General features: G+C 56.0%; 54 protein-coding genes, 1 tRNA gene, 1 rRNA gene and 1 other RNA gene (1 of these 57 only partly in view). 46 read left to right on the top strand and 11 right to left on the bottom strand.

The window, feature by feature from the left end; all coding sequences use genetic code 11:
• The 15 genes from ftsY to HMPREF1627_RS04455 form a co-directional block, all read left to right on the top strand.
• On the top strand, positions 1–644 hold the 3' portion of the coding sequence (gene ftsY, locus HMPREF1627_RS04525; protein WP_034501530.1) for a signal recognition particle-docking protein FtsY. 604 nt of this gene lie to the left of the window's left edge; only the last 644 of its 1248 coding nucleotides appear in the window; its start codon lies off the left edge, out of view; the stop codon is at positions 642–644.
• Positions 645–701: 57 nt separating this feature from the next.
• Positions 702–2297, top strand: coding sequence for a signal recognition particle protein (ffh, locus tag HMPREF1627_RS04520; protein ID WP_034501529.1), 1596 nt, complete (start codon positions 702–704; stop codon positions 2295–2297).
• Positions 2298–2317: 20 nt separating this feature from the next.
• Complete coding sequence (locus HMPREF1627_RS04515; RefSeq protein WP_158705812.1) at positions 2318–3385, top strand: amidohydrolase family protein; 1068 nt, start codon at positions 2318–2320, stop codon at positions 3383–3385.
• A gap of 225 nt (positions 3386–3610) precedes the next feature.
• On the top strand, positions 3611–4099 hold the full coding sequence (gene rpsP, locus HMPREF1627_RS04510; protein WP_034501527.1) for a 30S ribosomal protein S16: 489 nt from the start codon (positions 3611–3613) through the stop codon (positions 4097–4099).
• Positions 4100–4101: 2 nt separating this feature from the next.
• A complete protein-coding gene (locus tag HMPREF1627_RS04505) occupies positions 4102–4341 on the top strand; it encodes an RNA-binding protein (protein ID WP_034501525.1) in 240 nt (79 codons plus the stop codon).
• 74 nt (positions 4342–4415) lie between these two features.
• Complete coding sequence (gene rimM / locus HMPREF1627_RS04500; protein WP_034501524.1) at positions 4416–4922, top strand: ribosome maturation factor RimM; 507 nt, start codon at positions 4416–4418, stop codon at positions 4920–4922.
• Between the two features lie 23 nt (positions 4923–4945).
• Entirely contained in the window at positions 4946–6259 is a 1314-nt protein-coding gene (gene trmD, locus HMPREF1627_RS04495; protein ID WP_034501523.1) for a tRNA (guanosine(37)-N1)-methyltransferase TrmD, read from the top strand.
• Positions 6260–6472: 213 nt separating this feature from the next.
• Complete coding sequence (gene rplS, locus HMPREF1627_RS04490) at positions 6473–6829, top strand: 50S ribosomal protein L19 (protein ID WP_034501521.1); 357 nt, start codon at positions 6473–6475, stop codon at positions 6827–6829.
• Between the two features lie 130 nt (positions 6830–6959).
• A complete protein-coding gene (gene lepB / locus HMPREF1627_RS04485; protein WP_034501674.1) occupies positions 6960–7676 on the top strand; it encodes a signal peptidase I in 717 nt (238 codons plus the stop codon).
• Positions 7673–8380: a ribonuclease HII gene (locus tag HMPREF1627_RS04480; RefSeq protein ID WP_052040844.1), complete on the top strand. Its 708-nt coding sequence runs from the start codon at positions 7673–7675 to the stop codon at positions 8378–8380. Before lepB ends, HMPREF1627_RS04480 begins: the two co-directional genes overlap by 4 nt.
• A gap of 48 nt (positions 8381–8428) precedes the next feature.
• Complete coding sequence (locus HMPREF1627_RS04475) at positions 8429–8728, top strand: DUF2469 domain-containing protein (protein WP_034501519.1); 300 nt, start codon at positions 8429–8431, stop codon at positions 8726–8728.
• Positions 8729–8892: 164 nt separating this feature from the next.
• Positions 8893–9297, top strand: coding sequence for a YraN family protein (locus tag HMPREF1627_RS04470; protein ID WP_034501515.1), 405 nt, complete (start codon positions 8893–8895; stop codon positions 9295–9297).
• On the top strand, positions 9294–10868 hold the full coding sequence (locus HMPREF1627_RS04465; RefSeq protein ID WP_234305247.1) for a YifB family Mg chelatase-like AAA ATPase: 1575 nt from the start codon (positions 9294–9296) through the stop codon (positions 10866–10868). The genes HMPREF1627_RS04470 and HMPREF1627_RS04465 overlap by 4 nt, the downstream gene beginning before the upstream one ends.
• Positions 10855–12012, top strand: a complete 1158-nt coding sequence (gene dprA, locus HMPREF1627_RS04460; RefSeq protein ID WP_034501510.1) for a DNA-processing protein DprA — start codon at positions 10855–10857, stop codon at positions 12010–12012. The genes HMPREF1627_RS04465 and dprA overlap by 14 nt, the downstream gene beginning before the upstream one ends.
• Positions 12013–12021: 9 nt before the next feature.
• On the top strand, positions 12022–12933 hold the full coding sequence (locus HMPREF1627_RS04455; protein ID WP_034501508.1) for a tyrosine recombinase XerC: 912 nt from the start codon (positions 12022–12024) through the stop codon (positions 12931–12933).
• A 3-nt stretch (positions 12934–12936) separates the two neighbouring features.
• Here HMPREF1627_RS04455 and HMPREF1627_RS10765 read toward each other — a convergent pair whose 3' ends face one another.
• Positions 12937–13368, bottom strand: a complete 432-nt coding sequence (locus HMPREF1627_RS10765; RefSeq protein ID WP_234305246.1) for a M23 family metallopeptidase — start codon at positions 13366–13368, stop codon at positions 12937–12939.
• 458 nt (positions 13369–13826) lie between these two features.
• Here HMPREF1627_RS10765 and rpsB point away from each other — a divergent pair, with 458 nt between their 5' ends.
• The 16 genes from rpsB (at position 13827) to aspA (ending at position 28824) form a co-directional block, all read left to right on the top strand.
• On the top strand, positions 13827–14660 hold the full coding sequence (gene rpsB, locus HMPREF1627_RS04445) for a 30S ribosomal protein S2 (protein WP_034501503.1): 834 nt from the start codon (positions 13827–13829) through the stop codon (positions 14658–14660).
• 24 nt (positions 14661–14684) lie between these two features.
• Complete coding sequence (gene tsf, locus HMPREF1627_RS04440; protein WP_034501501.1) at positions 14685–15512, top strand: translation elongation factor Ts; 828 nt, start codon at positions 14685–14687, stop codon at positions 15510–15512.
• 80 nt (positions 15513–15592) lie between these two features.
• Positions 15593–16312: a UMP kinase gene (pyrH, locus tag HMPREF1627_RS04435; protein WP_034501499.1), complete on the top strand. Its 720-nt coding sequence runs from the start codon at positions 15593–15595 to the stop codon at positions 16310–16312.
• Between the two features lie 13 nt (positions 16313–16325).
• Entirely contained in the window at positions 16326–16883 is a 558-nt protein-coding gene (gene frr, locus HMPREF1627_RS04430; protein WP_034501497.1) for a ribosome recycling factor, read from the top strand.
• On the top strand, positions 16883–17779 hold the full coding sequence (locus HMPREF1627_RS04425; RefSeq protein WP_034501495.1) for a phosphatidate cytidylyltransferase: 897 nt from the start codon (positions 16883–16885) through the stop codon (positions 17777–17779). Before frr ends, HMPREF1627_RS04425 begins: the two co-directional genes overlap by 1 nt.
• Positions 17780–17850: 71 nt before the next feature.
• Positions 17851–19092 carry a 23S rRNA (adenine(2503)-C(2))-methyltransferase RlmN gene (rlmN, locus tag HMPREF1627_RS04420; protein ID WP_034501492.1) on the top strand — a complete coding sequence of 414 codons (1242 nt, stop codon included), beginning with the start codon at positions 17851–17853 and terminating at the stop codon, positions 19090–19092.
• Complete coding sequence (locus tag HMPREF1627_RS04415) at positions 19089–19640, top strand: DivIVA domain-containing protein (protein ID WP_034501490.1); 552 nt, start codon at positions 19089–19091, stop codon at positions 19638–19640. Before rlmN ends, HMPREF1627_RS04415 begins: the two co-directional genes overlap by 4 nt.
• A gap of 3 nt (positions 19641–19643) precedes the next feature.
• Positions 19644–20840: a 1-deoxy-D-xylulose-5-phosphate reductoisomerase gene (dxr, locus tag HMPREF1627_RS04410; RefSeq protein WP_034501488.1), complete on the top strand. Its 1197-nt coding sequence runs from the start codon at positions 19644–19646 to the stop codon at positions 20838–20840.
• A gap of 105 nt (positions 20841–20945) precedes the next feature.
• Positions 20946–22175, top strand: a complete 1230-nt coding sequence (locus tag HMPREF1627_RS04405; protein ID WP_034501486.1) for a M50 family metallopeptidase — start codon at positions 20946–20948, stop codon at positions 22173–22175.
• A gap of 68 nt (positions 22176–22243) precedes the next feature.
• Positions 22244–23380, top strand: coding sequence for a flavodoxin-dependent (E)-4-hydroxy-3-methylbut-2-enyl-diphosphate synthase (gene ispG, locus HMPREF1627_RS04400; RefSeq protein WP_052040843.1), 1137 nt, complete (start codon positions 22244–22246; stop codon positions 23378–23380).
• A gap of 81 nt (positions 23381–23461) precedes the next feature.
• Entirely contained in the window at positions 23462–23971 is a 510-nt protein-coding gene (locus HMPREF1627_RS04395; RefSeq protein ID WP_034501669.1) for a hypothetical protein, read from the top strand.
• 66 nt (positions 23972–24037) lie between these two features.
• Positions 24038–25843 (top strand): proline--tRNA ligase, encoded by a 1806-nt coding sequence (locus HMPREF1627_RS04390; protein ID WP_034501484.1) that lies wholly within the window; start codon positions 24038–24040, stop codon positions 25841–25843.
• Positions 25844–25848: 5 nt separating this feature from the next.
• Positions 25849–26340: a peptide deformylase gene (gene def / locus HMPREF1627_RS04385; RefSeq protein WP_034501483.1), complete on the top strand. Its 492-nt coding sequence runs from the start codon at positions 25849–25851 to the stop codon at positions 26338–26340.
• A gap of 151 nt (positions 26341–26491) precedes the next feature.
• Complete coding sequence (locus HMPREF1627_RS04380) at positions 26492–26992, top strand: DUF3145 domain-containing protein (RefSeq protein WP_034501480.1); 501 nt, start codon at positions 26492–26494, stop codon at positions 26990–26992.
• Between the two features lie 3 nt (positions 26993–26995).
• Entirely contained in the window at positions 26996–27346 is a 351-nt protein-coding gene (locus tag HMPREF1627_RS04375; protein WP_034501479.1) for a phosphopantetheine-binding protein, read from the top strand.
• Positions 27347–27411: 65 nt separating this feature from the next.
• A complete protein-coding gene (gene aspA, locus HMPREF1627_RS04370; protein ID WP_034501478.1) occupies positions 27412–28824 on the top strand; it encodes an aspartate ammonia-lyase in 1413 nt (470 codons plus the stop codon).
• A 180-nt stretch (positions 28825–29004) separates the two neighbouring features.
• Here aspA and aceE read toward each other — a convergent pair whose 3' ends face one another.
• Positions 29005–31737: a pyruvate dehydrogenase (acetyl-transferring), homodimeric type gene (gene aceE / locus HMPREF1627_RS04365; protein ID WP_034501476.1), complete on the bottom strand. Its 2733-nt coding sequence runs from the start codon at positions 31735–31737 to the stop codon at positions 29005–29007.
• A 278-nt stretch (positions 31738–32015) separates the two neighbouring features.
• On the opposite strand from aceE, the gene HMPREF1627_RS04360 reads away from it, so the two are divergent.
• On the top strand, positions 32016–32414 hold the full coding sequence (locus HMPREF1627_RS04360) for a DUF3052 domain-containing protein (RefSeq protein ID WP_034501667.1): 399 nt from the start codon (positions 32016–32018) through the stop codon (positions 32412–32414).
• A gap of 142 nt (positions 32415–32556) precedes the next feature.
• Positions 32557–32630, top strand: a tRNA-Val gene (locus HMPREF1627_RS04355).
• Between the two features lie 79 nt (positions 32631–32709).
• Here HMPREF1627_RS04355 and HMPREF1627_RS04350 read toward each other — a convergent pair.
• Both HMPREF1627_RS04350 and HMPREF1627_RS04345 read right to left on the bottom strand, forming a co-directional pair.
• On the bottom strand, positions 32710–34110 hold the full coding sequence (locus tag HMPREF1627_RS04350; RefSeq protein WP_034501474.1) for an NAD(P)/FAD-dependent oxidoreductase: 1401 nt from the start codon (positions 34108–34110) through the stop codon (positions 32710–32712).
• Between the two features lie 101 nt (positions 34111–34211).
• Positions 34212–35222: a LacI family DNA-binding transcriptional regulator gene (locus tag HMPREF1627_RS04345; protein WP_034501473.1), complete on the bottom strand. Its 1011-nt coding sequence runs from the start codon at positions 35220–35222 to the stop codon at positions 34212–34214.
• 118 nt (positions 35223–35340) lie between these two features.
• Here HMPREF1627_RS04345 and HMPREF1627_RS04340 point away from each other — a divergent pair, with 118 nt between their 5' ends.
• From HMPREF1627_RS04340 to HMPREF1627_RS10860, 3 genes are read left to right on the top strand one after another with little or no spacing between them, the layout of a single operon-like run.
• Entirely contained in the window at positions 35341–38391 is a 3051-nt protein-coding gene (locus HMPREF1627_RS04340; RefSeq protein WP_034501472.1) for an alpha-mannosidase, read from the top strand.
• A 13-nt stretch (positions 38392–38404) separates the two neighbouring features.
• Positions 38405–39646, top strand: a complete 1242-nt coding sequence (locus tag HMPREF1627_RS04335; protein WP_034501471.1) for a glycoside hydrolase 5 family protein — start codon at positions 38405–38407, stop codon at positions 39644–39646.
• 42 nt (positions 39647–39688) lie between these two features.
• Complete coding sequence (locus tag HMPREF1627_RS10860) at positions 39689–39823, top strand: hypothetical protein (RefSeq protein WP_267958470.1); 135 nt, start codon at positions 39689–39691, stop codon at positions 39821–39823.
• A gap of 207 nt (positions 39824–40030) precedes the next feature.
• Here the strand turns inward: HMPREF1627_RS10860 and HMPREF1627_RS04330 are convergent, their stop codons facing one another.
• The 3 genes from HMPREF1627_RS04330 to lipB are packed head-to-tail and all read right to left on the bottom strand — an operon-like array spanning position 40031 to position 43316.
• Positions 40031–41539, bottom strand: a complete 1509-nt coding sequence (locus HMPREF1627_RS04330) for a class I adenylate-forming enzyme family protein (RefSeq protein WP_034501470.1) — start codon at positions 41537–41539, stop codon at positions 40031–40033.
• A complete protein-coding gene (gene lipA, locus HMPREF1627_RS04325; RefSeq protein ID WP_052040842.1) occupies positions 41536–42588 on the bottom strand; it encodes a lipoyl synthase in 1053 nt (350 codons plus the stop codon). Before lipA ends, HMPREF1627_RS04330 begins: the two co-directional genes overlap by 4 nt.
• Complete coding sequence (gene lipB / locus HMPREF1627_RS04320) at positions 42585–43316, bottom strand: lipoyl(octanoyl) transferase LipB (protein WP_034501468.1); 732 nt, start codon at positions 43314–43316, stop codon at positions 42585–42587. The genes lipA and lipB overlap by 4 nt, the downstream gene beginning before the upstream one ends.
• 99 nt (positions 43317–43415) lie before the next feature.
• Between lipB and HMPREF1627_RS04315 the strand changes: the two genes are divergently transcribed.
• Positions 43416–44261 (top strand): Nif3-like dinuclear metal center hexameric protein, encoded by an 846-nt coding sequence (locus HMPREF1627_RS04315; protein WP_034501465.1) that lies wholly within the window; start codon positions 43416–43418, stop codon positions 44259–44261.
• Positions 44258–44986 carry a zinc ribbon domain-containing protein gene (locus HMPREF1627_RS04310; RefSeq protein WP_034501463.1) on the top strand — a complete coding sequence of 243 codons (729 nt, stop codon included), beginning with the start codon at positions 44258–44260 and terminating at the stop codon, positions 44984–44986. Before HMPREF1627_RS04315 ends, HMPREF1627_RS04310 begins: the two co-directional genes overlap by 4 nt.
• 35 nt (positions 44987–45021) lie before the next feature.
• Here HMPREF1627_RS04310 and HMPREF1627_RS04305 read toward each other — a convergent pair whose 3' ends face one another.
• Complete coding sequence (locus HMPREF1627_RS04305) at positions 45022–45843, bottom strand: YaaA family protein (protein ID WP_034501462.1); 822 nt, start codon at positions 45841–45843, stop codon at positions 45022–45024.
• Between the two features lie 43 nt (positions 45844–45886).
• On the opposite strand from HMPREF1627_RS04305, the gene rnpB reads away from it, so the two are divergent.
• An RNA gene (rnpB, locus tag HMPREF1627_RS10005) (RNase P RNA component class A) lies at positions 45887–46236 on the top strand.
• A gap of 72 nt (positions 46237–46308) precedes the next feature.
• Here the strand turns inward: rnpB and ppgK are convergent.
• From ppgK to panB, 3 genes are all read right to left on the bottom strand, one after another.
• The gene (gene ppgK, locus HMPREF1627_RS04300; protein WP_034501461.1) at positions 46309–47061 is read right to left on the bottom strand and encodes a polyphosphate--glucose phosphotransferase; all 753 of its coding nucleotides are present in this window, start codon (positions 47059–47061) and stop codon (positions 46309–46311) included.
• Positions 47062–47134: 73 nt separating this feature from the next.
• Positions 47135–48019, bottom strand: coding sequence for a type I methionyl aminopeptidase (map, locus tag HMPREF1627_RS04295; protein ID WP_034501460.1), 885 nt, complete (start codon positions 48017–48019; stop codon positions 47135–47137).
• A 13-nt stretch (positions 48020–48032) separates the two neighbouring features.
• Positions 48033–48911 (bottom strand): 3-methyl-2-oxobutanoate hydroxymethyltransferase, encoded by an 879-nt coding sequence (gene panB / locus HMPREF1627_RS04290; protein ID WP_034501458.1) that lies wholly within the window; start codon positions 48909–48911, stop codon positions 48033–48035.
• A gap of 138 nt (positions 48912–49049) precedes the next feature.
• On the opposite strand from panB, the gene pheS reads away from it, so the two are divergent.
• The 7 genes from pheS to HMPREF1627_RS04255 form a co-directional block, all read left to right on the top strand.
• Positions 49050–50141 (top strand): phenylalanine--tRNA ligase subunit alpha, encoded by a 1092-nt coding sequence (gene pheS / locus HMPREF1627_RS04285; protein WP_034501456.1) that lies wholly within the window; start codon positions 49050–49052, stop codon positions 50139–50141.
• A gap of 1 nt (position 50142) precedes the next feature.
• Positions 50143–52794, top strand: a complete 2652-nt coding sequence (gene pheT, locus HMPREF1627_RS04280; RefSeq protein WP_034501455.1) for a phenylalanine--tRNA ligase subunit beta — start codon at positions 50143–50145, stop codon at positions 52792–52794.
• A 52-nt stretch (positions 52795–52846) separates the two neighbouring features.
• Positions 52847–53338 carry a flavodoxin domain-containing protein gene (locus tag HMPREF1627_RS04275; protein ID WP_034501452.1) on the top strand — a complete coding sequence of 164 codons (492 nt, stop codon included), beginning with the start codon at positions 52847–52849 and terminating at the stop codon, positions 53336–53338.
• Between the two features lie 138 nt (positions 53339–53476).
• The gene (locus HMPREF1627_RS04270) at positions 53477–53992 is read left to right on the top strand and encodes an arginine repressor (protein WP_081940758.1); all 516 of its coding nucleotides are present in this window, start codon (positions 53477–53479) and stop codon (positions 53990–53992) included.
• 120 nt (positions 53993–54112) lie between these two features.
• Positions 54113–55450, top strand: coding sequence for an O-antigen ligase family protein (locus tag HMPREF1627_RS04265; RefSeq protein ID WP_052040841.1), 1338 nt, complete (start codon positions 54113–54115; stop codon positions 55448–55450).
• Positions 55451–55536: 86 nt separating this feature from the next.
• On the top strand, positions 55537–56796 hold the full coding sequence (tyrS, locus tag HMPREF1627_RS04260) for a tyrosine--tRNA ligase (protein WP_034501447.1): 1260 nt from the start codon (positions 55537–55539) through the stop codon (positions 56794–56796).
• Between the two features lie 291 nt (positions 56797–57087).
• Positions 57088–57147 (top strand): 16S ribosomal RNA (locus HMPREF1627_RS04255); the annotation flags it as partial.

Raw genomic sequence — 57147 nt, 5'->3', positions numbered from 1 at the left:
TCAACCTCGGTGTCCGCGACGTCGACGGTGTTCGAGTCCCAGCAACGATTTTGATGGTGGGCGTGAACGGTACCGGTAAAACCACGACGACCGGAAAGATGGCGCGTATTTTCCGCGCTGAGGGACACGAAGTTCTCCTTGGTGCGGCTGATACTTTCCGTGCAGCTGCTGCCGATCAGCTTGAAACCTGGGGAAGTCGCGTGGGTGTTGGCGTTGTCCGTTCTGAGCGTGAGGGAGCGGATCCCGCATCAGTTGCTTTTGAATCGGTTGAAGAAGGCATTCGTCGAGGCTGTGACATCGTCATGGTGGATACGGCTGGTCGACTTCAAACGAAGTCTGCGCTCATGGATGAACTTGGCAAGGTTAAGCGCGTGATGGAAAAGCACGCGCCCGTGAGCGAAGTTCTTTTGGTCTTGGACGCAACTACCGGTCAAAACGGCTTGCGACAGGCAGAAGTGTTTGCTGAGGTTGCAGGGGTAACGGGCATTGTCTTGTCGAAGCTTGATGGCTCAGCGAAGGGCGGAATCGTCGTTTCTGTCCAGCGCACTCTGGGCGTTCCTGTGAAGTTTGTCGGGCTTGGAGAAGGCCCAGACGACCTCGCACCTTTCGACCCGAACTCGTTTGTTGATGCGATCGTGGGCTAGAACCCACTACCCTTAAAACCTGGTTCTGTATTTTTGTGCTCGTGAGGAGTAGTCACAGTGGCTTTCTCGGATCTGTCTGATCGTTTGACAGCGTCTTTTAAGAGGCTGCGTTCGCGCGGTGTATTGACCGAGTCTGATGTTGATCAGACCATCAGCGAGATTCGACGCGCACTCTTGGACGCCGACGTCGCGCTGCCCGTTGTTCGCGAGTTCACGACGCAGGTCCGCCAGAAGGCCTATGGAGCGGCCCGCTCTCGTGCCCTCAATCCTGGTCAGCAAGTCGTTCGAATCGTTCACGACGAACTGGTCGAGATTCTTGGTGGCGAAACCCGAGAACTCCACTTCGCTCAGCGTGGCCCCACAGTCTTCATGCTCGCTGGTTTGCAGGGTGCAGGTAAGACGACTTTGGCCGGAAAGCTTGGAAAGTGGCTGCGCGAAGAAGGCAAGTCTGTCTTGCTCGTTGCTTCGGACCTCCAGCGCCCCAATGCGGTTGGTCAGCTGCAAATCGTTGGTGAGCGTGCGGGCGTTCAAGTGTGGGCGCCACAGCCCGGTAATGGTGTCGGCGATCCGGTTCAAGTAGCTCGCTCGGGCCTTGACTATGCGATTACGAACGGTATCAACGTTGTGATCGTTGATACCGCGGGTCGCTTGGGCGTTGACGAAGAAATGATGGCCCAGGCCATTGCCATTCGCGAGGCCGTCAACCCCCACGAAGTCATGTTTGTCCTAGACGCGATGATCGGTCAGGACGCTGTTAATACGGCGACTGCTTTCCGTGACGGTGTGGGCTTTACGGGCGTTGTTCTTTCCAAACTCGATGGTGATGCCCGAGGCGGTGCTGCGCTCTCTGTCCGAGGCGTGACGGGTGCGCCCATCCTCTTTGCTTCAACGGGCGAAGGCTTGGATGACTTCGAGCGTTTCCATGCAGATCGCATGGCCAGCCGTATCCTCGATATGGGCGACATCATGACGCTCATCGAGCAGGCAGAAAAGCGCCTCGATGCTGAAGAAGCAGAGAAGATGGCCAAGAAGGCCATGTCCGGTGAACTCACCTTGGACGACTTCCTCAGCCAGCTCCAACAGGTCCGCAAGCTGGGTTCAATGAAGAAGGTTCTGGGAATGATTCCCGGAATGGCCCAGATGCGTGATCAGCTTGAGAACTTCGATGAACGCGAGGTGAACCGCGTCGAGGCGATTGTTCGCTCGATGACCCCCGCCGAACGCGCAGATGTTTCGATTCTCAACGGCTCACGCCGTGCTCGTATTGCTCGCGGTTCTGGCGTCACGGTTGCTGAGGTCAATAATCTGGTCAAGCGTTTTGAAGCCGCGAAGACCATGATGGGGCAAATGGGGCAGATGGGACCGGGAGGAATGCCCGGAATGGGATCCATGCCCGGAAGCGGCGGAAAAGCAAAGCAGAAGGCGCAAGCTCGTAAGGACCGTGCTCAGCGAGCACGCGTGGCCAAGAAGGCACGTAGTGGTAACCCTGCAAAGCGTCGTCAGCAAGAACTCGAGGCCCTGCTTCCTCCCGAACAGCGTTCAAGTGCGCCCTCGGGTTCGGCTTTTGGTGTGAGTGAAGCCCCGCAAGAAGGCCCTCGCCCGACTTTGGATGATCTTCCTGAAGATATCCGTCGAATGCTCGGCCGTTCCTGATGTATTTTGACGGGCACTTATTGACCGAATCGGGTTGGGTTCGCGGTGTGTGGGCCCTTGCTCCGGTCATTTCGTCCGTTGATACTATTCCGCGAGGAGCACAGGTTGTACGCGGGTGGGCGACCCCCGGCCTCGTCGATGCGCACTGTCACATCGGTGTCGGTCACGGTGCCCGCGTTCTGAGTGCAGATGAACAGCGTGGACAGCTTCGCACTGAGCTCAGTGCGGGCGTGACACTTCTACGTGATTGCGGTTCTCCCGTCGATACCTCGTGGGTTCAAGGCGAGGCTGGTCTACCAGTCCTTATTCGATGCGGTCGTCACATCGCTCGCCCCAAGCGCTATATTCGAGGCCTTGCTCGCGAGGTTGAGGATGCCAGGGATCTTACTGCGGTTGCGCTTGAAGAACTGGCACGTGGCGACGGCTGGGTGAAGATCGTGGGGGACTGGATCGATCGCAGTAGGGGAAGGGACGCGGATCTTGAGCCTTTGTGGCCTCGCGGTGCGCTTGTCGAGGCCGTCGCGGCGGTGCACGAGTCAGGTGGCCGCGTCGCTGTTCACGCCTTTTCTCATCGCGTCATTGATGATCTCTTAGAAGCTGGAGTGGACAATATTGAACACGCCAGCGGAATGGATCGCGACCAGATTGCGGAGGCATGTTCCCGGGGCGTAGCAGTGTCAGTCACTATGCTGCAACGCGAGCTTTTTGGGGAGTTTGCCGAGCAGAGCCGCATCAAGTATCCGCGTTACTCGGCGACGATGAAGGGGCTATCGAAGAATCGATATGAACAGGCGCAGCTTCTTTTCGACTCGGGGATAACGATTTTGCCGGCAAGTGATACCGGCGGTTATCAAGAACCTGGGAGTATTCGCGGTGAGCTTGACGCATGGGCGAACTTGGGAGTTCCAGCCGATGAGATCCTGTCGCGTGCAACGCTCAAGGCTCGACAGTATCTAAGATCCACTGCGGGTTTTCTTGGCGGGATCGCAGATCTGATGATTTATGAGCAATGCCCCTCACGCTCGGTTGACGCTCTTCTTCATCCGACGCAGATCTGCCGCGGAGGAATGCTTGTTGCCTCGGTCTAGGCTCGGATTCAATCCTGGCGGTGATGAAGACCACCGCCAGGATTGAAGTCTTTATGCCAATCGGCTTGGAATAACCCTTTATTACTGGCATAATTGTTCGCTGTACTCGACGTGCGAAGAGCCCTCTCATCTGAGTTCGTCGCGTCCCGGGATAATCATCGTCTGTGTTTCCCTACCTGACGTATGTCTGTCCCACACCGATTTGAAACAGGAGTGACCACAACAGTGGCAGTTCGCATTCGTTTGAAGCGCATGGGCAAGATCCATGCACCCGTTTACCGTGTCGTTGTCGTTGACTCGCGCAAGAAGCGTGACGGCCGCGTCATCGAAGAGGTCGGTCTGTACGATCCGACCCCGAACCCCTCGACCATCGAGATCAAGTCTGACCGCGTGCAGTACTGGCTCGGCGTGGGCGCACAGCCCTCGGACCAGGTTCGTAACCTGCTCGTCCTGACCGGCGATATCGCTCGCTTCAATGGCAAGGCTGACGCAGTGTCCCGCGTTCAGTACGCAGATGCCGACAAGGCAGCCGCTGCTGCTCAGGCCATTAAGGACGCCGAAGCCGCTGCTGAAAAGCGCAAGGCAGACGCCTCCGCCAAGAAGGCTGAGGAAGAAGCTGCTCGCAAGGCTGAAGAAGAAGCCGCACAGGCCGCTGCCGCTGAAGAAGCTGCAGAAGAGCCCAAGGCTGAAGAAGAAGCTGGCGAGGAAGCCTGATTATGCTTGCTGATGCACTCGAACACCTGGTCAGCGGAATTGTTGACCACCCCGAAGACGTGCGGGTTTCATCCCGTTCCATGCGTCGCGGGCAGATGCTTGAGGTTCGCGTGAACCCGGAGGATCTGGGACGTGTCATCGGTCGTGGTGGTCGCACGGCTCGTGCGCTACGCACGGTGGTCAACGCACTCTCCCCGCGTGGGAATGTTCGCGTTGATGTTGTTGACACCGACCGCGAGTGACAACGCAGTGATCTCAAACGGGGACCTGGCTCGATCAGGTCCCCGTTTGTCGTTCCTATGACAAGGACTTTCCCATGCTTATGACGGCAGCACTGATTGGCCCCGCACACGGACTACGCGGGGAAGTGATTCTCGATATCCGTAGCGATGATCCCGAACTTTTCATCAGCGGGACAGTTTTTGAAACCTCGGAGCAGTCCATGCCCGAGCTGACGCTTCGCTCCATCCGTCAGCATAAGGAACGCGTGGTCGCCTTATTCGAGGAAGTGAGCGACCGCGAAGGTGCAGAAGCTCTTCGAGGCGTACGTCTGCTGACCGACGAACGCGAAGAAGAAGATGCCTGGTATCCTCACCAGCTCAAAGGCCTGCAAGCACTTGATCTGCAAGGCCAGACCCTGGGAACCGTTAAGGGAATTCAGATGGGGGCGGCCCAAGATCTGCTCTTAGTCGCAACTCAGAGTGGTGTTGTGATGGTTCCTTTTGTTCACCAAATCGTTCCCGAGGTCGATGTCGAGGGTGGAACCGTCACCATCGATCCGCTGCCTGGTCTTTTTGACGACGACGCTGTTGAAGCACGCTGATTCGAGCAGGGAAGAAACCACGAATGCGCATTGATCTGATCAGTATTTTCCCGCAGTACTTTTCTGTTCTTGACCTTTCCCTCATGGGTAAAGCAAGAACTAGTGGGCACTTAGATATTCGCGTTCATGATTTGCGCGAATGGACTCACGATCGCCACCGAACAGTTGACGACACTCCCTACGGTGGTGGCGCCGGAATGGTCATGAAGCCCGATGTCTGGGGTGAAGCGCTCGACGATATTATCGGTGACTCCACAAATTGCGTTTTAGCCGTCCCCACTCCCTCCGGTATTCCTTTTACCCAAAAGAAAGCCCAAGAATTCGCAGCTTTTGATCGCATCATTGTGGCGTGCGGGCGCTATGAAGGAATCGACCAACGCGTCGCTGACCACTACCGAAGCCGCGGCCTCGTCGTTGAAGAATTTTCGATCGGCGATTATGTCCTCAACGGGGGAGAAGTGGCCGCGCTCGTGCTTGTCGAGGCCGTTGGCCGCTTGCTTGACGGTGTGATCGGGAATCCCGATTCTTTGGTTGAGGAATCACACAGTGGCATTGGACTTTTGGAGTACCCGGTCTACACGAAACCTCAGTCGTGGCGAGGACTTGAGGTTCCAACGGTTCTCATGAGCGGAGATCACGCGAAGATCGAACGATGGAGGAGCGACCGTTCGCTTGAACGAACCACTCGCCGACGTCCCGATATTATTTCGCGTATCGATCCACATCAGCTTTCAACTCGCGACCGTGAAGTTATTGCGGCGCACGGCCTGCTCGTTTGCGATGATGGGTTCAGGACTGTTGAGATTCGTCGCGCGAGGAAAGAAGAGGCCGAGGCGATCAGTGCGCTTGCCTCACGCACCTTCCCCCTCGCAGTGCCCGACATGATCCCCGCCGAGGCCGCGCAGGACTTTATCCGCACGGGGCTGACTCCCGAGGTTTTTGCGAAGTATCTTGCTGATGAACGCGCGCGGTGCTTTGTTGCCTGCAGCGACGGAGTACTCATTGCCTATTCTCTAGTCTTCCTTAATGCTCCAGCAGATATGCCGAGGGGAAATGGGAAATACCCCCTTGACGAGCATGCGGCATACCTATCGAAGTGCTACGCGGATCTCGATGTGCACGGCAGCGGAATCGCGGGAGCTTTGCTTGAGCACACGATTGACGCAGTTCGCCACGAAGGCGCGACGCAGATCGTCTTGGGAACCCACATCTACAACGAGCGCGCGCAGCGTTTCTATCGCAAACACGGTTTCAAGAAAGCGGGGCGACGTCATTTCCGACTCAATGATCACGTCGATGCCTCCGATGTGGTCATGGTTCGCCCTGAAGGCGTCTAACTCGCTCTTTCGTAAGGCAAATCACCGTTTTTCGGGAAGGTTTTTTCTCTTGGCACTGTTCTTTTCCTCAAAGAATGTGGCAAACTTGAACGGTCTGTGTGTGGCGTAACCTGCCGCGGGGGGCCGCCGGATCATACGGACATATTCACGATCGCAGGCTTGACCTGCCGAAGAGACGTGACTGACCTGCGGCAGAAGCGTCAAGGAGTAAACATGCAAAAGCTGGACGCCGTCGATGCAGCTTCGCTGCGCGAAGACATCCCTGCTTTCCGTTCCGGTGACACCGTCAAGGTTCACGTGAAGGTTATCGAAGGTAACCGTTCGCGTATCCAGGTTTTCCAGGGCGTCGTTATCGCTCGCCGTGGCCACGGTGTGTCCGAAACCTTCACCGTCCGTAAGATTTCCTTCGGTGTCGGTGTTGAGCGTACCTTCCCCCTGCACGCACCGACGATCGACAAGATCGAAGTTGTCGTCAAGGGCGATGTGCGCCGCGCAAAGCTCTACTACCTGCGTGAGCGCCACGGTAAGGCTGCAAAGATCAAGGAGCACCGCTCCGGATCTGCCGAGTGACACTCACTCGCGATTTAAGCCCGGTATCCTTAAGGATGCCGGGTTTTCGCATACGTGTGAGAATTTACGGTAGTAAAAGGAAAGGGAACCGAATATGAGCCGCCGTGGAACGCGCGAAAAAAGTGTACGAATGCCAGTCGCTCACGGCCCCTCGATCAAAGACATCGAGCGTGCTGAGCGTCGCGCACGCAAGAACCCTCTCAATTGGCTGCGGGAGATGGCGATCATCATCATCTGCGCCCTTGTCATTTCTTCGCTGCTTCGCGCTTTTCTTGTGCAGGTCTTTTGGATCCCTTCCGCCTCGATGCGCAACACCTTGATCGAACACGATCGGATCGCTGTTTCTCGAGTCTCGCAGTACACCGGTGATATCCGACGTGGTGACGTGGTCGTCTTCGATGACACTCTAGGGTGGCTGTCGAAAAATGATACGAAGAGCTCAAGCCCGCTTCGAAAGATCGCCGAATTTACGGGAATTCTTCCCGCCGGCGGTGAACAGACCTTGGTCAAGCGTGTGATTGGACTTGGCGGGGACCATGTCACCTGTTGCACGGCAGAAGGCAAGATCGAAGTTAACGGTGTCGCGATTAGCGAACCCTACCTTGCCAGCTCAGGTCCGGCCTCGTCGATGACTTTCGACGTCACTGTCCCCGAAGGACACCTGTGGGTGATGGGGGATAACCGAACGAACTCGGCAGATTCTCGCTACCACATGGGGAACGGACAATCTCCCTACGTTCCCGAAAGCGCAGTGGTGGGGCGGGCATTTGCGGTGATTTGGCCGACTAACCGCCTTACGTGGCTTGGAGATCGCTCGGTTTTCTCTGGAGTTCCTGATCCTCAATGACGTCCTCTTCGCAGGCGCCTCGACAGCGCTCAGCTAAGCTGCAGCCCACGCGTGAGTGGGAGCAAGAACTGCAGTCTCGTTTCGGCGTTGTTGCAGGAATGGACGAGGTTGGGCGAGGTGCACTTGCAGGCCCGGTGTGCGTTGGTCTTGCTTTTGCGCCTCCTACCGGAGACGATGTTCTTCCCGGGCTTGCCGATTCAAAAATGCTCAGTATTCGTGCGCGCGAGGCCTTGTACGAGCCGGTCTATGAGTGGAGTCCTTGCATTGAAATCGGGCAGGCGAGTAACACTGAGATTGATCGTTTTGGAATTGTTGCAGCCTTGAGACTGGCGGGGCGTCGAGCCATGAAGGCTGCCCAGGCTCGTGGTTTCAGTGCCGATGTCATCATTTTGGATGGAAGCCATGAGTGGCTGAGCGACTCGCCGGATCTTTTTGACAGTTTTGACGGCCCTTCCTATCCCGATATTGCTGTTCCACCTGTTGTGACACGGGTAAAAGCGGATGCGCAATGTGCGGTTGTATCGGCAGCGTCTGTAGCAGCGAAGGTATATCGCGACCGATTGATGATGGAATGTGCGGACCCGGGGTATGACTGGGCCGGGAATAAGGGGTATTCCTCCGCGGCGCATATTCGCGGGCTCCGCGAGCTGGGAGCTTCTGACTTTCATCGGCGCTCGTGGAAACTTCCGGGTGTCGACGAATAAAAGACACTGTGGCCCTCTAAGATACTGAGAGCAACACAGGAGGCGGTCATGTCGAACGATATTGAATCTTACGAGAATAACCTCGAACTAGCGCTTTTCCGCGAATATCGCGACGTCATCGGACTCTTTAAGTACGTTGTCGAGACCGAACGCCGTTTCTACCTGTGCAACCATGTCGATGTGCAAGCTCGACCTGTCGGCGGCGATATTTTCTTTGAGCTAACCCTGACAGACGCCTGGGTCTGGGATATCTATCGTTCGTCGCGTTTCGTTCACTCTGTTCGCGTTGTTACCTACAAGGACGTCAACGTCGAGGAACTCAACAAGCCTGAACTTCCTCTCGCTTAAGCACGCTCCAGCGAGGTTTGGTCGCAGGAAGCTGGCGGCCTATTGTTGTTTAGAAAACGGGTTTATCCACAGGATGACGTCTAAACGGCGTTTTCCACAGAATCCCCTTCCTGCCTCATTTTTGCGTGCTGTGCCTGCCATTGTTCCTCTAAGAGGAAGGAGCAATGGTGGATCACAGAAAATACCTTGGCCAGGCAGGGGAAGAGTATGCCTGCCGCTTCATCGAAGACAATGGCCTAGAGGTTCTTGAACGGAATTGGCGTGATTCTCGGCGCGGAGAACTCGACATCCTTGCGCGCGAAGGACGAACAGCTGTCGTTGTCGAGGTTCGCACACGAATCGGCACGACGTACGGGAGTGCACTGGAGTCTGTTGACACGCGCAAAGTACTCCAGTTACGCCGCCTTGCCGCCCGATGGGCACATCAGCACTCCTCCTTTTCCAAGCTCCGCATTGATGTCATTGCTCTGACTGTCCCTCGCGGGTGCGCGAAAGATGTGCGTGAAGGAGGGAGAGTCGATTTCGATCGATATCCCCCGAAGATTGAGTGGGTGAGGGGCATCGCATGAGTTCCTTCCTTGCACGCACGCGAGCTGTCGCTTTGGTTGGCCTCGATGGGACAATCGTTGATGTCGAAACACACGTGGGCCGCGGATTAGTAACCTTCACCCTTGTTGGACTTCCAGATGCCTCGCTGCGAGAGGCACGCGATCGCGTTCGCTCAGCGCTTCAAGCGTGTGAGTTGGAAGTACTGGATCGCCATGTGACAGTGGGACTTTCACCTGCCGGTTTGCCAAAATCAGGTTCGGGTTTTGACTTCGCGATCTCTGTATCTATTCTCCTAGCCTCGTCAAAGATCAGAGCTCAGGGCGTTGCTGGAGAGGTTTTCATTGGCGAACTGGGACTGGATGGAAGCCTTCATACCATTCCTGGAGTCCTGCCAGCAGTGATTGCGGCCAGGCGCGCTGGGATCTCTCGGGTCTATGTTCCACAGGAGGCGCGCGAAGAAGCTTCACTTGTGCCGGGAATTGAGGTGCGCTCCTTTGCCCATCTTGCAGATTTCGTTCGCGCATGTGGAGGAGAAGCAACCCGAGCTCGGATCGTGGGCGTTTCTGGAAACACAGGATCGCGGCCACAACGAAACGAATCAGGAGAAAAATCGGGTCTGACTCGCGCAGAGATCGACTTTTCTCAAGTTCGCGGGCACAACGCCGCCGTGGACGCTGTTGCTCTTGCTGCTGCGGGCGGCCACCATCTGATGCTGATTGGTGAACCGGGAAGTGGGAAAACGATGATCGCTTCTCGAATTCCTTCGATTCTTCCAGAGTTAAGTGAGAGCGATGCTCTGACCGCAAGTGCGATTCATTCCCTTGCCGGGGATCTTCCTGCAGGAGGATTGCTTGACCATGCGCCTTTTCAATCCCCTCATCACTCCATGTCGATTCCTGCGATGGTCGGTGGTGGAAGTAGCTGTATTCGTCCGGGAGCTGTGTCTCTTGCCCACGGGGGAGTTCTCTTTCTCGACGAGGCCACTGAATTCGCGCCTGCGGTCTTGGACTCATTACGCCAACCCCTTGAATCTGGTTGGGTCAGAATTCAGCGTTCGGGTCATATCGCGTCCTATCCCGCGTCCTTTCAATTAGTTTTGGCGACGAATCCATGCCCGTGTGGACATCTTGGCGGGAGAACGAAGAGCTGCACGTGTTCGTCCGTGCAACGACGGCGTTATCTGGGGCGCCTCTCTGGGCCCCTCATTGATCGTATTGACATTACTTTGTCGATGAGGGTCCCCACACAAGCCGATTTGAAGTGCGCAGCAGACTTCACTTCCGCATCGTTAAAGGAACAAGTGTGCGAGGCACGTGAACGGGCGTTACGGCGATTGCGAGATACTCCCTGGCAGCTCAATCGGGATGTGGAGGGTTCATGGATCCGTTCGACTCACCCACCTTCGGAACGGATTTTGTCTCTGATTGATCGCTCTGTTGACCGGGGAGAACTCTCCATGCGAGGCGCAGATCGCCTCCTTCGATTGATGTGGACCTGTGCTGATTTCTCTGGAAAAAATACGATCGGGCTGGAGGAATTCTCCTGCGCACTCCAGCTTCGCCAAGGAGGCGAACACTATGGAATCGGATAATCAACAACTGCTGGACGAGGTGTGGTGGAACTGCATCAGCGAGCCCGCGGACACCCAACTTGAAGTTCTTCGATGCGCATTGGGTGATGAAGAGGCGAAGCGCTGGCTCCTTGCAGAACAGGTCTTGATCCCTGACGCGCTCAAAAGCCTTGAAGACACTTACAGGTCGTGTTGGAAAAGATGGAGGCCCCGGGCTCTTGCAGCTCAACCAGACCTTGAGCTCAATATCTTGGAAAAAATCGGTGGCCACATCGTCTTGCCAAAGGATGAGAAGTGGCCGAAGGGCTTTGTCAAACTTGGGCAAAATGCGCCTCGAATGCTCTGGGTTCTAGGGGAACTTTCGACGCGTTCTTCAATTGCGATTGTGGGCGCTCGCGCGTCTTCAAATTACGGGAACAGCGTTGCGCGTGAACTTTCCCGGGAGCTTTCTCATCGGGGGTTCGGCACTATTTCTGGCGGAGCGATCGGTATTGACTCCTATGCTCACCAGGGGAGCGTTGACGTGGCTGGCTACACATGTGCGTTCATGGCTGGTGGATTGGGCAATCTCTATCCCGCATGCAACACGGATCTCTTTCGAACAATCCTTGCCTGTGGGGGAGCGCTCATCTCTGAAGTTCCATGCACATTCCGTCCTGCAAAGTGGCGATTCTTGGGAAGGAACCGCTTGATTGCTGCCGCTGCAAGCGGAGTTGTCGTTGTCGAGGCCTCGCCGCGTTCAGGGGCACTAGCAACCTCTCGTTGGGCGCTCGAGCAGGGAACACCCGTTGGTGGGATCCCCGGATCTATATATTCGGAAGCATCGCGCGGGGTCCATGATTTGCTTCGCAATGGGGGAACTCTAATCCGTGACTATGTCGATGTCCTCGAAATGATAGGGGAGGCAAACGCGCCAGAGATCCACGAGCTTCCATTGTTCGGAGATCCTACTGCTCCTGATGGTCTTGTTGATTCCCTCGAACCGCTACTACGCCGGGTTTATGAGGCCCTTCCCCAAAGACGCTCCATGACGACCGAGCGTCTTGCTGTTGCGGCTGGCCTCGATGAAGAATCCGTTAAGGTTGCTCTTGTTCGACTTCAGCTCAGTGCATTCGTCGGTGTCGATGAGCGCGGCTGGCATCGCAGTCTCGGGCAAGGCCGATAGACTTGCCCCGTGGAGGAGTCTTTGATCGATGCATGGGGCGTGTATTTGCGCGCAAATCTTGCGGTATCAGAGCACACCCTTCGCGCCTATGTCAGTGATCTGCGTTCATTCACTACTTATTGTCAGGTCGATGAACTCTCAACAGAGAACATCCGCAGCGTCGTTACTCTTCGGGCAATTCGTGCCTGGCTCGCCAGTTTGGTTCAACAGGGGAAATCGCGATCGACAATCTCTCGCAGAACCGCTTCAATTCGTTCCTTCACCGCTTGGGCATATCGCCGCGGGTACCTCGACAGCGACCCCGGGTTGCTCGTGACCAGCGCTCGCGGGGACCAAAAGCTTCCACAGGTTCAGACCCCTTCCGATACGGCCGAGCTCCTGTCTTATGCAGCCACTCGTACGCGTGAGGAGAATTCGCCGGCGGCGATACGCGATTGGGCCATCCTTGAGACGATTTACGCGACCGGTATTCGCGTGAGTGAAGTGTGCTCGTTGGATACGACGTCTATTGACCAGCAGGGTATGACATTAAGAGTGATCGGTAAGGGCAACAAAGAACGAGTTGTTCCTTTTACACGCGCGTGTTTGTCCGCACTGCAAGCATGGCTTTCTCATGGCCGCCCGAGTTTGGCGATTCCCGAGGCGGGACGTGCTCTCTTTGTTGGAGATAAGGGACGGCGCATTGACCCTCGTGTGATCCGCGCGATGATCCATCGAATGTGCGCACAGGCAGGCGTGCGAGACCTCGCCCCTCACGCCCTTCGCCACACTGCTGCGACCCATATCCTGGCTGGAGGCGCAGACCTCAGAGCCGTGCAAGAAATGCTTGGACATTCTTCACTTCAAACAACTCAGCGTTATACACATGTGGATGCTCAGCGCCTGAGCGCTATCTACAAACAAGCGCATCCTAGGGCTTAGCACTCATTGAAGAGTTTTCAACCGCGGGTGTCCTTGGAGCATTCTGAGCGGATTGATGTAGCGATAACGACTAACTTTCGCACCCCAGTGAAGATCGCCCTTCCGCATGTGCGAATCCTCCTGCTTGGGCGGGGCAACCTCACCGATGCGCTGCCCGCGCTGCACGGCCTCGCCAATGTGGAGGGAAGAAGTTGCTGGCTCAAAGGTGGAATGGATTCCCGAGCAATCAATGGAAAGGACTTCGCGTCCGGCGAGCATCCCGGAAAAGACTACAGTTCCGTTGCACGGGGAGCGAAGCGAAGGATCCTCACTTCCGATGTTGACCCATATTCCTCGTGAGCCTGAAAGCCATGGTTTATCAGGTGGGGCAAAACCTTGAGTAAGAGTAAAAGGTTCAGAAAAAGGAAGAGTCCACACGGAAGAAGCGCGTGGCATGGCTGGTGTTGCAATTCCAGGGAAACAAAGGCTCCAAGCGAAGATGAATGTCGCCACAGTAGGGATGAGCCGCAGAAAGCCATACGTACGTTGATTCATAAATCCAGCCTGCAAATAGGGAAACGATGTGGCTCGCGCAAAATGAAATCTGTGGAAAACGCCGAGTAAATATCCTTCCTGTGGATAAAGGCATGTGAGCTATTGCAAGTGAAATTGCTGCATTTTGTACCCCGCTGGGTCCGAAGAGCTAGGTGAGATGAGATAAGATTGGACAGCATTCGCTGTGCGAATGACTTCGCGTGCTATTTTCCGAGCACCTCACGGAAGTGAAAGTGCCGGGGCAGTTGCGTCACGGTCCAATGGGTCGCAACGCCATAGCACCAGGGCCGAAAAGGCACATTAACCGAGAAAACCGGGGGAAACCCCACGATCCCGCCCAGCGGGGAAAGGACGATGCAATGGCAGTCGTCACCATGCGCCAGCTCCTGGAATCTGGCGTGCACTTCGGGCACCAGACCCGTCGTTGGAACCCGAAGATGAAGCGTTTCATCCTCACCGAACGTAACGGCATCTACATCATCGACCTCGAGCAGACCATTGCCGACATCGATATTGCCTTCGATTTCGTGAAGGAAACCGTTGCTCACGGTGGAACCATCCTCTTTGTTGGCACCAAGAAGCAGGCTCAGGAAGCTGTTGCCGAGCAGGCACAGCGCGTTGGCATGCCTTACGTGAACCACCGTTGGCTCGGCGGTATGCTCACCAACTTCTCCACCGTTTCCAAGCGTCTGCAGCGCCTGAAGGAACTCGAGCAGATTGACTTCGACGATGTGGCATCTTCCGGCCGCACCAAGAAGGAACTGCTCATGATGCGCCGCGAGAAGGACAAGCTTGCTCGCACCCTCGGTGGTATTCGCGATATGGCCAAGGTTCCCTCCGCAGTGTGGATCGTTGACCCGAAGAAGGAACACCTGGCGGTTTCCGAAGCTCGCAAGCTCAACATCCCGATCGTGGCCATCCTCGATACCAACGCAGATCCGGACGAGGTTGACTACCGCATTCCCGGCAACGATGACGCCATTCGCGCCGTTGCACTGCTGACCCGCGTGATCGCCGACGCAGTTGCCGAAGGCCTGCTTGCACGCAGCGCCGGCCGCAAGAATGCTTCCGAGGAAAACGCAGCTGAGCCTTTGGCTGAGTGGGAGCGCGAGCTTCTCGAAGGCGAAGTTGCCGCTGACGAGGCAGCAGCACAGGCCGTGGCCAACGAGTCTGAAACCCCCGCACAGGACTGAAGCTCAGAAAGAAGGAAATCAGTAATGGCTAATTTCACCGCTGCTGATGTGAAGGCTCTGCGCGAGAAGACTGGCGCAGGCATGATGGACGTCAAGAAGGCGCTCCAGGAAGCCGACGGCGATGCCGAGAAGGCTCTCGAAATCATTCGTCTGAAGGGCCTGAAGTCGCTGTCCAAGCGCGAAGGTCGTCAGGCATCGGCCGGCCTGCTCGCTGCCTCCGTTCAGGACGGCGTGGGCGTCATGGTCGAGGTCAACTCCGAGACCGACTTCGTTGCCAAGAACCAGAAGTTCATCGACTTCGCACACTCTGTCCTCGAGGCCGCTGTTGCCTCCGGCGCATCCGACGTTGACTCGCTGCTTGCAGCTCCGATGGGCGACTCCACTGTCAAGGAACAGCTTGACGCAATGGCCGCAGTTATCGGCGAAAAGCTCGAAATCCGTCGCGTGATTCGCGTTGAGGGCGAGAACGTTGATCTCTACCTGCACCAGACCAGCCCCGACCTGCCCCCGCAGGTTGGTGTCTTCGTCGTCACCGACGCAGCTGGAGCTGGCGTTGCACACGATGTCGCGATGCACGTTGCTGCCTACATGCCCGCTTACCTTGACCGCGACTCGGTTCCGGCCGATGTCTTGGAGAAGGAACGCGCCACCCTCGAGAAGATCACCCTCGAGGAAGGCAAGCCCGAGAAGATCGTCCCCAAGATTGTTCAGGGACGTCTTGAGGCATTCTTCAAGGACAACTGCCTGGTCGATCAGGCATTTGCTCGCGATCCTTCAAAGTCCGTCGGACAGGTTCTGCGCGACGCTGGTGCAAAGGTCACCCAGTTCGTGCGCGTCCACGTCGGCGCCTGATTTTGTGTGATGGCCCCGCTTAATGCGGGGCCATCACCCTATCTCTTAGGACTCAGCACTCATTCAAAGGAGAAGTACTCATGCCAGCTGCTCGTCGCGTCCTCCTCAAACTCTCAGGTGAAGCCTTTGGCGGAGGTTCCGTCGGCCTCGATCCCACTGTCGTCCGCTCAATTGCAGAGCAGATCGCCGAGGCAGTTCACGCGGGGATCCAGGTTGCAGTCGTCGTTGGCGGTGGTAACTTCTTCCGCGGAGCCGAGTTGTCCAGGCAAGGTCTGGACCGCTCACGTGCAGACTACATGGGAATGCTCGGCACCGTCATGAATGCCCTGGCGCTTCAAGATTTCATCGAGCAGTCTGGTGTTCCCGCTCGCGTCCAAAGTGCAATTGCAATGCAACAGGTCGCAGAGCCCTACATTCCGCTGCGCGCTATTCGTCACCTCGAAAAGGGGCGCGTTGTTCTCTTCGGCGCAGGTGCAGGATTGCCCTATTTCTCTACCGATACGGTCTCCGCGCAGCGCGCATTGGAAACTCATTGCGATGAACTTCTTGTTGCAAAGAACGGTGTTGACGGCGTCTACGATGACGATCCTCGAGTCAACCCGAATGCGCATAAGCTTGACTTCGTCACCTATCAAGATGCACTGAGCCGTGGTCTGAAGGTCGTTGATGCTGCTGCCTTTGCGCTTGGCCAGGAAAACGGGCTGACAATGCGAGTCTTTGGAATGTCAGAACCCGGTAACGTTACCGCCGCGCTCCGTGGCGAAAAAATCGGTACGCTTGTCCTCAGCGAATCACACTGAAAGGAAGATTTCCGTGATCGACGACATCCTGCTTGAAGCAGAAGAAAAAATGGATAAGACGGTCGAAGCAGCCCGTCATGAATTCGGTAATATCCGGACCGGACGTGCAAATGCTGGCATGTTCGAGCAGCTCCTTGTTGACTACTATGGAGCCCCGACCCCGATGCAGCAGCTGGCTTCTTTCCAGATTCCTGAAGCTCGTACCGTTCTGATTTCGCCTTTTGATCGCACGGCGACCCAGGAGATCATCAAGACTCTGCGCGAGTCCGATTTGGGGGTCAACCCGACCGATGACGGAAACGTTGTACGCGTTGTTTTGCCTGCTTTGACTGAAGAGCGTCGTAAGGAATACGTCAAGCAGGCAAAGAACAAGGCAGAAGATGCCCGCGTTTCGGTTCGCTCCATCCGTCGTAAGGCAAAGGAAAGCCTCGATCGTCTGAAGAAGGACGGCGAAGCAGGAGAAGACGAAGTCGAGCGCGCAGAAAAGGCCCTCGAGGCTGCAACGAAGGCTCGCGTCGAATTGATCGACCACCTTCTTGCAACTAAGGAAAGCGAACTTCTCACCATCTGATGTCCACCACATCCCATCAACACGGTCCATCGGTGTTTTCGCGCGTCTTTTCACCTCAGCCGCGCGAAAACACCCAGCCGCTAGCACCAACGGGGAAGGCCGGTCGCAATCTTCCGGCAGCGGTTTCTTCTGCTGTAGTCCTGATTGCCTTGCTCGTCGCCTCGCTACTTGTCGTCCAAGGGCTCTTTGTCGGCTTCGTGTGCTGCATCGCTCTGCTTGGATTGTGGGAGTTGGGAGGGGCTTTCGCGAGAGTCGGAACTCATATCGCCCTTGCCCCCTTGTACCTTGGCGCAATCGGCATGATGGTCTGCGCGTGGCTTCTTGGCCCCGAGGCCCTCACCATGGCCCTCTATCTCACTGTTTTTGCGGTTGTGGTGTGGCGCCTCATTGATGCCCCCACGCCTTCTCGGATTGCTGATATCACGGCCAGCGTGTTTAGCGCGATCTACGTTCCGTTCCTTGCCTGCTTCGTTGTCTTGATGCTGCGCGAGTTTCGTTCGCCTGCAGTTATTGGGGTCTATGTTGCGGTGACCTGCTTTAACGATATTGGCGGCTGGCTTGTCGGTATTCTCTTTGGAAAGCATCCGATGGCGCCGCGTCTGTCCCCAAAGAAGTCGTGGGAAGGATTCATTGGATCGCTTGCGTTCTGCATCGGTACCGGCGTTGGCGGCTTCTATCTTCTGGGCGCACCGTGGTGGTGGGGTTTGATCGCCGGTGCGTGTGGCTGTGTCTGTGCGACGATCGGTGACCTCACTGAATCCTTGATCAAGCGTGAAGTCGGTTTGAAAGATATGTCTGCTTTGATCCCCGGGCACGGCGGCGTCCTTGATCGCGTGGACTCTCTTGTCATGACGGCCCCCGTTTTCTATGTGATTTTTCTTCTCGCACTTCGCTAAGCACAGCTAGCGATGGACGAAGATGCCGGTGGGAGCGATTAGGCTATGCACGTGGAAAGGAGGCCGTTGCGGTGAGCATAGAACAGCACAAGCGACGTGAGGTACGTCCAACAGATCAATTGCCTGAAGGCGCGACATCGCCTGATGCGAAGCCTCAGGTGACTTTTACTGCGCGTAGGCGCGGAAAAGCCCCTCGTCATCTTGCTGATTTTGACCGAAGTGAACGCAAGGCTTTCGTTTCCGAGGCCGGGCTGCCGCCTTTCCGCGCTGACCAACTTTCGCGTCACTACTTTGAACGCCACGTGAGCGATCCCGCGCTGATGACGGATATGCCGAAGAGCGCGTATGACGTCATTTCTGCGACACTTCTTCCTTCTCTTGTGCGTGAGGTCGCTGTTCTTGAGGCCGATCGTGGAGAGACTCTTAAGCACCTGTGGGAACTCTACGACGGGGCCCGCGTGGAATCTGTCCTCATGCGTTACAGTGATCGGACGACTTTGTGCATTTCTTCCCAGGCTGGGTGTGGGATGGGCTGTCCTTTCTGTGCCACAGGTCAGATGGGGCTGACACGTAATTTGTCGACGGCCGAAATCATTGACCAAGTACGCTGCGCACATCAAGCGTGTGAACAAGGGATGGTTGGTGGATCGCCCACGCACCTGTCGAACATTGTGTTTATGGGAATGGGGGAGCCCCTGGCAAACTATAAGGCAGTGGTGGGAGCTCTCCATCGGATCATTGATCCTTCGCCAAGCGGTTTTGGCATGTCGGCACGCAATGTCACCGTATCGACGGTCGGTCTGGTTCCTGCGATTGATCGCCTCGCGCAAGAAGGCCTGCCCGTGACTTTGGCCGTGTCCCTGCATACTCCAGACGATGACCTCAGAGATGAGCTCATCCCTATTAATTCCCGCTGGAAGGTCGGCGAGCTTCTTGACGCTGCGCGACGTTACTTTGTTGCGACTGGACGTCGCGTATCTATTGAATACGCCTTGATTAAAGATATGAATGATCAGGTTTGGCGTGCACAACTCCTTGCTGACGAGCTCAACAAGCGCGGCAGGGGATGGGCGCATGTCAACCCCATTCCTCTCAACCCAACTCCGGGATCCATTTGGACAGCGTCCACTCGTCGTGCGCAGGATGCATTCGTACACACACTGCGAGACAATGGAATCTCGACAACGATTCGCGATACCCGCGGCTCTGATATCGACGGTGCCTGCGGGCAGCTTGCGACGGCTGTCAATAACCGCGAGCGTGCGCGTCAAAGTGCACGTGAGAATAATGCACATGAAGAGGAGATGCGATGAGCGACGCTTTCCCGACGACGGGAATTTTCCGGCGTGGTTACGGTAAGGACGCCGTAGATGACTTCTTCGTCGATGCTCGTCATGCCTACGAGGGAGGCCTTCCTGCTGAGCAATTCAGTGCGGAGCAGGTCCGGCAGGCTTCCTTCCCTCGGCAGCGCAACGGTTATGACACCCAGGCTGTCGATGCAGCGATGAGCCGCCTTGAAGCTGCTTTTGTTCAGCGTGATCGTGCTGACCACATTGCAGTTAACGGAGAGGCTGCTTGGTACGAAAAAGTCGCCGACCGTGCGACCACCTTGTACCCGCGATTGCTTCGCCCCTACAAGGATCGCTTTGCTCACCCAAAGTCCGGAATTGGCTACGATGCCGAGCAGGTCGATGATCTTTTGGATCGGATCGCTGCCTTCTTCGATGATCGTGAGGAACTTTTGGCTGACGATGTTCGCCACGCCTTGTTCAAGTCTGCGCGCGGCAAGAAAGCATATGCGATGGGTCCAGTTGATGCCTATCTTGGCCGTGCAGTCGAGATCCTTCTCTCCGTGAATTAAACGATGACGCAGCAAGTTGTCCTTCTAGGCTCGACGGGATCCATCGGCACCCAGGCTCTGCAGGTTATCGACCAATATGCAGAACGTTTCGATGTTGTCGCGCTGAGCGCGGGTGGACACTCCCTAGAACTCCTCGCTGAGCAGTGCGTGCGCTACCGCCCACAAATCGTTGGGATCCACAGCGGCAATGTTGATGAGCTCGCCCAACTCATTCGCTCCAAGGGGGGAACTCTCCCGGAAATCCTCCACGGCGTAGAGGCCTCGACGCAGATCGCTGGATCTTTCCCCAAGGCCGTGGTTTTGAATGGGATTACCGGAGGCGTTGGCCTCGGACCTACACTCGCCGCACTTGAAGCGGGTGCAACCCTAGCCCTGGCAAATAAGGAATCCTTGGTTGTTGGCGGTTCCTTGGTACGCAGGCGAATGCGTCGACCTGGACAGATCGTTCCCGTTGATTCAGAACATTCGGCGATTGCTCAATGTCTGGAAAGCGGTGTGCATGAAAAGGGACTGACTGCTTCCCGCGTGACGGGGAAAAGCGAGGTCGCCCAGCTCGTTCTCACGGCCTCGGGCGGTCCTTTCAGAGGAAAGAAACGCCATGAACTCACGGATGTCACTCCCCAGCAGGCTTTGGCGCACCCGACGTGGAGCATGGGGCCGGTTGTTACCATCAATTCCTCAACGCTGGTCAACAAGGGCCTCGAACTGATCGAAGCGCACCTTCTTTTTGATATTCCAGCAGATGATATTGTGCCGGTTGTTCATCCCCAGTCCATCGTTCACTCGATGGTGACGTGGAAAGATGGCGCAACGATCGCCCAGGCTTCTCCGCCCGATATGAAGCTCCCGATTGCTCTGGGACTCACCTGGCCTGAGCGGCTTCCTGATATTGAAAGACCCGTTGATTTTCTCCGCGCACAGGAGTGGACCTTTGAACCCGTCGATTTTGAGACTTTCCCGGCCCTGACTCTTGCTCGCGCAGCTGTTTCAGAATCGGCAACGCACCCGGCAGTCTATAACGCGGCGAACGAAGTTTTCGTTCAAGCCTTCCTCGAAGAGAGGCTTCCCTATCTGTCGATTGTCGACCTTTTGGCGCAGGTTCTTGGCGAACACTCTGGTATTGCGCAGCCAAGTGTGGAAGATATTCTCGGCGTTGAAGAGTGGGCGCGAAATCGGGCTGAGCACTTGTGTGCTTACTGATTGTGCCTGCGGATACGTACTAGATGCCGCTAGGCTGGAACAGGCTAAATAGGTCGGGGCAGTAGGAATACCGTCGCACGCATTGGATGAGGACGAAGGACGAACGTGGGAATTATCGGTGTAGTCATTGTCATCGTGGGTTTGCTGATCTCGGTTGCCCTGCACGAATGCGGTCACATGCTTCCTGCCAAGAAATTCGGCGTTTACGTTCCTGAGTTCGCTGTCGGTTTCGGCCCCAGACTTCTTGCGTGGAAGAAAGGCGACACAACCTATTCCCTTCGAGCAATTCTTCTGGGCGGCTACGTCCGTATTGTCGGAATGTTTGCTCCGGCGCGTGAGGGGATAAAGACAACGAATAGCAGGGGAAAGCCCACTCTCGCCCAAGAAGCCCGCGAAGCAAGCATGGAAGAAATTCCTCAGGGCTACGAATCTCGCGCATTTTATCTCCTTCATCCAGCCAAGAAGATCGTTGTCATGCTGGGTGGGCCGATGGTCAATCTCTTCCTATCCATCGTGCTCATGACAGTTGCTTTAGTCGGGATCGGAATTCCTCGCGCCTCGCTGACCCTCGGCGATGTTCCCCAAGAGCTGTCCTCGCAAGGAACAAGCGTCCAAGCTCCCGCATACGCGGCTGGAATTCGGCGTGGGGACACGATTACCGCGATTAACGGAACAGGCGTTCAGTCGTGGGATGAGATGCGCCAAGCGATTGCAAGCTCGCAGGGTGAAATTGGCGTCGACTATCTACGCCAAGGCCAGAGTTATCATGTTCAGATCGACCCGCTGCGCACGGCTGATTCTGTGAACATTGGTGTGATTGCCGGAATCGAATACCATGCGGCAAGTCCAGCGACCGTAGCCTCGTCAGTGTGGCAGACCTTTACCGGTACCGTACAAGTTGTCGTTCGCTTGCCACTTGCCTTGTGGGATGTTGGGCAATCGCTCGTTAAGGGCACACCGCGCGATTCTGCAGGCGTGATGTCGGTTGTTGGAATTGGTCGAATCGCAGCAGATGCGACTTCTTCGGAGGTCACTGCTTCCAGCGGGGGATGGATGCGCTCGCTTGCACTACTTCTGTCGATTTTGGCTTCTCTCAATATGGCGCTTTTTGTTTTTAATCTTCTGCCTTTCCCCCCGCTTGATGGTGGGCATATTGTTTCCGCGCTTTACGAGTGGATTCGGCGTGGGATTGCTCGTGCCAGAGGCAGGCAAGTTCCGCCGCCCGCCGATACTGCTCGCTTGATGCCGCTGACATATACGATGGGCGCACTCCTGATCGCTATGACAGTCTTGCTGGTCGCAGCTGACATCATTGCGCCAATTTCTTTGCAATAGAGCTGAGCCCGCGTGCCAGCCAGTTTCGAGTGGGAGATAATAACAAGGTGACTGAGATTAACTTAGGGATGCCGAGCGTCCACGAAAGCCCGTTTCCGCGTCGAAAGACTCGTCGAATCATGGTGGGGGATGTACCCGTCGGTGGTGGGGCTCCCGTTTCTGTTCAGTCGATGACGACAACGAAAACACACGATATCGGTGCGACACTGCAGCAGATTGCCGAGTTGACCGCAGCGGGCTGCGATATTGTCCGCGTTGCCTGCCCGACCGATAAGGATGCTGAGGCGCTTCCGATTATCGTTAAGCAATCCCGTATTCCCGTGATCGCTGACATCCACTTCAATCCGAAGTATGTTTTCGCGGCGATCGAGGCCGGTTGTGGTGCAGTTCGCGTGAACCCGGGAAACATTCGTAAGTTCGATGACCAGGTGAAGGAAATTTGCCGCGCGGCTTCCGATCATGGAACGTCACTGCGTATCGGTGTGAATGCTGGGTCTTTGGATCCGCGCCTTCTCAAGAAGTATGGTCGAGCAACTCCCGAGGCCCTGGTTGAGTCTGCCGTTTGGGAAGCGTCGCTCTTCGAAGAAAATGACTTCCACGATTTCAAGATTTCCGTCAAGCATCATGATGTGCTCACGATGGTTCAGGCCTACCGTCTTCTTGCAGAGAAAGGCGATTGGCCTCTTCACTTGGGAGTGACCGAGGCCGGCCCCGCATTCCAGGGGACAATCAAGTCCTGTGCGGCTTTCGGTGTCCTTCTTGCCGATGGAATCGGCGATACGATTCGCGTCTCGCTTTCTGCGCCTCCCGTAGAAGAAGTTAAGGTTGGCACGAAGCTTCTTGAATTTATGGGGCTGCGTGAGAAGACTCTTGAGATCGTCTCGTGCCCTTCGTGTGGGCGTGCCCAAGTTGACGTGTGGACGCTTGCTGAGAATGTCACTGAAGGCCTCAAGGACCTTACTGTTCCCCTTCGCGTTGCCGTCATGGGCTGCGTGGTGAATGGTCCCGGCGAGGCTCGTGAAGCTGACCTGGGTGTGGCCTCGGGAAATGGTAAGGGACAGATTTTTATCCGTGGAGAAGTTGTTGAGACCGTTCCCGAAGACAACATCGTTCCCACCTTGATCAAGCACGCTAATCTTTTGGCTGAAGAAATGGGCTTGGAAGAGGGGGAAGGCTCTGTCGAGGTCATGCCCATCATCCGCTAGGGGAGTTGCGCGATTGCGCTTCACGTATCCTTCACTACTAAGAAAACAATTGCTACTACCGCTTCAATGAAGGGGATTGTTATGAAGATTCGTCACGTATTGGCTCTGGGCGTGCTGGGGTGTGCGGGTGCGATCTGCGCGACGGGTTTCCCGCGCCGTATCGGATTGACCCGTTCCGAGGCCGCGGTTTCTCTGCCCGGAGACCTTGAGCTGCCTAACGCTGATGTCGTCGTCGATCGCTCGGTCGTTATCGATGCTCTTCCGACGCGCGTCTGGGAAGTTTTGGACGCTGCTTTTGAAGAGGATGAAGACGGTCGTGTGCTGATCCGCCAGGAAAACGACTGCTTGGTTATTCGCGTTCCTGCGCCTGGAAGCAATGTTGAGTGGGAAGACCAGGTTGAGGACTACACCGGTACCTGTACTTTTGCTCTTCTTCCCGAGGCCAACGATCGTACTCGCCTGCACCTGCGTGAGCGTCATCAGGCAACTGAGTCTGTTCCTGCGTGGCGCCTGTGGGCTGGAGTGTGCGCTGAGTCGTATTCCACCATGTCGATGCTGCGTGATTTGAAGGAAGCAGCAGAGGCTTTGTGAGCTGAACAATATGCCACGGCGGGTGCAGGCTTCGTGCCTGTGCCCGCCGTGCTTTAGGATTGAGGTGTGTTAAGAACTCTTTCCTCTTTTTTTCTGCGTACTTTGCGTGAAGACCCGGCAGATGCCGAGGTAATTTCGCATAAGCTCCTTGTCCGTGCTGGCTACATTCGTCGTACAGCTCCTGGCATCTACACGTGGCTTCCTCTGGGCCTACGCCTTTTGCGTAAGGTTGAAGACATCGTTCGTGAAGAGATGGATGCGATGGGCGCTCAGGAAGTTCATCTTCCTGCGCTTCTGCCGGCGGATCCCTACAAGGAGACACATCGCTGGGACGAGTATGGCCCAACGCTGTTCAAGCTTCAGGATCGTAAGGGCGGGGACTACTTGCTGGCCCCGACCCATGAGGAGATGTTTACCCTCCTGGTGAAGGATCAGTATTCCTCCTACAAGGATCTTCCTTTGACCATCTACCAGATCCAGACGAAGTATCGCGATGAAGCGCGTCCGCGCGCGGGTCTGATCCGTGGCCGTGAGTTTGTCATGAAGGATGCGTATTCCTTCGATATCGACGATGCCGGGCTGGATGTTTCCTACCAGAATGAGCGCGACACCTACGAGCGTATCTTCAAGCGCCTGGGCTTGGAATACGTCATCGTTTCGGCGATGTCTGGTGCGATGGGCGGTTCTCGCTCCGAGGAATTCCTTCACCCCAGCCCGATCGGTGAGGATACTTTCGTGCGTTCCCCGGGTGGCTACGCCGCTAATGCCGAGGCCGTGGTGACCCCCGCGCCGGAGCCGATTCCTTTCGACGGTATTCCTGCGGTTGAGATGCGTGAGACGCCCAATGCCCCGACGATCGATGCTCTGGTGGAGCGCTCGAACGAGCTCTATCCGCGTGAGGATCGTCCGTGGCAGGCCTCGGATACATTGAAGAGCTTTGTGGTGACCTTGACCCATCCCGATGGGGAGCGCGAGGTTGTGCTGCTCGGCGTGCCTGGGGATCGTGACGTTGATATGAAGCGCCTCGAGGCCTCGGTTGCTCCCGCTGAGGTGGAAATGTCGACACCGGAAGACTTGGCGAAGTACCCCGAGTTGGTTCCGGGCTACATCGGTCCTATGGCCGCTGGTCCGAACTCTCCCGCACGTCATCTGGATGAAGACGGCAACCCGGTTGGCGGGATCCGTTTCCTGGTTGATCCTCGCGTTGTTGATGGAACGACGTGGATTGCGGGTGCGAATACTCCCGGTAAGCACGTTTATTGGTTGACCATGGGTCGTGATTTTACGGCTGATGGAACGATCGAGGCTGCTGAAGTCCGTGAGGGGGATCTTGCTCCCGACGGTTCTGGTCCTCTGCACCTGGAACGTGGCATCGAGGTCGGTCATATCTTCCAGCTGGGACGCAAGTATGCGAAGTCCTTGGGACTGACGGTGCTTGACGAGAACGGTAAGAGCCAGGTCGTCACTATGGGTTCCTATGGAATCGGTGTCTCTCGTGTTCTGGCCGCGCTTGCAGAAACCAACAGCGATGAGCGTGGTCTGGCATGGCCCGCGAATATCGCTCCCTTCGACGTACACGTCCTGGCCACGGGTAAGACAGACGAGATTTTCGATACCGCAGTATCGATTTCATCGGCCCTGGACCGCGATGGTTTGGACGTCCTTTTTGATGATCGTCGTAAGGTTTCCGCAGGCGTGAAGTTCGCGGACGCTGAGCTCGTGGGTATCCCGGTTTCGGTCGTCGTTGGACGAGGCCTTGCTGAAGGCAAGGTTGAGATTCGCCTGCGCGCGAGCGGAGAGTCTTTTGAAGTTCCGGTCGAATCTGCGGTGGAGCGTATCGAGCAGATCCATCGTGATCTTTTGGGAAGGTGAAGTAAATGGCTCTTCGCGAGATTCGAGTGATCGGTGATCCGGTCCTGCGCACTCCCTGTGATCCCATTCGCGATATCGATCAGAGCGTGAAGGCGCTGGTTGAAGATCTCCTCGAAACTGTGGATATGGATGGTCGCGCTGGTTTGGCTGCGAATCAGATCGGTGTTGGACTGCGCGCCTTTTCTTACAACATTGACGGCGAGATCGGCTACGTGCTTAATCCCCGGATCGTTGAACTCAGTGAAGATGAGTATCAAGACGGGGACGAGGGCTGCCTTTCTGTACCGCAGTTGTGGTTCCCCACTCAGCGTGCATGGTATGCGCGTGTGGAGGGCATCGATTTGGATGGCAAGCCTGTTGTCGTTGAAGGCGAGGAGCTCATGGCTCGGTGTCTTCAACACGAATGTGATCACTTGGACGGGATGCTCTACATTGATCGCTTGGATCGTAAGACTCGCAAGCGCGCGCTGCGCGAGATTCGTGAGCAGAACTACTAAAAGCAATATGTGAACATCAATCACACGCAACTGCGGCGGATCCTTTGGGATCCGCCGCAGTTTTTAGGTTAGAATAGCTTTACACCGTTTGTTTGTGGCATTGATGGAAGAGGACGTAGGGGAAGACGATCCTCAAACACAGGAGGCCACAATGCGAGGGACCTATACCCGCGGTGTACTTTTCATACACTCAACCCCGCCTGCTCTTTGTCCGCACATCGAGTGGGCCGTTGGTGCTGCCTTGGGAACTGAAGTTCATTTGCAGTGGACTCCGCAAGAAGCTGCTCCCGGGATGTTGAGGAGCGAGTACTCGTGGGTGGGCAGTGCCGGTTCTGGAGCCCGCCTCGCATCTGCACTTCGCGGTTGGGAACACCTGCGCTACGAAGTGACCGAAGAAGCAAGCCCGTCATGCGATGCTGGCCGGTGGTCTCACACGCCGTCTTTGGGAATCTTCCATGCCCAAATGGATAGCGTGGGCAATGTTGTTGTTCCCGAGGATCGCGTTCGCGCTGCAATTGAAAACGCCACTTCCTATGAGGAACTGCGTGAAGGATTAGATCTTGCTCTTGGCCAGGCATGGGACGATGAACTTGAACCTTTCCGTCATGCTGGAGCGGGTGCTCCCGTACGCTGGTTGAATCGAGTGGGCTGACGGATGGGGACCATTGGCGATCTCCTAGGAGATGCACTCGGTCAAGCCTTGGCCTCGAATGCCGAAAATACTCCTGTAGACGCGATCGAGGGCGCACGCGAGAAAGCGCAAGAAGAAAGAAGTGCGCATGTTCGCGAGGTTGTCGTCAGTGCGGTGCGTGCACATACTTCTATCGAGGAATCTCAGCTTCGCGACGGCCTTTCATTGGAGGAGCTCGACCTCGATACTCTTTCTCTCTATGCGATTGTCACGGCAATTGAACATGAACTGAACATCAGCATTGAGGATGCCATCATTGCTGACTGGCACAGTTTTGGGGATATCTTCGCCAGCGTCGATGAGCTGACTCACTAGTTCTCAATTCGTGTCCTAAAATCAAAGAGAGCCATAGCTGACGCACTGAATCAAGGAGATAACAGGTGGCACGTATCGAAGAAGATCTGCTGGGCACGCGTGAGGTTCCCGATGATGCGTATTGGGGGATTCATACCCTGCGAGCTCTTGAGAACTATCAGATCAGCGGCCGCAGTATCAATCAAGTTCCTGAACTGATTCGTGCCATCGTCCAAGTGAAGAAAGCCTGTGCGCTGGCAAACCGCGAATTGCGTGTGATTAGCGCGAAGTCAGCTGATGCGATTGTCGCCGCTTGTGATGACATTTTGACGAATGGTTCATGCATGGACCAATTCCCAATCGATCAGTTCCAAGGTGGCGCTGGGACAAGCGTCAATATGAACGCGAACGAAGTCATCGCTAACCGCGCACTCGAAATGATGGGGTTGCCTCGAGGGGACTACTCGGTCATTAATCCCAACGATCACGTCAATCACTCGCAGTCCACCAACGATGCCTATCCAACGGCATTCCGTCTAGCCTTGCACGGTAAAGTCGAAAGACTGCGCACTGCCATCGAAGACCTCGCAGGGGCTTTTGACGCAAAGGGAGAAGAATTCCACGACATTCTCACCATGGGTCGTACGCAGCTTCAGGATGCTGTTCCCATGACTCTTGGACAGGAGATGACTGCGTTTGCAGTGACCTTGCGCGAAGAGGATCCGCGTCTCGAGGCGAACTCGGAGTTGCTTCTTGAAACTAACCTGGGTGCAACCGCTATTGGCACTGGGCTCAATACTCCTGCGGGTTACCAGGAAGCAGTCGTGCGTCATTTGGCTCAGATCAGTGGGGCTCGAGTAAAGGCAGCAACCCACTTGGTTGAGGCAACGTCAGATACTGGCGCTTACGTTTCGATGCACGCAGCGATTAAGCGTACCGCGGTGAAGCTTTCGAAGATTTGCAACGACTTGCGCTTGCTTGCTTCGGGGCCGCGCGCAGGATTGAACGAGATTAACCTCCCAGAAATGGCAGCGGGTTCATCTATCATGCCAGCGAAGGTCAATCCCATCATTCCCGAGGTCGTCAATCAGGTCTGCTTCAAGGTCATCGGAAATGACCAGACTGTAACGATGGCGGCTGAAGCCGGCCAGCTGCAACTCAACGTGATGGAACCGGTCATCGCTCAGGCGATCTTTGAATCGATCGATCTTCTGGTCAACGCTTGTGACACTCTTCGTGAGCGTTGCGTGAAGGGGATTACTGCCAATGCCGATGTGTGCCGAGCCTACGTCGAAAACTCGATCGGCATTGTCACCTACTTCAATGACGTGATCGGACACCATCTGGGTGACATCGTTGGGAAACGCGCCGCTGCCGAGGGGAAGACCGTGCGAGAAGTTATCGCAGAGATGGGGCTTCTCTCTGACGAAGAAGTCGAAGCGATTTTGTCGCCGGAGAACCTTGCAAACCCGCATTACAGGGGCGCTCACGTCGACTGATTAGTTTTGATGAGACGCTGCTACCCGGTGAGTTTGTGCCCCGGGTAGCAGCGTCTCGCGCTATTTGCATGTATGAGTGAAAAGCTGGATCAATGACAAAAGTGGGTGCGAATCCCGTTTGGGATCCGCACCCACTTACATCAACTGCCCATCGGTCAATATGAGCCTTCGAGAGGATCTTTACTCGTCGCCGGCGTGATCGTTTCCGGAGATCGAGTAGTTGAAGAGCTGGTAGCGGTTGATCGCCTCTTGGACGAGGGAACGATCAATCTGCCCGCGGTCAGCAAGCGCCTTGAGGACTCGAACAGTCATTGACTCAGCATCGATATGGAACCAACGGCGCGCAGCGCGGCGGGTATCCGAGAAGCCAAAACCATCCGCGCCCAGCACGTGGTAGTCGCCGGGGACCCACTGACGGATCTGGTCAGGGAGCATACGATCGAAGTCAGAGGAAGCGACGAAGGGTCCTTCGCTTCCCTGCAACTGAGAGGAAATGAAGGGGGTGCGTGCCGCTTCGCTCGGGTGGAGGAAGTTGAATTCTTCCGCCTCCAAGGCCTCGCGACGCAATTCTGTCCACGAGGTGACCGACCATACCGCAGCGTCAACGCCCCAATCACGGGCGAGGAGTTCGCGGGCCTCACGTGCCCACGGAACACCGACACCGGAGGCAAGGAGCTGTGCCTTGGGGCCGCCGAAGTTCTGGTGGTCATCCAAGCGGTAGATTCCCTTGATTAGACCGTTAACGTCCAAGTTCTCCGGCTCTGCAGGCTGGTGGATCGGTTCGTTGTAGACGGTCAGGTAGTACATAACATTCGGGTCGCGTCCGCCTGCATCACCGTACATGCGCTCCAGGCCATCGCTCATGATGTGGCGCAATTCGTAGGCATAAGCGGGGTCGTAACACACGAAGGCGTGGTTCGTCGCCGCAAGCACCTGAGAATTTCCATCCATGTGCTGGAGGCCTTCACCCGTCAAAGTCGTACGACCCGCAGTCGCGCCAATGACGAAGCCCTTCGAAAGCTGGTCCCCGGCAGCCCAGAACTGATCGCCTGTGCGTTGGAAACCAAACATCGAGTAGAAGATGTAGAAGGGGACCATGGGGAGGTTATGAGTCGCGTATGCGGTACCGACTACCTGGAAGGCTGCAGCACTTCCGGCCTCGGTGATACCGGTGTGCAGAACCTGCCCCTGCTCGGATTCACGGTAAGAGAGCATCATGTCCGCATCAACCGGAGTGTATGCCTGCCCCGTCGTATTAAAGATCTTCGCAGAGGGGAAGATCGCATCCAGACCGAAGGTACGAGCCTCATCGGGAATAATCGGCACGAAATACTTGCCGACATTCTTATCCTTGATGAGATCCTTAATGAGGCGCACCAAAGCCATGGTCGTTGCCACCTCAAGCTTGCCTGAGCCCTTGGAAAGAGCCTCGAAAGGCTTAACGGGAAGCTCGGGGAGCTTAGGCTGGTGGTCTCGACGCTCGGGCACCCAGCCGCCCAGCTTTTCACGAAGCTCGTTCATGTAGAGCAGAGCCGGGTGATCTGCCGGCGGCATGTAGTAGGGAGGCATATAGGGATCGCGCTCGAGTTCCTCATCTGTGATGGGGATCTGCAGACGATCACGAAGCTGCTTTGCGTCTTCCAAGGTCAGCTTCTTCATCTGGTGCGTCGAATTGCGACCAGCGAAGTGACTGCCCAGAGCGTAGCCCTTAATGGTGTGTGCAAGGATGACGGTGGGCTGACCGGTGTGTTCCATCGCAGCCTTGTATGCAGCGTAGACCTTACGGTAATCGTGGCCGCCGCGCTGCAATGCCCAAATCTGGTCGTCGGTCCAGTTTTGAACCATGGCCTTGGTACGCGGGTCGCGTCCGAAGAAGTGCTCACGGATGTAGGCGCCGTCGTTAGCCTTGAAGGTCTGGTAGTCGCCGTCAAGCGTTTCGTTCATCAAGTGAACAAGGGCATCGTCCTTGTCGGAAGCGAGCAGCTGATCCCATCCGCGGCCCCAAATCACCTTGATGACGTTCCAGCCGGCGCCCTTGAAGAAGGCTTCCAGTTCCTGAATGATCTTGCCATTACCGCGGACCGGGCCGTCCAGACGCTGCAGGTTGCAGTTGATGACGAAGGTCAGGTTGTCCAAGCCCTGCTGGGCTGCCAGCTGGAGCATGCCACGGGACTCGGGTTCGTCCATTTCGCCATCGCCGATGAAAGCCCAGGTGTGTTGGAGTGAGGTGTCCTTGATACCGCGCAGGTGAAGGTACTTGTCGAACCATGCCTGGTAGATGGCCTCGGCAGGGCCAAGACCCAGCGACACCGTCGGGAATTCCCAGAACTCGGGGAGCTGACGCGGGTGCGGGTAGGAGGGCAGGCCGTGCGCGGTGGAAACTTGCTGGCGGAAACCGTCCATCTGTTCTTCGGAGAGACGTCCCTCGATGAAGGCACGGGCGTAGGGGCCGGGGGAGGCGTGGCCTTGGAAGAACACGTGGTCGCCGCCGCCGGGGTGGTCCTTTCCGCGGAAGAAGTGGTTCAAGCCGACTTCATAAAGAGTGGAGACCGAGGCATACGACGAGATGTGTCCGCCAACCTTGACGCCGGGGCGCTGTGCGCGCGTCACTTGAACGGCTGCATTCCAACGGATCCAGCGGCGGTACTGGCGCTCCATGGCCTCGTCGCCGGGGAAGTAAGGTTCCTGATCAACGGGGATGGTGTTGACGTAGGGAGTCGTGTATTCCTGGGGGAGCTGGATGCCTTGGCGCCTTGCCTCATCCAGCATGTGCAGCAGGATGTAGCGTGCGCGCGGACCGCCCTTTTCCTCGATGAGACCACTTAGGGATTCGACCCATTCGGAGGTTTCAGCAGGGTCGTTATCGGGAACCTGGCTCAATAGGCCGTTGACAACGGGATGGTTCTCGCTCACTTGATCTCGAACTCCTCTGGTTGGTTAATGGAAGCGTTTTATCGGACACGCCCTCGTGGTTACGGGTCTATTTTCGTCCCTCGGGACAGAAAAAGCGAGCGAGAATAGGACTTCTGGCCCATGATTCTTGCCTCATTTGTTGCGGTGATAATTTCCGTGACACTGGGAAAATGACCGGAAAATGGAGAAAGAGAAAATTATTGCTCTGAGTGCATTACGATAAGACCCGTGATAAGCGAAGAAACACTGACAATGTCGTGGCTCAAAGGGGAACTCCGGTGAGTGTCAAACTAGGGTTCACAAAGGGCCAGATTATTCAAGAGTTTTATCTCGACGATGATGCGGATCAGAGCTTGCGCCAACTCGCTGAGGAGGAATGCGGCAACGAGCTAGTTGATCCCGACTACGAAGATGTCGTTGACGGAACAATCGTGTGGTGGCGCGCGGAAGACGCTGAAGAAGAAGATCTTGCCGATCTCCTGGTCGATGCCATGTCGAATCTTGATGACGGTGGCTTGATTTGGGTGCTTATTCCCAAGCCGGGCCGTCCTGGTGCAGTTCCTGTTTCCGATGTTGAAGAGGCCGCACATACAGCCGGTCTTCACGCGACTTCTGCAAGTGCGCTCGCGCCGGAATGGGCAGGGATTCGTCTTACTGCTCGTTCAAGGACCCGCTGAGGATTTCGCGCGATACCGTCTCGGTAAGGCAGTGCGTGCCGCATGTTTTACATGCGCGCAATGAATCTCACAGCATCTGATTCCAAGTAATAGCTGCTTGTACTCTATGCTGTACTGGTGCGTTCAACACCGAGCGCGCTTTGGGCCTTTAGCTCAGTTGGCTAGAGCATCTGGTTTACACCCAGAAGGTCATCGGTTCGAGCCCGGTAGGGCCCACTCAATGAGAAGGACCGGAAGCGAATGCTTCCGGTCCTTCTCATGTATTGCAATGCAAGAGAACCTTGTGCGCGCAGACCTAGGATTGCGGCTCAGATTCGCTGTGCTCGTCTTGAGCAGAATGAACCAGTTCCTCCACGACGTCCTCACCGGCCACTAGCTTTCCAGATACGCCACTTCCGAGCTGTTCCATTGCGAGGCGTGCGACGAGCTGTTGGTTTGTTGTGGTCCTTTGTGAGCGTGCTCCGGAGAGGAAGCTGAAGAACCAATTGACCAGGGTGCCTACTTGGGACTTGAATCCGACGATATACAGCAGGTGGAGGAAGCACCATGAAACCCATGCGGTAAAACCGGTCAGACTTACCTTGCCCATTTGGACGACCGCTTTGAAACGTGCGATCGTCGCCATTGAGCCCTTGTCGAAATAGGAGAACTCTGTGCGCTTGGGTGCGCGACCGGCTAGGCGTGCTCGTACGGTGTCTGCAGCGAAACGCGCCGATTGAATGGCGCCCTGGGCAACTCCCGGAACACCCGGGAAAGCCATCATGTCACCAAGGACGAAAATTTCGGGGTGGTTGGGAAGGGTAAGGTCCTTGTTGACTTCGACGCGTCCTGAGCGATCAACTTGGGCACCTGTCGCCTTGGCAAGTTGAGCTCCCAAGGGACTCGCGGATACACCTGCCGCCCAGACCTTGCAGACGGATTCGATCGTTTCTTCTTCCCCGGACTTGTACTTCAATGTGACGCCATCTGCATCGACATTCGTCACAAAGGCATCCATCTTCATCTCGACGCCGAGCTTCTCAAGCTCGCTTCGAGTCTTCTGCCCGAGTTTTTCTCCAAAGGGCGGTAGGGGATAGGGGGCTCCGTCGACGAGGATCACGCGAGCCTGCGTGGGATCAATTTGACGGAATTCACCCTTGAGAGTTTTCGAAGCAAGTTCTCGGATTTGGCCGGCCATTTCAACACCGGTAGGACCTGCACCAACGACAACAAAAGTAAGCAGTCGTTGAATTTCGGCTGGATCTGTGGCGATCTCTGCCTGTTCGAAAGCGCTAAAAATGCGCGCGCGCAGTTCGAGCGCATCATCGATAGTCTTCATTCCTGGTGCAAACACGGCAAAGTGGTCATTACCGAAGTAGGACTGTCCAGCGCCCGCTGCGACAAGGAGAGTGTCGTAGGAAGTTTCGTTGTATTCGTTGTGGTTACGCCACCGAACGATGCGGTTCTCGACGTCAATATCTTCGACCAAAGCCTGTAACACGCGAACATTCTTCTGCTTGCGTAAGATTTCGCGGGTCGTGGGGGCAATATCTCCCTCTGACAAAATTCCTGTTGCGACCTGGTAGAGAAGCGGCTGGAAAAGATGGTGGGAGGTTCGTGCTAAAAGCGTGATATCCGCATCCGCATGCTTAAGGCGACGTGCGGCGGTGAGCCCAGCGAAACCAGAACCGATAATGACGATGTGATGACGAGACATTGACCTTCCTTAATTAGGTAAGGTCAATCTTACTAAAATGCGAAATGCTGTGCTAGAGACGGATGCGTGGTGCTCGTTATACTCTTCCGTCTTTTCTGCGACTAACTCTGGGATGACAGGGTTGATGCTCGCGCGACCAGCTGAGGATCTTGATCGGAGACCGTCCGAGCTTCTTCTCCCTGGAGCTGTTCCAAAAGAAGCTGTGCGCCCGCATGTCCCATCGTTGCAGGGTTTCGCGAAATTGCAGTAACCGCAGGAGAAAACATGCTGAGCATGGGGGAGTCTTCGCAGGAGCAGATTTTAATGTCTTTCCCGGTCTTCAGGCCGCTCTGAGCGATGGCTTGGAAACCCCCTAGCGTGAGGATCTCGTTCGCGAAAATGATCCCCTCGGGCATGGAGGGAGCTTCGAGGAGCGCTCGCGTCGCTTCCAGTGCCGAGGCCTCGGAAAATTCGTTTTCGGGCGAGATAGTAACCCGTGCTCCTCGTTCGTGAGCGAGGCGCTGCAGCGTGGCGATGCGCTGCTGGATGTGAGAAAAAGAGCTAGAGCCGCACACGAAGGCGATGTGTCGGCATCCCTGCTCAAAGAGGTGTTCGGCGAGTAGGCGAATCATTTGTTCATCGTCACCAATGACCGCGCCGCATTGGTCAAATTTCTGGCCAATGACAACGGTGGGTAGAGAATACTCATTGAGTTTTTGGGGGCGTGGGTCACCATCTCGAGGATCAACAACGATGACGCCGTCGACGCGGCCCTGTACCCACCACTCCTGATAGGCTCGAAGTTCTTCCTCCATTGAGTGTGAGAGGTGGAGAAGCAGGTCGATGCCAGTGTTGTCTAGTCCGTCTTGGATTCCGGTGATGAAGTCGAAGAAGAATCGTTCGGATGAATTGTTGACGCGTGGTCTTTGAAGGACGAGGCCGATGGCGTTGGATCGCGAGGATGACAGTGCTCGCGCGGTTGCGTTTGGTCGCCATCCCATTCGGGCTGCGATTTCAAGAATTTTTGCTCGGGTACTCGGCGATACGCCGGGGCGATCGTTGAGGGCAAAGGAGACTGCTGCTCGGGAAACCCCTGCTTCGCGGGCGATATCACGGATTGTTAAACGCGCCATTGCGAAACTCCCTTAAGGTGTGATCGGATTGTTATGAGTTTAGCAGGAGCTAAACCGAATTAGTTGTTAATCTGTGATCAGAGCCGCAAAGCAGCGGTAAGGCAGAAACGGAGTCGTGATGCACGACAATAAAGAAATCCTGATGCAGCGTGTCACTCGTACGCTCAAGGAACGCATCCTTCCTTTCGAGTACACAACAGTGTCTTCGCTCGACGTCAGTCAATGGCGTCAACCCCTAGAAGACGGAGTGATTTCTGAACCAGTTCGCTTTAAGGAAGCCCTTCAAGCAAACTTTGTTCCCTTCGAACTTGGACAGACATGGGGTGGAGCGTGGCAGACCACCTGGTTCAAGCTTCACGGACAAGTTCCGACCGACCTCAGCCTCACCGAGGAGCAGCGTCTTGAAGTACGCGTTGACCTCGGCTTTGAAGAACACTTTGTCGGTTTCCACGCCGAAGCACTTGTGCGCGATGTGAATGGAAAGACCATTAAGGCCCTGAACCCGCGTAGCCGTTGGCTTCCGGTAGCTCAAACTCCTGGATCAACAATCGACTTTGTCGTGGAAGCTGCTGCAAACCCCCTGATCCTCGGAGTTCCTCCCTTCCAGCCGACTTTGAACGGGGACAAACTCACCGCTTCTCATGAGGAGCTCTACCACTTCCGTCAGGCAGACCTCGTCATTGTGAATAAGGACGTCTACGGACTCGCCCTTGATATTCAAGTACTCCACGAGATGATCGAGGCTGCGCCTCACTTTGGCGATTACGAGTGGAACCTTCTCTTTGGATTGAACCGTGCTCTGGACTGCCTCGACCTGGATGATGTTGTTTCCACTGCAGGTGCGGCGCGAGAAGTCCTCAAGCCTTTCATGGAGGCGCCGGCACTTCCCGGTGCTCACCGAATCAGCGCTGTTGGGCATGCACACATCGACTCCGCATGGTTGTGGCCACTGCGCGAAACCCGCCGCAAGGTGAATCGCACTCTTGCCAACGTCGTTCGTCTCATCGAGGACGGCTCATCCTTGATCTTTGCTCTTCCTGCTGCCCAACATGCAGCTTGGCTCAAGGAAGACGACCCAGAACTCTTCGAACGAGTTCGTGACCTTGTTGCAAAGGGACGCATCGTTCCTGTCGGCGGAATGTGGGTTGAACCCGATGCCGTTCTTCCCGGTGGCGAGGCCATGTGCCGCCAGCTCGTAGAAGGCCTGGACTTCTTCGAAAATGAACTCGGCGCATCTTGCCAAGAAATCTGGCTGCCTGACTCCTTCGGGTATTCCGCAGCCCTCCCGCAGATCGCGCGTGAAGCTGGAATCGAGCGCTTCCTCACCCAGAAGATTTCATGGAACCAAGTCAACACTTTCCCGCACCACACTTTGCTGTGGGAAGGCATCGACGGCTCGCGAATCTTCACGCACTTCCCGCCCATGGACACTTACGGTGCAGAAGTGACGGGCCAGAACTTGACCCACGCTGTCGAGAATTTCAAGGACAAGGGGCACGCAAGCGTCTCGCTCATGCCCTTCGGCTACGGTGATGGCGGCGGCGGCCCCACCCGTGAAATGCTCGAGCGCATCGATCGTTTTAGCTCTCTTCGCGGTGCTCCTGAAGTTGTCATGGAAACTCCGAAGCAGTTCTTTGACCGTGCACGTGAAGATGCTGATCAAATCCCCGTGTGGGTGGGCGAACTGTACTTGGAACTCCACCGAGGAACCTTCACCTCTCAGATCGACGTTAAGCAGGGTAACCGTCGTGGTGAGTCCATCCTGCGTGAAACCGAGCTGTGGTGCTCCTATGCAGCCATTAAGGGGCTCATGGACTACCCCTACGAAGAACTGCGTTCCTACTGGCGCACACTCCTACTGTGCCAGTTCCACGACATTCTTCCGGGCACTTCGATCGCATGGGTCTACCGTGAAGTTCGCGAACTTCACCAGAAGATCCAGGACGGATGCGAAGCCCTCATTCAGCAGGCCCTCGCAGCGCTCACGGGTGCCCAGGAAACTGGCCAGGCGCGCGCTTTGCTCGCCAACGCCTCGTCTTTCCCACTCCACGGCGTCTCCCCGCTGTCTGCGGGCATTGCAGGCGAAGAAAAGGACACCGCGGGAGTACACCTCCTCCAAGTAGAGGACGGCTACGAGGTCACGAACTCCTTCTACAAGGCTCGCATCTCAAGCAGCGGTGAGCTGACTTCACTGCGCGAAAACACTGGCGGTCGCGAGTGGATCCCCGCGGGACAAAAGGCCGGCGAATTCCACATTCATCAGGACTTCCCGAATATGTGGGATGCCTGGGATCTAGATCCCTTCTACCGTAATTCCCTGCGCGTTGTTTCTGATCGCTCAGTGAGCAACGTTGTTGTGGAGCATGATCGAATTGAAATCCACACACACGCTCGTGTTGATTCCTCCACGATGGAACTCGTGTGGATCTTCAGGTCTAGGGTTGCGGGAATCGATGTTCACGTTGAAGCTGACTGGCATGAGCATGAGAAACTGCTCAAGCTCGCTATCCCGGTGGAGATCCACACGGACCACGCTCAGTACGAGACTCAGATGGGTTACATCACGCGTGCTACCCATGAGAACACATCCTGGGATGCCTACCGTTTCGAAGTATCGGCACACCGCTGGGTGCGCTTGGAAAACGCATCGCGTTCGTGGGCAATCGCAAATGATTCAACCTATGGATGGGATGTGACGCGCCACCAGAGCGATCGTCGTGGTACCTGGTCCCAGGTCCGCGCAACCCTTGTGAAGTCAGCGCGCTTCCCCGATCCTCAGCAGGATCAGGGACACCACGAGTGGAACTTCCGAATTGTTCCTGACGCCTCAGTTCTTGATGCCGTTGCAGCTGGTCAACAGCTCAACCTGCGTGAGCGTGAAGTTAGCGGTCTTCCTTTCGAAGCACCCTTCTCCATCACTGGTGCAGTGGTTGAGTCCGTTGCGATGGCTCCTGATCGCTCCGGAGACCTGGTCCTTCGCGTCTACGAGGCCCAGGGTGGTCCTTCACAGGTGACCTTGACTGCGCCCGAGGCGACCTCAGTGACCGCCTGCGATCTGCGCTACCGCCCCAGCGAGGACGAACCGCATCTTCGCGGTGGAGATGGGCAGTGGTCCTTCGATTTGTCCGCTTTCCAGATCACGACGCTTCGACTTTCCTTCACCAAGTGAAGAGAAAGAAACGATGAAGTTTGGTGTGAATTACACCCCGCGGCGGGGATGGTTCCATTCGTGGCTGGATTTTGATGCCGAGGCCGTGCGTGATGACTTCCATGCCATCCGCGCCATCGGTGCCGACCACGTTCGGATCTTCCCGCTGTGGCCACTTCTGCAGCCCAATCGCACCCTTATCCGACATCGGGCAATTGGCGATGTTGTGAGAACGGTTGAAATCGCGGGGGAGTGCGGACTCGAAGTGACGGTCGATGTTCTTCAAGGACATTTGTCGTCCTTCGATTTCCTTCCCTCGTGGGTCACGTCGTGGCATCGCCGCAACCTCTTCATCGATCCCGATGTCGTCTCAGCACAGCGGAATCTGGTCGCTGAAATGGCGCGGGCGTTACGTGGGATTCCTGCGGCAGCTGGGCTATCTGTGGGCAACGAGTTCTTCCAATTTGCTGCATCGCGTCATCCTTTCGCGCACGAGGTGAGCGAAGATGACGCGATGCAGTGGCTTAGGGGAATTCTTGAAACGGCAAAACAGGAGTGGCCGCACGGGATTCACACTCACAGTCATGATGATGACCTGTGGTTTGAAGACGATCAGCCTTTTACTCCTGCGTGCGCAACTACCGTAGGTGACCTCACCACTGTGCACTCATGGATCTTCGGGCGCATCGGACCACGGCTTGGAAAACAAGCTCCACAGCTTGTCTGGTTTGCCAGATATTTGTGTGAGCTTGCCGCCGCGTGGAGCGAGGATCCGGGCAGAGGCGTATGGCTTCAAGAAATCGGTGCTCCTGAGAACTATGTGGACCAAGACCAGGCTCCGCAGTTCCTCATGGAGACCCTTGAAATTCTCATGGGAGAGCGAGGCGGGGGAGTATCCCCTGGCCTTGAAGCAGTCACTTGGTGGTGCTCTCACGATGTCTCCCGTGAACTATCGGACTTTCCGGCCATCGAGTATTCCTTGGGGCTGCTGGGACAAGACGGCAATCCGAAACCAATCGGAGAGGCCTTCCATCGTGCTGCTCAGCGTTGGGCGGATCTGCGAGTTCAGGGTGAGCAGCGTTCGTCCCTCCTACTGACTGCACAGGAGTGGACGCGCGTCGATACTGATGCTCGGCACGAGTATTTCGATCGATGGATGGAACTTGCTTTGGCAGGAGACGTTCGTTGCATCGAATTGGACCGTTCTCGTTATCTTCCTCGTGGAGATCACGGGAACAGAGGAAAAGAAACTTTCCTCTCTACGTGGGACTCGTAAACCCACAGCGTTCTCAAAGTAGTTTCTTCGAAGGAGAAGACTATGCGTAAGTCGCGTACTTTCCTGACTGCCGTCGCACTGAGTGCGGCGTTCAGCCTGGCCGCTTGCACCGGCGGTTCCGGAGCAAGCTCCTCCTCGAATTCTTCTGCTGCAAACGCTGGTGTTGGCGAGATTTGATTCGAGAGGTAATCGCTCAAGAACGATCGCTTTACCCCTAGTTCGAGACGCTGATCAAGGATTTCGAAGCAGCATACCGGGTGACATTGATCCCTCTGATCGTTCTCTTCGCATGTGCTTAGAAGTTCTTCTTCAAGAGCTAAGAAAGTCTTTCTTGCGATGTGTTTGCCGCGGGGTGTGGGCCCACAAAGCCCACGCCCCGCTTCTCTATGCAAATAGGGATTGAGCCTGGGAAAAATCCACTTTCCCTGTCGTTGTCTTTGGGAGAGCCTCAACCCAGCGGATGCGGCGAGGGTGCTGCCACGGGGCCAAGGAATCTTTGACCAGATTCCGCACGTTTTCGGTGGAGAGTTCCTCATGCGTCGCCGGAACGAGCGCCGCTGCAACGATTTGTCCCCATCGTTCATCATCGAGGCCGACAACGCAGACATCAGCCACGCAATCCAAGGCACGAAGAGCTTCTTCAACGTGCGCGGGGGAGACAAGCTCTCCACCCGTATTGATAACCCGTGAGGAACGGCCGATCATATGCATGCAATGATCCTCATCGAAAACAGCGATGTCTGAGGAGGAAAACCACTCATTCTCGCGTTCTTCTTCACCCCAATAACGCGAGGCAACTCCCGGGCCGCGTACTTCAATGATCCCGGCCTGTCCGGCCTCGGTAATGAGGTTGCCCTGCGCATCACGGAGACGGCACTGGATATAGGGGAAGGGGAAACCAATCGCACCCGGGTGAGCAGGCCAGCGCTCGGGACTCAAGAATGTTCCGGCGCCTCCTAGCTCAGTCATTCCCCACACATGAATGGGGGACAGGCCCATGCGTGACATTTCGTCAAAAAGTGATGCCCCCATGGCATCTCCGCCGACCAGAGGGCGGGTCCACGAGGACAGATCGATTGTGGCCTCGCGTGCGGCCTGCACGAGCATATGGCACATAGCGGGTACCGCAAACATGATCGAGATACGCCATTTCTCGATGCCGCGAGCCACTTCAAGTGGGTCGAAAGAGGCGAAGACGACGAGGGTTCCTCCGTGAGTAAAGATATCCATCGAGGTGCCGTTGAAACCGCCGATATGAGATAGCGGTGCGACTACCCCACAAACCGCTGATCCGGGACAGTATTCGAACCCATCCCTAAAGCACTGAGAAGCCCACCACAGGTTCGCATGAGTGAGCTGAGCTGCTCGCATCTTTCCTGAGGTGCCGGAGGTGAAAACTAAAGCGGCGGTTTCATCGTGGCAGGGGAGAGGGGAGAAATCCGCTGGGCACTTGTTACTGGTTTCACGCGCGAGCATGTTGAGATCCTCAAAAGACAAACATGCCAGCAAATTGCTTGTGTGAGGCGTGAAGTGCTCTTCTCCAATGATGAGCGCAGGTGCGACTTCGTCATACAGGCGCCTGCGCACTGCCTCGGGGAGGAGAGGCGAAATGGGAACAGACACCGCATGAATCCACGAAGCGGCGGCGTGAATCAGAAAATGCCACACGCTATTGGGAGCACATACAACGATGCGGTCCCCCGCACTCAGCCCCGAAGTCGTGAAATACCAAGCAAGCCTGCGAACGCAGCCGGCGCTCTGTGCAAGAGTAAAAGTGCGTTCGCTCTCAGCATCGATCAGGCTGAGTCGGTCTGGATGCTGATGGGCTGCAGACAGCAGCGCGTGGGCAGGCGAGAGATCGGGCAAAACTTCCGCCTGACACCCGGTGTTCATCGAGCGCCGGCCATCTGACGGTGAAGCTCTTGGCGTTTCTTCAGACGCTCAAGGACCGATCCAGCTTCCTGCAAGGTCGAACCGGAGTTCTCGATGTGTGCGAGTTCTTCCGGAATTTCGAAGCCTCGGGCGCGCATTCCCTTCGCCCACAGCAATCCCGCGCGATAGGAAGAACGCACGAGGGGGCCGGCCATGACCCCGGCGAAGCCCATGGCCTCGGCCTCGGCAGAAAGCTCGATGAACTCTTCGGGATGCACCCAACGGTCGATTGGATGGTGCAGGGGAGAGGGGCGCAGATACTGCGTGAGAGTCAGCAGATCGCAGCCGGACTCGTGCAAGGCGCGCATGGCTTCAAGAATTTCCTCGCGGGTTTCGCCCATGCCCAAAATCAGGTTAGATTTCGTGACCATTCCACCGTCGTGTGCGCGTTTAATCATTGCGAGTGAACGCTCGTAACGGAAGGCTGGGCGAATTTTCTTGAAGATTCGCGGGACCGTTTCGAGATTGTGAGCGAAGACCTGGGGAGCGGCTTCGATAACCATATCGATAGACTCAGCGCTGCCTCGGAAATCGTCGACGAGAAGTTCAACTCCTGTTCCTGGGCTCTTTTGGCGGATTTGGCGCGTGGTTTCTGCATAGAGCCAAGCCGCGCCATCGGGGAGATCGTCGCGGGTGACGCCGGTGATCGTCGCGTAGCGAAGTCCCATTTGAGCGACCGATTCGGCGATGCGTCTGGGTTCGTCTTGGTCGTATTCCGTGGGACGCCCAGTTGCGATATCGCAAAAATCGCACCTTCGCGTGCAAATTGCACCACCCAAGAGGAAAGTTGCTTCACGGTCTTCCCAGCATTCGTAGATGTTCGGGCATCCAGCTTCTGCGCATACGGTGTGCAGCCCTGCGCCGCGAGCAAGAGAACGCATGTCCTGGTAGTTTTCACCCGCGCGTGCGGTCGTACGAATCCACTCGGGCTTATTCTCGATGGGAGTTTGCGCGTTACGAACCTCTACGCGCAAAAGCTTGCGTCCCTCGGGATCGGGGAGAGTACTCATTGGGTGCGTCCTTCCGAATTTTCCATTGCCGAGGCCGCCGGTGCGAATGCGCCGATGGGGGCAGTTTCCCAGTGGAGCGGCTCTGGAGCTGAGTGAAGCTGAGGGGTGATCGATGCGATCATGTGCGGGACCAAAAGCTGAGCAGCCTGGGTCACATCGCTGGAGATTCCTTCCCATGACAGGGAAGCAACGTCTGCGTCGGTCAGGCCACAGGGAATAATGCCGCTGAAGGCATACTGGGGGTCGATATCGACATTAAGAGCAATTCCGTGCATGGTTGCGCCTCGTGCGACCTTCAAACCGATTGCACAAATCTTTCGGTCGCGGCCTTGGTCGCCGCGAAGCCATACCCCTGCGCGGCCTTCAATGCGTTCTACGGGAAGTCCCCATTCTTCGCGCAGAGTCTCAAGGACCCCATTTTCAACGCTGCGGATCCATGCGTATAGATCGACGGGCTGACGAAGGCGCACGATCGGGTAAATAACGACTTGCCCGGGACCATGCCATGTCGCGGAACCCGCACGATCAACGTGGATGACGGGCAGCGTTGAATCGGGAATATCTTGGGGTTTTGTATGGCGTCCTGCTGTCCATGCCGGGGCAAACTCGCCGACGATCAGGGTGTCTTCCGCCTCGCCGCGGGCGACCTGGTCATGAAGCGCATGCTGGTAGTCGTTCACGGCGGAGTAATCAGTCAGTCCACTGGGGATGAGATTCAAAATCCGCACTCTTCGATTTTAGAGGCGTGCTAGGTGCATTTCCTGAGCTTAGAGTGGGACATTCGTCCCACTGCTGTGACCTATCATGCATCCGGTTAGACTGAAGCCATGACGCAATGGACCGTTGACAGCATACGAACGCTGATGAATCAGTGGTATCCGCCCTCGACGGCGCATGGGTGGGACAAAGTTGGACTCATTACCGGCGCGCCTCAGGCACCGGTTCACAAAGTGCTTCTGGCATTAGACCCCACGCAAGCAGTGGTTGATGAGGCATGTCAGTGGGGCGCTGACATGGTCATCACCCATCACCCGCTCCTCCTCAGGGGAGCGTCGTTCCTTTCGGAAGAAAGCGCGAAAGGGCGAATGGTCGCCACTCTCAATCGTTCCCGTATCGCTCTTTTTAACGCGCACACCAACGGGGATGTTGCAATCGACGGGGTGGCGCAGGCCTGTGCAGACGTCATCGGTCTGAAGGACACCGAAGTTTTAGCACCCGAAGGGACGAATGATCAGGGGCATATGATCGGGCTTGGGCGCATTGGTACCGTTTCTCCGATGAGCCTACGGGAGTTCGCGCGTGTTGTTGCACAAGCCTTACCAGCAGGCCCAACAGGACTACTCGTCGGCGGTGATCTTGACGCGATAATTCACCGAGTTGCGGTGAGCCCGGGAGCGGGAGATAGCCTACTTGACCTAGTCCTCACCAGCGGGGCAGATGTCTTTATCACCGCTGATCTGCGCCATCACCCCGCCAGCGAATTCCTCGAAGAAGGGCATTGCGGCCTAATTTGTGCAAGCCACTGGGCAACGGAGACACTGTGGATGCCGGTACTTGCTCGCAAATTGAGGGAAGAAGCACGCCGATCAGCTATCACCTGTGAGGTGAAAGTCTCTACCATTGTGACAGAGCCGTGGAACGTTCATTTGAATACGGAGGGAAGTTACCTGTGAAAGCGCCTCACCCCCAGCAATTGGTCTTACTCGAGCTGCAAAAGCTCGACCAGAAAGAATCTTCGCTCCGCCACCGTCGTCAAGCCCATCCCGCACATGAAACTGTGCGCGAACTGGCTGCTCGTCTTGCTGATCTGCGCCGTGCAGCAGTGTCGCAAAGCGCTGTGATTTCAGACTGTGAGCGCGAGAGCACCCGCATCGAAGAAGAGATTGAACGCGTGCGCCAACGTCGCGATCGTCAAAGTGAGAGAATCGAAAAGAACCAGGTTCCCCTGCGCGATATTAATTCCATGCAGCACGAGATCGCGCAGATGGACGAGCGCATCAAGCGCCTCGAGGAAGACCAACTTTCCGCAGAGGAACGAACCGATGCGGCAAGAAACGCTCAAACTCAGATGAACGCTGAAGCAGAAGCAATTGAAGCCGATATTGAATCGACGAAGGCTCGTTTCCTTGAAGAAACCGCCGAACTTGATGATGAACTTCGCAGCGTGATTGCGCAGCGTCGTGAGCGTGCTGCTCAGATTGATGCTGCTCTTCTTGAAGAATACGAGGCCGCGCGTGACAAGAATGGTGCCCTTGCAGTGATCGAGGTGCGCGACGGTAACGCTATGGGCTTTGCTGAGCTTTCCCCGATGGAACTTGAGCGTATCCGCCTCACTCCCAGCGATGAACTCTACTTCGCGGAAGACACCGGGCAGATTGTCGTTCGGACCCGAAGCTAAAACAAAGAAAGGCCCCGCGATGCGGGGCCTTTCTTTTAATCCTCAGCGGTGATCAGAGTCAGAGTGCGCGTACTTCCACGGAGTCGAGTTGAGCGCGGTGGCGACACTTCGATCGCCTTCACGCGGCTTGTCACTCCGCGTGCATCACAGGTACAAATCCTGGGAATGATGTCGTGGAGGGCTTCTTTAAGTTCTATTTCCTGAGTGATGGTGGAGGACGCAGGTGCCAGCGCGGCAGCGAGGATTCCGCGCCACTTCTTCGCATTGTGCGAGACAACGCTTCGTTTCCCGTTTTTCTCGCGCTCAACGCGGACATCCCACAGATGTGCCCACTGAGCCGAGCAAGCATTCTTGTAGTCACTAGAGCGGCAGTCAAGGATCGTGTGCTCAGCATAGTGATCCTTGAGTTCTTCGTTGAGGACTCGGCGCCACAGGGCAGAGACTTTGCCCAACGGGGGCAAAGTTGCGCCCATCGCGAGGCGGTGGAGAGGAATCATGTCATCAGCACGAAGCACTCCAAACATTCCCGAAAAGATGAGGATGCGTCGGGCTTCTGGTCCTTCCCAGATTGTTGGGTTGTGCTCGCGAAGGGCTTCGTAAAGCACACCAGTAAATACAGTTGACGCTGGGGCGCATGGTTGGCTCATGAGAGCACGGTTGGCGGCAAGTTCTGCTTCGTGCTTCGCGCCGATATTGAAGACGCGCTGCGCTGTGTGCGTCTCGGTGATTTGAGCGCAGGCCTTTATTATTTCCGCGCGAGTCGAATTCAAAATCGGAAACGATAAAGAATCAAGGTTCAGATTGGGGCCATCGCTGGGTGCATTCTTGCCTTCTGAGGGCGGTAACCAGATATCCACGACTCCACACTAGTGATAAACGCGCTAAACTTCCCTGTGCATACGAGTTGGCTGGGCGGCCGCGCGACTTTAAGTCTCGAGGAACGTCCGGGCTCCACAGGGCAGGATGGTGGCTAACAGCCACCCGGGGTGACCCGCGGGAAAGTGCCACAGAAAAGAAACCGCTGCGTAAGCAGTAAGGGTGAAAAGGTGAGGTAAGAGCTCACCAGCGTTGCGGGCGACCGCATCGGCTTGGTAAACCCCATCCGGAGCAAGACCGAGCAGCAGACGTAAAGAATTGCCCGTTCGATGTCTGCGGGTAGGTTGCTTGAGGCCATCGGCAACGGTGGTCCTAGATAGATGGTCGCCACTACGGAAGTAGGACAAAACCCGGCGTACAGGCTGACTCGAATGCACTTGAGGGCCGCTTGGTATTCCAAGCGGCCCTCAAAATTATGGTCGAAAGGGAGAAATCCCTGTCCTGTGCTACGCGCGAGACTCGCGTGCGGCCTCGAAAGCTGCTCCGACGATGCCTGCAGTGTTGCGCAAGATTGCAGGCACAACGGGAGTACGCAGGTTCAAGAGCGGGAGGAACTTTTCGTGGTTGGCGCTCACGCCGCCGCCGATGACAAAGAGATCGGGGGAGAAGAGCATCTCAACGTGCGAGTAATAGCGCTGAAGACGACCAGCCCACGTGACCCAATCAAGGTTCTGTACTGTTTTTTGGCCTGCCGAAGCCTGAGTCTCGGCATCGTGGCCATCGATCTCAAGGTGGCCGAGCTCCGAGTTGGGGAGAAGGATCCCGTCATTGATGATCGCCGAGCCGATTCCAGTTCCGAGCGTCGTCACGATAACGACACCGGGAACGCCTCGTGCGGCGCCGTAAATGGCCTCGCCAAGTCCCGCAGCATCCGCATCGTTAAGGGCGACGATAGTGCGCCCCAAATGACGGTCCATGAGCTCGACGACATCGATTCCTGCCCATGAAGGGTCGAGGTTAGCCATGAAGGGAACGCGCCCGTGTACGATGGGGGCGGGGAAGGTAATTCCAACCGGAATTTCTGGGGTGACGCCAAGTGTTTCAAGGACCTGACCGCACACCTGTGCAACAGCATCTGGTGTTGCAGGGGAAGGCGTTTTAATAAGAACACTCTCGCCGGAGTATGTTCCGGTTGTGAGGTCGACAAGTGCGCCTTTGACGCCTGAACCGCCGATATCAATTCCGCATGCGAGTTTCATGTTCTTCTCCTTTGAGTGGCCGCATCACTAAGAATAACTGCGATCACAGAGCGGATAAAAATTTGCTTCCGTATCAGGGAAGAGTCAGGATTTCTGCACCGTCTTCAGTCACGACGATCGTGTGCTCGAATTGTGCCGATCGGCCGCGGTCCTTTGTGACGACAGTCCAATCGTCATCCCACTGTTCCCACTCAATTCCACCCAAGTTGAGCATGGGTTCGATGGTGAAAACCATACCTTCTTCCATGACTTCGTTATGTGCAGGCGCCGCATCGTAGTGAGGGACAATCAATCCTGAGTGGAATGCTTCACCGACTCCGTGCCCGGTGAAATCGCGAACGACACCGTAGTCAAAGCGATGTGCATAGGATTCAATCACTCGACCGATGACGTTAATCTCGCGGCCAGGACGCACAGCTTTGATGCCGCGCATCATTGCGTTACGGGTACGTTCAATGAGGAGATGGGACTCTTCATCCACATTTCCTACCTCGAACATCGCACAGGTGTCGCCGTGAACACCGTCGTAGTAGGCCGTGATGTCGACATTGACAATGTCCCCGTCTTCGAGGGGACGATCATCAGGGATGCCGTGGCAGATTACTTCATTAATCGAGGTGCACAGAGACTTGGGGAATCCCATGTACCCCAAGCATGACGGATAGGCATTATGCGAAATGATGAACTCGTGGCCTATACGATCCAATTCGTCCGTCGTTACCCCGGGACGAACCGCTTCACCGACTACCTGCAGCGCCTGTGCAGCGATACGGCCAGCCACACGGATCTTTTCAATCGTTTCGGGGCTTTTAATATCGCCGGCCGTCACGACTTCGGGACCGGAGTGATACATGTACTCAGGACGGTCGATGTGTGCGGGAACCGCACGTCGCGGTGAGATCTTACCGGGCTTCAAAGTTCCAAGCGGAGCGCGCTTTGCGCCAAGTGATTGCGACATTGTTTATTCAACCTCATTCACTACGGTAGTTATCTGAACCGGGAAATTCGCCACTGCGAACGGCGGAAATATAGCTGCTTGCGGCCGATTCAAGTTCGCGGCCGAGTTCAGCAAAGCGCCGGGCAAAAGATGGGGACCATGAGGTCATACCAGCCATATCGGACCAGACGAGGACCTGCCCATCCGTATAAGGGCCTGCTCCGATCCCGATCGTGATAATGGATAGTTCTTTTGTGAGCTGCGTTGCGACGGGCTCAGGAACCATTTCGAAAACGACTGCGAATGCACCGGCGGCTTCTAATGCGCGAGCGTCGTCCATTAGCTTCTTTGCGCCTTCTCCGCGTCCCTGCATACGCGGTCCCCCCAAGGAATTTTCGGATTGGGGAGTATAGCCGAGGTGCGCGACGACGGGGATTCCCCCGCCTGCAAGCAGAGCGACAGTTTCAGCTCGCGCCGCACCTCCTTCGAGCTTGACGGCGTGCGCACCGGCTTTCATGAGTCGTGCTGCACTGGCGAAAGCCTGCTCAGGTGAGGCCTCGTAGGTGCCAAAAGGAAGATCAGCGACGATCAAAGCACGGGAAGCTGCTCGCGCAACGGCGGCAGTTGCGCGTTCCATATCATCGAGAGTTACGGGAAGAGTAGAGGAATACCCCAGCACAACGTTGCCCAGCGAATCCCCAACCAAAATCATATCGATTCCCGCGCGATCAAAGATCGAGGCGGTGAGAGCGTCATAAGCGGTCAGCATCGATATTCTGACGCCCTGTTCTTTAGCCGCTTGGAGATGCTGAATACGGATGCGCTTCTTATCCAGCGGTCCACGTCCGGGCTGTGGCGAGAATGAAGGCAGGGGAGCTGAAGCAGTTGAATCGTCAGCGAGGTAACCCGTCATTGTTGTCCTTTCGTCGCCCTTTGAGAGTAGTCCGCACTGCGGCTTCATTCCAGCCGGAAGAAGCTGTTGACCTACAATGGAAGAAATCCTCGTCCTGTCACGAGGCAAAATGCTGACCCAATCATAGGAGAGTAGGACATGACCGGCACCGCTGGTGGCCTCAATCCCTTAGATGAGCACGCAATCGAAGAGCTTGTCACTCAGGCAACCCAGGCGATCGCTCACACTGAAGACCTCGATGAATTGAAGGCCGTGCGCCTGGAGTTTATGGGAGACTCAGCTGCTCTCGTCCAGGCAAACCGCGGTATCGGCAAACTTGACCCGAAAGATCGCGGTCTTGCCGGTCGTCTGCTGGGATCTGCACGTTCGCAGATTAATGCAGCTCTGCAGGAACGCCAGGAACTCCTTCAAGAGCGTCACGATGCGCAAGTTTTGGTCAGCGAGGCCGTGGACATCACAATCCCGACCGCTCGCGCTCGCGCAGGCGCCCGTCATCCCCTCGAAACGATCATGGAAGAGATCTCAGATTTCTTCATCGGAATGGGGTGGCAAATCGCCGAAGGACCGGAAATTGAACACGAATGGTTCAACTTCGATTCCTTGAATTTCGATATTGATCACCCCGCACGTCAGATGCAGGACACCCTCTACATCGATGGACGCAGCGTCGGGGGAGACAGTGAGGAAGACGGTCACCTCGTGATGCGTACGCACACTTCTCCTGTGCAATCGCGTTCGATCCTTTCTCGAGGCGTGCCGCTGTACATGGCGTGCCCCGGTAAGGTATTCCGCTCCGATGCTCTTGATGCAACGCACACCCCGGTCTTCCACCAGGTTGAGGGCCTCGCAATTGATCGCGGGCTGACAATGGCGCACTTGAAGGGCGTGCTCGACCACTTCGCCCGTCACATGTTTGGCCCCGATGCGAAGACCCGTTTGCGTCCCTCTTTCTTCCCCTTTACCGAACCCAGCGCGGAGATGGATTTGTGGTTCCCCCAGAAGAAGGGCGGAGCCGGATGGATCGAATGGGGTGGCTGCGGAATGGTCAACCCGAATGTTCTTCGAGCAACGGGTATCGATCCTGAGGTTTACACGGGTATTGCATTTGGTGTTGGTGTTGAACGCACGTTGATGCTTCGTGACGGTATTGCCGATATGCACGACATCGTTGAAGGAGATGTGCGTTTCTCCGAGCAATTCGGTGTTAACGGAATGGGAAGGGGCAACTGATATGCCAATGGTTCCAATGAGCTGGCTGCGTGACTATGTCGATGCAGACCCGGCGATGACGACCGAAGAACTCGCGGCTGCTTTGGTTCGCGTCGGACTCGAAGAAGAAACCATCCACCCTGCGCGCGTTACAGGGCCTCTCGTCGTGGGCCGTGTGCTCAGCCGCGAGGAATTCGAAGCCTCGAATGGTAAGAGGGTCAACTACTGCCGTGTAGACGTCGGAGAACATAATGACGCGCCCGGTACTGGAAAAGAGCCCAGCGATCTTCCCTCGCGTGGCATTATCTGCGGTGCGCACAACTTTGATGTCAATGACCTAGTTGTTGTCTCCCTGCCGGGTGCTGTTCTTCCCGGACCTTTCGAGATTGCCGCACGAAAGACTTACGGCCACGTCTCTGATGGAATGATGTGCTCGGCGCGTGAACTTGGCTTGGGCGAGGACCACAACGGCATCATCGTCTTGCAGAAGGATTTCCCGGATGCAGATCTTCCCGCTGTTGGCCAGAGCGTGATTTCTTTCCTTGGTTTGGGCGAGGAAGTTCTTGAGATCAACGTGACGCCGGATCGAGGGTATTGCTTCTCGATGCGAGGAGTTGCGCGCGAATTCTCCCACTCGACGGGTTCGCCTTTCCGTGACCCGGGTCTTGTAGGGACTCTCGTTGAGTCCGTTCCTCAGGCGAACGAGGCCGGATTCCCCGTTGTGGTCGCTGACGATGCCCCTATTCACGGACGCTGCGGTGCAGATCGCTTTGTGACTCGAATCGTGCGCGGCGTCAATCCTGCAGCTCCCACTCCTCGTTGGATGGTTGAGCGGCTTGAAATGGCGGGAATGCGCTCGCTTTCTTTGGCCGTGGATATCACCAATTACGTGATGCTTGACCTTGGTCAGCCGATGCACGCCTACGATCTTGCTGCTCTTGAAGCTCCGATCGTTGTTCGTCGCGCGCGTCCGGGTGAAGAGCTGACGACTTTGGACGAGGTTGCTCGCACTCTGGATCCTGAGGATCTAGTCATTTCTGATTCGCCTAGTGGTAAGGAAGGATCGCGCCTTCTGGGGATCGCCGGTGTGATGGGCGGTGCATATTCCGAGGTCGAGGATTCGACGACGGACATCCTTCTCGAGGCCGCGCACTTCGATGCTGTATCGATCGCGCGTTCCTCTCGTCGTCATAAGTTGCATTCCGAGGCCGCGAAGCGTTTTGAACGTGGAACTGACCCGCTTCTTCCCGCGATTGCAGCACAGCGCGCTGTCGATCTCCTCGTTCAATACGGTGGCGGTCATGCGGATCCTGCGGTCTTTGACCTCAATAACTTGCCTGAACCGACGAGCTATGAGTTCGCACTCAGTGATGCTGAGCGTTTGACCGGTGTCGCCTACACGCCCGAACGCGTCCGTCAGCTGCTCGAAGAAGTTGGTTGCGCTATCGAGGCCATTGACGATGAACGTGTACGCGCGACGCCTCCCTCGTGGCGCCCCGACTTGACGGGAGCCGCTCACTTCGTCGAGGAAATTGCGCGTCTTGATGGTTACGACAATATTCCTTCGGTTCTTCCGACTGCTCCCGCTGGGACAGGCCTGACGCTTGCCCAGCGAGCGCGACGTTTGGTCGCCCAAGGACTCGCGCATGCAGGCTTGACGCAGGTAGAGAGCTATCCCTTCGTCTCTGATTCTTTCGATCGCCAGGGAATGAAGGAAGACGATCCTCGCCGCCAAGCAGTCAAGCTGCGTAATCCTCTTGCTGACGATGCGCCACTGCTGCGTACCTCAGTTTTGGACACACTTCTTGACGTAGCGGCCCGCAACTGTGCGCGCGGGATTCCCTCGGTTGCAATTTATGAAGTTGCGAAGGTGGTGCACAGTCAGGGTGTCGTTCCTACGGGACTGATTTCGGCCGAGCAACGTCCCAGTGACGAGCAGCTTGCTGCATTGGAAGCTGGAACCCCTCCGCAGCCGTGGCATGTTGGTGCTGTTCTTGCAGGACAGGCACTCCCGGCAGGCATTGTGAGCACTCAGCGTTCTTTCGATTGGGCGGATGCAGTCCAGGCGGTGCGATCGATTGCTGACCAGCTGGGCGTGCGAATCGAAGTGACGCGTGCGTGGCTTGCACAGCCGATGACTCACAAGGGGCCTCGTCTCCCCGAGGCAGCAACGGATCCCGCTGAAGTTGCTCCCTATCACCCGGGTCGGGTTGCGCGAATCTTTGCGCGAAAGGGTAAGGATTTCGTCGAACTCGCCTTGGCGGGTGAGCTCTCACCGAAGACCTGCAAGGCTTTCGGACTTCCGGCGCGTTCATGTGCCTTCGAACTGGACTTGGATGCACTGATCGCTCTCATCAGTGATGAGCCTTTGCAAGTCAAGCCTGTTTCGACGTATCCGGCAGCGAAGGAAGATCTTGCTCTGGTTGTTGCCAATGACCTGCCTGTTTCTCGCGTTGAGCAGGTTATTCGCCAGGCGGCGGGGGCTCTCATCGAGGATCTTTCGCTCTTCGACGTATACGAGGGCGACCAGGTTCCCGAAGGATTCCGTTCTTTGGCCTTCTCTCTGCGTCTTCGCGCCAGTGACCACACTCTGACTCCCGATGAGGTACAGAAGGTCCGTGCGGATGTCATCGCAAAGACGGAGAAGGTTCTAGGGGCAACGCTTCGCGGGTGATCTGGTTGCGCCTTGTTAGGATGAAGCCAGGCTCGTGTGTGAAGGAGTATCAATGAAGGTTTTGCTGACTGCAGCTTCGCAGCATGGTGCAACCACAGAAGTTGCAGAGGCGATTGCTCGCAGGCTGAAGGCTGACGGCCTCGAGGTTGTCTGCAAACCGCCGCAAGACGTTGACTCTCTTGAGGGATTTGACGCTGTTATTTGCGGTTCTGCTGTCTACATGACTCAGTGGATGCCCGCCGCCCATGATTTTATGGAGCGTTTTGCGCAGGAACTGCACAAGGTTCCGGTGTGGGCTTTTTCCGTCGGCATGAACGGTGTCCCCAAGCATGTCCCGCAGGATCCCAGTCGGATTGGTCCTGTGCTGACGCGTATCGATGCGAAGGAGTTGCGTTCTTTTGCGGGACGCTACGATCCTTCTCTTCTTTCGCTTCGTGAGAGGGCGATCGTTCGCCTCGCGGGTGCAGTGGAAGGCGATTTCCGTGATTGGGATGCAATTGATGAATGGGCTCACGGCATTGCTCAAGAGCTGACACGTCAATAACTTTGATATTCCACGGTTGAATGTCGATGGAAGGGGGCCTATGCGATCCGATTTTCGCATAGGCCCCCTTTCTTCCCTTATACTTGCCTGAACGGGAGTGGAGTCAACGTCGATTCGCGACTAATTAAGGGGATTTTGATGTCATCTGAAGCGACACCGCAGACGAAGGCTGGGCGCCATGCAGCAATTCGCAATCTGTTAGTCTCCCAAACTATTAGTTCTCAGGAACAACTGCGTTCTGCTTTGGGGACTCTCGGTATTGAGGTCACCCAGGCAACTTTGTCGCGTGATCTTATGGAAATGCGCGCGACGAAAATGCGTGACCGCTCGGGTACGTTGATTTATTCGGTCCCTAACGCAGATGGTTCTCAATCGCACGAAGCTGAGGCCAGCGTTGAGCGCTTGCAGCGGTGGCTTCAGACCCTTCTTGTGACCTCAACCTGCGTAGGCAATCAATTGGTTTTGCGCACTCTGGTTGGCGCGGCAAACCTTTTGGGTTCAGCTCTCGATGTGGCTCGTATCGACGATGTCGTGGGAACAATCGCGGGTGACGACACGGTTTTGATCATCTGCACTTCCGATCAGGGAGCGCTCAACGCCCAGGAATATTTGACCTCTTTGGCCGGAGGCGGATCGCATCAAAGCGTCCTGTAAGAGGCGGTTTTTTTGAAGAGAATTGCTGTGTAGAACATGCCCGTTAGCCGTGTGGCTAGCGGGCATGCCTTCTTACGGCTATTCTCCCTACTGGAACTGGTTCTAGTCTTGAGGAATTACGTGAGTACAACAGTGAGTTCGAGGGCCGAATCTCTACTGCCGGCCGTAGGCGTTGCGATATTCTTCTTGGCTTTTGGTGGCCAAGGGGTACGTAATCTTTTTGGCTGGGTCGGTTTCGGAGTGATTGCGGGGATCGTCCTCATTGCCGCGTGGGTGATTTTCTTCCTAGCGGGTAGGGCAGTGACGCTGCGCCGATTGTCTCTTTCGGTTTCTTCCTACATTCTGGTCTGCTGTCTGTCGGTGATATGGAGCCAGTATCGTTTAGAGACTTTTGGCTCAGCCTTGATTACTCTGGCGACAAGTTCAGCAGGGGTTCTCGTTGCAATTGCATTTCCGCTTCGACAGATGTTGGATGTCTTCACTCAGGCGATGAAGATCATCGTCGCTGCCTCCTATGCCCTTGAATTATGGGTTTCTTTGGCGGTTGGGCATCGCATACCGCCGATGTATATGCGCAATTGGAAAGAAGTCCCGGAGCTTTATTACTGGGTAAACGATGCTCTCTTTAAAGGCGGGCCGATTCAGGGTTTTGTGGGAAACCGGAATCCTCTTGCCTTCATTGCGCTTCTGCTCATGCTCTGTGTTCTGGTTCTTTGGGCCGAGGACAGAACCCATCACCTGCGTAACGGAGCGTGGCTCCTTGCGTGTGTGGGTATTTTAGTTTTGACCGGCTCTGCAACCGTTTTCGTTGCCATGCTCGTCTCGGTGAGCGCCCTTGTTTTCTTCTTGATTATTCGCCGCTTGGGCTTTTATGAACGTCGCTTCGCTGTCCGTGTTGCTCTTACCGCCGCGGCAAGTTTCCTCTTGGTCGCCGTCATCATGAAGGACCAAGTCACTATCTTGCTGGGGCGCAGTTCTGATATGACTGGCCGAGGTGTGATCTGGCAGAAGCTCTTGGAGCTGTGGCAGCAGCACCCCTTCCTTGGATGGGGCTGGGTTGTTTTGTGGCCACCGTGGTTGCCTCTGTTTAAGAACTTGGTTGTTCGTCCCGATGGCACTCCCACAATGCAGGCACACAATGCCTACATTGAGGCTCTGTTCCAGACCGGAATCGTCGGTCTTATGCTTTTGGCTTTCGCTGTTTTGTGGGTGATGATTCGTATCTTCCGAGTTGCGCTACGCGATCTTGAAACCGATTTAGTGCCGACTTTGGCTGCAGTTCTGATGCTGGCAATGTTTGTGCAGTCTTTTACAGAGTCGCGTCTCTTGACGGAAGGCAATTGGGTGCTCTTCGTTGCCTTTGCAACTTGGTTGAAGGTTCGTGCAGAGTCCTATGATTTCCACCCTCCCCGCCGAGCAGTCCCAGGCGGCCGGACTAGCACCACCGCGGCCTCGTAAAGGTAAAACGAACGCTTCCACAGAGGCGAACACTTATCGCGTAAACTATGACTTGTATGTCATTCCAATAGGAAGAGGAAAATTCAGTGACCGATATTATTGACGACCTCCAATGGCGTGGTCTGATTGCTCAGCACACCGACCTTGACGCGCTTCGCGCTCACTTCGCTGCGGGCCCGGTCACTTTCTATTGCGGCTATGATCCCACCGCTCCGTCTCTTCACCATGGACACTTGGTTCAGCTGATCGTTATGCGTCACTTGCAACTGGCTGGACACAAGCCGCTTGCTCTTGTCGGCGGTGCGACGGGCCAGATTGGTGATCCTCGCCAGAGCGGCGAGCGCCAGCTTCAACCGACTGAAGTTGTTCAGGGCTGGGCAGACCGTTTGCGCGCACAGATTTCACGATTCTTGGATTTCGAGGGGCCTGCAGCTGCTCGCATGGTGAATAACCTGGACTGGACTCAGGAGATGAGTGCAATCGATCTTCTGCGCGGGATCGGTAAGTACTTCCGCGTGGGCACCATGCTGAATAAGGACATTGTTGCTCGTCGTATCGCTTCTGACGAAGGTATTTCATTCACCGAGTTCTCCTACCAGGTTCTTCAGGCGAACGACTACCTCGAGCTTTTCCGTCGTTACGGTTGCACGCTCGAGACCGGTGGAAACGACCAGTGGGGCAATATGGTTGGCGGCGTCGATCTGATTCACAAGGTCGAGGGTGCCGATACCCACGTCATGACGACGCCCATTATTACTAAGGCTGACGGAACAAAGTTCGGTAAGTCCGAGGGCGGTGCAATTTGGCTCGACCCCGAGATGATGAGTCCGTACGCCTTCTATCAGTTCTGGTTGCAGGTTGCTGATGACGATGTCGTTCGCTTCTTGAAGATCTTCACCTTCTTGTCGCGCGAAGAAATTGAGGCGCTTGAGGTTGAAGTTGCCGAGCGTCCTCACGAGCGTGCCGCCCAGAAGGCCTTGGCTGCGAGCGTGACTGCTTTGGTCCACGGTGACGAGGAGCTTGCGCGCGTGCAGGCTGCGACCGATGCGCTGTGGGGGAGCGGAGATCTTTCTTCCATTGACGAGGCCACCCTGGCAGCAGCTACCAGTGACCTTCCCCGCGCGGAGCTTTCGTTGGGGGACTCTCTTATTGACGCTCTTGTTGAGACCGGACTGGAGAAGGGGCGTAGTGCTGCACGTCGTACCCTCGCGGGTGGTGGAGCTTACGTCAATAAGGTCAAGGTCGAAGACGAAGAGGCTGTGCTGCGTGCCGATGACCTCTTGGCAGGTGGCTTGGTTTTGATCCGTAAAGGTCGCAGGAATCTGGCTGTAGTTGCGGTCCGATGAGCTGTTTTTCAAGGTGTGCTCGTCATCATAGTGTTTTGATTTGACGACGAGCCCCTAAACGGCCTAATCTATAACTCGTTGCGCTGAGGGCGACGGAAACGTTGCAAAGCGCGAAAGCCCCTTTGAGATTCGCCTCGGGTGAATTGCAAATGTGGGGGTGTTGTTTGTGAACTCGATAGTGTGTTTGTTTTTTGTTTTTATGCCTGTTTTTTGTTTTTGAGTATTTTTTTTGGTTGGGATTGCCTGCTGCTTTTGGTGGTGGGTTTTCCGGGCTTATTGTTTTTACAGTTTTGTTCGGAGAGTTTGATCCTGGCTCAGGACGAACGCTGGCGGCGTGCTTAACACATGCAA

Source organism: Actinomyces sp. S6-Spd3 (genome assembly GCF_000758755.1).
Lineage (GTDB): Bacteria > Actinomycetota > Actinomycetes > Actinomycetales > Actinomycetaceae > Pauljensenia.
The sequence above is the reverse complement of the archived record's forward strand: the minus strand, read 5'-3'. Positions and strand labels throughout refer to the sequence as shown.

Excerpts from the sequence above, each read along its gene's own strand:
- HMPREF1627_RS04505 (WP_034501525.1), top strand. The coding sequence starts at position 4,102 with ATGCTTGCTGATGCACTCGAACACCTGGTCAGCGGAATTGTTGACCAC.
- rimM (WP_034501524.1), top strand. The coding sequence starts at position 4,416 with ATGCTTATGACGGCAGCACTGATTGGCCCCGCACACGGACTACGCGGG.
- trmD (WP_034501523.1), top strand. The coding sequence starts at position 4,946 with ATGCGCATTGATCTGATCAGTATTTTCCCGCAGTACTTTTCTGTTCTT.
- rplS (WP_034501521.1), top strand. The coding sequence starts at position 6,473 with ATGCAAAAGCTGGACGCCGTCGATGCAGCTTCGCTGCGCGAAGACATC.
- lepB (WP_034501674.1), top strand. The coding sequence starts at position 6,960 with ATGCCAGTCGCTCACGGCCCCTCGATCAAAGACATCGAGCGTGCTGAG.
- HMPREF1627_RS04480 (WP_052040844.1), top strand. The coding sequence starts at position 7,673 with ATGACGTCCTCTTCGCAGGCGCCTCGACAGCGCTCAGCTAAGCTGCAG.
- HMPREF1627_RS04475 (WP_034501519.1), top strand. The coding sequence starts at position 8,429 with ATGTCGAACGATATTGAATCTTACGAGAATAACCTCGAACTAGCGCTT.
- HMPREF1627_RS04470 (WP_034501515.1), top strand. The coding sequence starts at position 8,893 with ATGGTGGATCACAGAAAATACCTTGGCCAGGCAGGGGAAGAGTATGCC.
- HMPREF1627_RS04465 (WP_234305247.1), top strand. The coding sequence starts at position 9,294 with ATGAGTTCCTTCCTTGCACGCACGCGAGCTGTCGCTTTGGTTGGCCTC.
- dprA (WP_034501510.1), top strand. The coding sequence starts at position 10,855 with ATGGAATCGGATAATCAACAACTGCTGGACGAGGTGTGGTGGAACTGC.
- HMPREF1627_RS10765 (WP_234305246.1), bottom strand. The coding sequence starts at position 13,368 with ATGCCACGCGCTTCTTCCGTGTGGACTCTTCCTTTTTCTGAACCTTTT.
- rpsB (WP_034501503.1), top strand. The coding sequence starts at position 13,827 with ATGGCAGTCGTCACCATGCGCCAGCTCCTGGAATCTGGCGTGCACTTC.
- tsf (WP_034501501.1), top strand. The coding sequence starts at position 14,685 with ATGGCTAATTTCACCGCTGCTGATGTGAAGGCTCTGCGCGAGAAGACT.
- pyrH (WP_034501499.1), top strand. The coding sequence starts at position 15,593 with ATGCCAGCTGCTCGTCGCGTCCTCCTCAAACTCTCAGGTGAAGCCTTT.
- HMPREF1627_RS04425 (WP_034501495.1), top strand. The coding sequence starts at position 16,883 with ATGTCCACCACATCCCATCAACACGGTCCATCGGTGTTTTCGCGCGTC.
- HMPREF1627_RS04415 (WP_034501490.1), top strand. The coding sequence starts at position 19,089 with ATGAGCGACGCTTTCCCGACGACGGGAATTTTCCGGCGTGGTTACGGT.
- dxr (WP_034501488.1), top strand. The coding sequence starts at position 19,644 with ATGACGCAGCAAGTTGTCCTTCTAGGCTCGACGGGATCCATCGGCACC.
- ispG (WP_052040843.1), top strand. The coding sequence starts at position 22,244 with ATGCCGAGCGTCCACGAAAGCCCGTTTCCGCGTCGAAAGACTCGTCGA.
- HMPREF1627_RS04395 (WP_034501669.1), top strand. The coding sequence starts at position 23,462 with ATGAAGATTCGTCACGTATTGGCTCTGGGCGTGCTGGGGTGTGCGGGT.
- def (WP_034501483.1), top strand. The coding sequence starts at position 25,849 with ATGGCTCTTCGCGAGATTCGAGTGATCGGTGATCCGGTCCTGCGCACT.
- HMPREF1627_RS04380 (WP_034501480.1), top strand. The coding sequence starts at position 26,492 with ATGCGAGGGACCTATACCCGCGGTGTACTTTTCATACACTCAACCCCG.
- HMPREF1627_RS04375 (WP_034501479.1), top strand. The coding sequence starts at position 26,996 with ATGGGGACCATTGGCGATCTCCTAGGAGATGCACTCGGTCAAGCCTTG.
- HMPREF1627_RS04350 (WP_034501474.1), bottom strand. The coding sequence starts at position 34,110 with ATGTCTCGTCATCACATCGTCATTATCGGTTCTGGTTTCGCTGGGCTC.
- HMPREF1627_RS04345 (WP_034501473.1), bottom strand. The coding sequence starts at position 35,222 with ATGGCGCGTTTAACAATCCGTGATATCGCCCGCGAAGCAGGGGTTTCC.
- HMPREF1627_RS04340 (WP_034501472.1), top strand. The coding sequence starts at position 35,341 with ATGCACGACAATAAAGAAATCCTGATGCAGCGTGTCACTCGTACGCTC.
- HMPREF1627_RS04335 (WP_034501471.1), top strand. The coding sequence starts at position 38,405 with ATGAAGTTTGGTGTGAATTACACCCCGCGGCGGGGATGGTTCCATTCG.
- HMPREF1627_RS10860 (WP_267958470.1), top strand. The coding sequence starts at position 39,689 with ATGCGTAAGTCGCGTACTTTCCTGACTGCCGTCGCACTGAGTGCGGCG.
- HMPREF1627_RS04330 (WP_034501470.1), bottom strand. The coding sequence starts at position 41,539 with ATGAACACCGGGTGTCAGGCGGAAGTTTTGCCCGATCTCTCGCCTGCC.
- lipA (WP_052040842.1), bottom strand. The coding sequence starts at position 42,588 with ATGAGTACTCTCCCCGATCCCGAGGGACGCAAGCTTTTGCGCGTAGAG.
- HMPREF1627_RS04315 (WP_034501465.1), top strand. The coding sequence starts at position 43,416 with ATGACGCAATGGACCGTTGACAGCATACGAACGCTGATGAATCAGTGG.
- ppgK (WP_034501461.1), bottom strand. The coding sequence starts at position 47,061 with ATGAAACTCGCATGCGGAATTGATATCGGCGGTTCAGGCGTCAAAGGC.
- map (WP_034501460.1), bottom strand. The coding sequence starts at position 48,019 with ATGTCGCAATCACTTGGCGCAAAGCGCGCTCCGCTTGGAACTTTGAAG.
- panB (WP_034501458.1), bottom strand. The coding sequence starts at position 48,911 with ATGACGGGTTACCTCGCTGACGATTCAACTGCTTCAGCTCCCCTGCCT.
- pheS (WP_034501456.1), top strand. The coding sequence starts at position 49,050 with ATGACCGGCACCGCTGGTGGCCTCAATCCCTTAGATGAGCACGCAATC.
- pheT (WP_034501455.1), top strand. The coding sequence starts at position 50,143 with ATGCCAATGGTTCCAATGAGCTGGCTGCGTGACTATGTCGATGCAGAC.
- HMPREF1627_RS04275 (WP_034501452.1), top strand. The coding sequence starts at position 52,847 with ATGAAGGTTTTGCTGACTGCAGCTTCGCAGCATGGTGCAACCACAGAA.
- HMPREF1627_RS04270 (WP_081940758.1), top strand. The coding sequence starts at position 53,477 with ATGTCATCTGAAGCGACACCGCAGACGAAGGCTGGGCGCCATGCAGCA.